At 38.5% G+C, this 44,081-nt stretch carries 38 protein-coding genes and 6 tRNA genes (1 of these 44 only partly in view); 5 read left to right on the top strand and 39 right to left on the bottom strand.

Going from position 1 to position 44,081, the window contains the following annotated elements:
* The 7 genes from H0Z36_RS08630 to H0Z36_RS08600 form a co-directional block, all read right to left on the bottom strand.
* On the bottom strand, window positions 1-316 hold a 316-nt coding region (locus tag H0Z36_RS08630), incomplete at its 3' end, for a polysaccharide biosynthesis protein (protein ID WP_296865499.1).
* A gap of 7 nt (window positions 317-323) precedes the next feature.
* Entirely contained in the window at window positions 324-1,403 is a 1,080-nt protein-coding gene (locus H0Z36_RS08625; RefSeq protein WP_296865497.1) for a 6-hydroxymethylpterin diphosphokinase MptE-like protein, read from the bottom strand.
* A 293-nt stretch (window positions 1,404-1,696) separates the two neighbouring features.
* The gene (locus tag H0Z36_RS08620) at window positions 1,697-2,068 is read right to left on the bottom strand and encodes a hypothetical protein (RefSeq protein ID WP_296865495.1); all 372 of its coding nucleotides are present in this window, start codon (window positions 2,066-2,068) and stop codon (window positions 1,697-1,699) included.
* Window positions 2,065-3,846, bottom strand: coding sequence for a 6-hydroxymethylpterin diphosphokinase MptE-like protein (locus H0Z36_RS08615; RefSeq protein ID WP_296865494.1), 1,782 nt, complete (start codon window positions 3,844-3,846; stop codon window positions 2,065-2,067). Before H0Z36_RS08615 ends, H0Z36_RS08620 begins: the two co-directional genes overlap by 4 nt.
* 78 nt (window positions 3,847-3,924) lie before the next feature.
* The gene (locus H0Z36_RS08610) at window positions 3,925-4,740 is read right to left on the bottom strand and encodes a flagellin (RefSeq protein WP_296865491.1); all 816 of its coding nucleotides are present in this window, start codon (window positions 4,738-4,740) and stop codon (window positions 3,925-3,927) included.
* A gap of 348 nt (window positions 4,741-5,088) precedes the next feature.
* Complete coding sequence (locus H0Z36_RS08605; protein WP_296865489.1) at window positions 5,089-5,523, bottom strand: metal-dependent hydrolase; 435 nt, start codon at window positions 5,521-5,523, stop codon at window positions 5,089-5,091.
* Window positions 5,524-5,648: 125 nt separating this feature from the next.
* Window positions 5,649-5,723, bottom strand: a tRNA-Val gene (locus H0Z36_RS08600).
* Window positions 5,724-5,850: 127 nt separating this feature from the next.
* Between H0Z36_RS08600 and H0Z36_RS08595 the strand changes: the two genes are divergently transcribed.
* Window positions 5,851-6,606, top strand: coding sequence for a polysaccharide deacetylase family protein (locus H0Z36_RS08595; protein ID WP_296865488.1), 756 nt, complete (start codon window positions 5,851-5,853; stop codon window positions 6,604-6,606).
* 40 nt (window positions 6,607-6,646) lie between these two features.
* Window positions 6,647-7,390: a polysaccharide deacetylase family sporulation protein PdaB gene (gene pdaB / locus H0Z36_RS08590; RefSeq protein WP_296865486.1), complete on the top strand. Its 744-nt coding sequence runs from the start codon at window positions 6,647-6,649 to the stop codon at window positions 7,388-7,390.
* Between the two features lie 244 nt (window positions 7,391-7,634).
* Here the strand turns inward: pdaB and rmuC are convergent, their stop codons facing one another.
* The 3 genes from rmuC to H0Z36_RS08575 are packed head-to-tail and all read right to left on the bottom strand — an operon-like array spanning window position 7,635 to window position 15,218.
* Complete coding sequence (rmuC, locus tag H0Z36_RS08585) at window positions 7,635-9,008, bottom strand: DNA recombination protein RmuC (protein WP_296865485.1); 1,374 nt, start codon at window positions 9,006-9,008, stop codon at window positions 7,635-7,637.
* Between the two features lie 5 nt (window positions 9,009-9,013).
* Window positions 9,014-12,364: a UvrD-helicase domain-containing protein gene (locus H0Z36_RS08580; protein ID WP_296865483.1), complete on the bottom strand. Its 3,351-nt coding sequence runs from the start codon at window positions 12,362-12,364 to the stop codon at window positions 9,014-9,016.
* 10 nt (window positions 12,365-12,374) lie between these two features.
* Entirely contained in the window at window positions 12,375-15,218 is a 2,844-nt protein-coding gene (locus H0Z36_RS08575; RefSeq protein WP_296865482.1) for a PD-(D/E)XK nuclease family protein, read from the bottom strand.
* Between the two features lie 109 nt (window positions 15,219-15,327).
* On the opposite strand from H0Z36_RS08575, the gene H0Z36_RS08570 reads away from it, so the two are divergent.
* Window positions 15,328-15,537, top strand: a complete 210-nt coding sequence (locus H0Z36_RS08570) for a YgaP-like transmembrane domain (RefSeq protein ID WP_296865480.1) — start codon at window positions 15,328-15,330, stop codon at window positions 15,535-15,537.
* A gap of 6 nt (window positions 15,538-15,543) precedes the next feature.
* Here the strand turns inward: H0Z36_RS08570 and H0Z36_RS08565 are convergent, their stop codons facing one another.
* From H0Z36_RS08565 to H0Z36_RS08535, 7 genes are all read right to left on the bottom strand, one after another.
* On the bottom strand, window positions 15,544-16,194 hold the full coding sequence (locus H0Z36_RS08565; protein WP_296865477.1) for a thermonuclease family protein: 651 nt from the start codon (window positions 16,192-16,194) through the stop codon (window positions 15,544-15,546).
* A 217-nt stretch (window positions 16,195-16,411) separates the two neighbouring features.
* Window positions 16,412-16,867 (bottom strand): hypothetical protein, encoded by a 456-nt coding sequence (locus tag H0Z36_RS08560; RefSeq protein WP_296865475.1) that lies wholly within the window; start codon window positions 16,865-16,867, stop codon window positions 16,412-16,414.
* A 239-nt stretch (window positions 16,868-17,106) separates the two neighbouring features.
* On the bottom strand, window positions 17,107-17,367 hold the full coding sequence (locus H0Z36_RS08555) for a hypothetical protein (RefSeq protein ID WP_296865474.1): 261 nt from the start codon (window positions 17,365-17,367) through the stop codon (window positions 17,107-17,109).
* 173 nt (window positions 17,368-17,540) lie between these two features.
* Window positions 17,541-18,503, bottom strand: a complete 963-nt coding sequence (locus H0Z36_RS08550; protein WP_296865473.1) for an MBL fold metallo-hydrolase — start codon at window positions 18,501-18,503, stop codon at window positions 17,541-17,543.
* Between the two features lie 94 nt (window positions 18,504-18,597).
* On the bottom strand, window positions 18,598-19,977 hold the full coding sequence (locus tag H0Z36_RS08545; RefSeq protein ID WP_296865472.1) for a sodium-dependent transporter: 1,380 nt from the start codon (window positions 19,975-19,977) through the stop codon (window positions 18,598-18,600).
* Window positions 19,978-20,737: 760 nt separating this feature from the next.
* A complete protein-coding gene (locus H0Z36_RS08540) occupies window positions 20,738-21,904 on the bottom strand; it encodes a molybdopterin molybdotransferase MoeA (RefSeq protein ID WP_296865470.1) in 1,167 nt (388 codons plus the stop codon).
* Window positions 21,897-24,158, bottom strand: a complete 2,262-nt coding sequence (locus H0Z36_RS08535) for a molybdopterin-dependent oxidoreductase (RefSeq protein WP_296865469.1) — start codon at window positions 24,156-24,158, stop codon at window positions 21,897-21,899. Before H0Z36_RS08535 ends, H0Z36_RS08540 begins: the two co-directional genes overlap by 8 nt.
* 324 nt (window positions 24,159-24,482) lie before the next feature.
* Between H0Z36_RS08535 and H0Z36_RS08530 the strand changes: the two genes are divergently transcribed.
* Window positions 24,483-25,022 carry a hypothetical protein gene (locus tag H0Z36_RS08530; protein WP_296865467.1) on the top strand — a complete coding sequence of 180 codons (540 nt, stop codon included), beginning with the start codon at window positions 24,483-24,485 and terminating at the stop codon, window positions 25,020-25,022.
* Between the two features lie 40 nt (window positions 25,023-25,062).
* On the opposite strand, the gene H0Z36_RS08525 is transcribed toward H0Z36_RS08530, so the two are convergent.
* From H0Z36_RS08525 to H0Z36_RS08515, 3 genes are all read right to left on the bottom strand, one after another.
* Entirely contained in the window at window positions 25,063-26,445 is a 1,383-nt protein-coding gene (locus tag H0Z36_RS08525; RefSeq protein ID WP_296865466.1) for an MATE family efflux transporter, read from the bottom strand.
* 166 nt (window positions 26,446-26,611) lie between these two features.
* Window positions 26,612-26,842, bottom strand: a complete 231-nt coding sequence (locus tag H0Z36_RS08520) for a hypothetical protein (protein ID WP_296865464.1) — start codon at window positions 26,840-26,842, stop codon at window positions 26,612-26,614.
* Window positions 26,843-26,869: 27 nt separating this feature from the next.
* Window positions 26,870-27,655: an inositol monophosphatase family protein gene (locus H0Z36_RS08515; RefSeq protein ID WP_296865462.1), complete on the bottom strand. Its 786-nt coding sequence runs from the start codon at window positions 27,653-27,655 to the stop codon at window positions 26,870-26,872.
* 145 nt (window positions 27,656-27,800) lie between these two features.
* Here H0Z36_RS08515 and H0Z36_RS08510 point away from each other — a divergent pair, with 145 nt between their 5' ends.
* On the top strand, window positions 27,801-28,397 hold the full coding sequence (locus tag H0Z36_RS08510; RefSeq protein ID WP_296865460.1) for a DNRLRE domain-containing protein: 597 nt from the start codon (window positions 27,801-27,803) through the stop codon (window positions 28,395-28,397).
* A 91-nt stretch (window positions 28,398-28,488) separates the two neighbouring features.
* Here H0Z36_RS08510 and H0Z36_RS08505 read toward each other — a convergent pair whose 3' ends face one another.
* From H0Z36_RS08505 to H0Z36_RS08415, 19 genes are all read right to left on the bottom strand, one after another.
* On the bottom strand, window positions 28,489-29,061 hold the full coding sequence (locus H0Z36_RS08505) for a class I SAM-dependent methyltransferase (RefSeq protein ID WP_296865458.1): 573 nt from the start codon (window positions 29,059-29,061) through the stop codon (window positions 28,489-28,491).
* A 14-nt stretch (window positions 29,062-29,075) separates the two neighbouring features.
* Window positions 29,076-29,516 carry an MOSC domain-containing protein gene (locus tag H0Z36_RS08500; protein ID WP_296865456.1) on the bottom strand — a complete coding sequence of 147 codons (441 nt, stop codon included), beginning with the start codon at window positions 29,514-29,516 and terminating at the stop codon, window positions 29,076-29,078.
* Between the two features lie 38 nt (window positions 29,517-29,554).
* Window positions 29,555-31,747, bottom strand: a complete 2,193-nt coding sequence (locus H0Z36_RS08495; RefSeq protein ID WP_296865454.1) for a heavy metal translocating P-type ATPase — start codon at window positions 31,745-31,747, stop codon at window positions 29,555-29,557.
* A gap of 13 nt (window positions 31,748-31,760) precedes the next feature.
* Window positions 31,761-32,690 carry a cysteine synthase A gene (cysK, locus tag H0Z36_RS08490; protein ID WP_296865502.1) on the bottom strand — a complete coding sequence of 310 codons (930 nt, stop codon included), beginning with the start codon at window positions 32,688-32,690 and terminating at the stop codon, window positions 31,761-31,763.
* Window positions 32,687-33,067: a Fe-S cluster assembly scaffold protein NifU gene (gene nifU, locus H0Z36_RS08485; RefSeq protein WP_296865452.1), complete on the bottom strand. Its 381-nt coding sequence runs from the start codon at window positions 33,065-33,067 to the stop codon at window positions 32,687-32,689. Before nifU ends, cysK begins: the two co-directional genes overlap by 4 nt.
* Window position 33,068: 1 nt before the next feature.
* Window positions 33,069-34,235, bottom strand: coding sequence for a cysteine desulfurase NifS (nifS, locus tag H0Z36_RS08480; RefSeq protein WP_296865450.1), 1,167 nt, complete (start codon window positions 34,233-34,235; stop codon window positions 33,069-33,071).
* Window positions 34,210-34,671: an Rrf2 family transcriptional regulator gene (locus tag H0Z36_RS08475; RefSeq protein WP_296865448.1), complete on the bottom strand. Its 462-nt coding sequence runs from the start codon at window positions 34,669-34,671 to the stop codon at window positions 34,210-34,212. The genes nifS and H0Z36_RS08475 overlap by 26 nt, the downstream gene beginning before the upstream one ends.
* Window positions 34,672-34,697: 26 nt before the next feature.
* Window positions 34,698-35,615, bottom strand: coding sequence for a quinolinate synthase NadA (gene nadA / locus H0Z36_RS08470; protein WP_296865446.1), 918 nt, complete (start codon window positions 35,613-35,615; stop codon window positions 34,698-34,700).
* Between the two features lie 143 nt (window positions 35,616-35,758).
* The gene (locus H0Z36_RS08465) at window positions 35,759-37,780 is read right to left on the bottom strand and encodes a cellulose biosynthesis cyclic di-GMP-binding regulatory protein BcsB (protein ID WP_296865444.1); all 2,022 of its coding nucleotides are present in this window, start codon (window positions 37,778-37,780) and stop codon (window positions 35,759-35,761) included.
* On the bottom strand, window positions 37,780-39,045 hold the full coding sequence (locus H0Z36_RS08460; RefSeq protein WP_296865443.1) for a glycosyltransferase: 1,266 nt from the start codon (window positions 39,043-39,045) through the stop codon (window positions 37,780-37,782). The genes H0Z36_RS08465 and H0Z36_RS08460 overlap by 1 nt, the downstream gene beginning before the upstream one ends.
* Before the next feature lie 3 nt (window positions 39,046-39,048).
* Entirely contained in the window at window positions 39,049-40,647 is a 1,599-nt protein-coding gene (locus H0Z36_RS08455) for a DUF2334 domain-containing protein (protein WP_296865442.1), read from the bottom strand.
* Window positions 40,648-40,692: 45 nt separating this feature from the next.
* Entirely contained in the window at window positions 40,693-41,556 is an 864-nt protein-coding gene (locus H0Z36_RS08450; protein ID WP_296865441.1) for a GGDEF domain-containing protein, read from the bottom strand.
* Window positions 41,553-42,494, bottom strand: a complete 942-nt coding sequence (locus H0Z36_RS08445) for a hypothetical protein (RefSeq protein ID WP_296865440.1) — start codon at window positions 42,492-42,494, stop codon at window positions 41,553-41,555. The genes H0Z36_RS08450 and H0Z36_RS08445 overlap by 4 nt, the downstream gene beginning before the upstream one ends.
* 460 nt (window positions 42,495-42,954) lie before the next feature.
* A tRNA-Leu gene (locus tag H0Z36_RS08440) sits at window positions 42,955-43,043 on the bottom strand.
* An 18-nt stretch (window positions 43,044-43,061) separates the two neighbouring features.
* Window positions 43,062-43,137 (bottom strand) — tRNA-Cys (locus H0Z36_RS08435).
* 153 nt (window positions 43,138-43,290) lie between these two features.
* Window positions 43,291-43,365 (bottom strand) — tRNA-Gly (locus H0Z36_RS08430).
* A gap of 6 nt (window positions 43,366-43,371) precedes the next feature.
* A tRNA-Phe gene (locus H0Z36_RS08425) sits at window positions 43,372-43,447 on the bottom strand.
* A gap of 65 nt (window positions 43,448-43,512) precedes the next feature.
* Window positions 43,513-43,588, bottom strand: a tRNA-Asp gene (locus tag H0Z36_RS08420).
* 67 nt (window positions 43,589-43,655) lie between these two features.
* Window positions 43,656-44,081 carry the 3' portion of a methyl-accepting chemotaxis protein gene (locus H0Z36_RS08415; RefSeq protein WP_296865439.1) on the bottom strand. It continues 402 nt past the right edge of the window, so only the last 426 of its 828 coding nucleotides appear in the window; the start codon falls outside the window, past its right edge; the stop codon is at window positions 43,656-43,658.

Raw genomic sequence — 44,081 nt, 5'->3', positions numbered from 1 at the left:
CGCCTATGTTAGTCTTTATGGCTTCAATTGGGTTGTATTCTGCTGCCGGTACCTGTTTTAAGGCTGCAGCATGGACTACATAGTCTACTCCGTCCATCGCTCTATAAAGTCTGTCTTTATCTCTGACATCTCCTATGAAAAATCTCAGTTTGGGATGATAATTAAATTCTTTTGCCATTTCAAACTGCTTCAGCTCATCCCGGCTGAATACTATGAGTTTTTTTATGTCAGGATATTTATTTAAAACTATTTCGCAGAATTTTCTGCCGAATGAACCGGTTCCCCCAGTTATTAATACTGTTTTACCATCAAACATATATATTTCACCTCAAAAAATTATCCTTTTTATATATTAATTTAACCGTTTCCTTAAAGCATCTTTTTTTATTATCAATATCTAAAACTTCAGGCAACTCATCTATAAGTTCTTTCAAGCTAATATGCCTGCAACCTTTTATAAAAGCCCCCCCTTGAGTAGCATTTATAAAAGTAACTTGACCATGTTTAGTTACATAATTTTCTATCCATTTTTTATATATAAATAAGTTCCTTGAAGTTTTTATTTTTCCTTTAAGAAAATAATCATCCACTTCAAGCAAATCGTAAGAAAATTCATTATTAAATTGTACAAAATTATGAGTTTCAGGATGATGAGTCATATTATTGCTATAAGCTAAATCTTGCCCAATAAAACAAATAGGATTGCCTCCAAGCTTAACCATCCAATCAAGTAATGCGGTTGCAACCGAACCACCTGTTTCAATAAGCTTCATTCTCATCTCAGCCGCTAATTCTTCCGCACTATCAAATCCCCTTTGCAGCAACATTATCTTTGGTCCAGGATATGCATCTATTACCATAGGGGCAACAGTGCCAAAATAAAAAAGAGGAATATCCGACAAAATCTTATTTTCAACATCTATAAACTGTTCATACAATTTCTCAGAAGGGTCAGTTATCATCACCATATCAGGAATAATACCTTCTATAAGCAAAGGTTTTAAGGCAGTTCCTACACATCCTATAAAAAACTTATTTTGAAGAAGTTTTAATATCTCAAGATTTTTGGATAAAGAAGGCCCTGCTGATGCCAAAATCATAGGCACATTATACAATATGTTATTTAAACGTTGTGTATAATCTAGCCGGGCTTTTATTTTATTTATGGAAAAATTATTATTTAACTGTTTTTCAGATGATATAAAGGAATTGATGTTTATGCGATATATCTGCAACAAAACTTTCATTTCTTCCAGATGCTCTGGAATAAGACTTAAAGACGGATTATAAACAAGTAAATAGCTATTTTCTTTGTCAAGGTCTTTCCAATGATCAATAATATATTTTTTATCTTCATTTACAAAAACAGCTACTCTTTTATTTTTTAAAATATCTTCTATCAAATTATTGGATTTAATAAAATCAAAAAACTGCTGGTTCCATTCCCACACTATAATATCCTGCTTCGTATTTTCGGTATGCTTCAATAATTCTCTTATATGGTATCCGCAACCTAATCCATATACTATAATCCTTCTGCAATCCTTTAGTTTATTAATATGATTTTTTATAAATCGTTCTGCTTCTCTTACCGGATTATAAAGACTATGAAGCCAGTATACTTTATTACCATCCTTAACCGCGCATGTAATGTCTCCGGATTTCGCCTTTTCTAATGTAAAAAACATATTTTTCTTCACACATCCTGTATCCTCATTTTGAAGTCAGTAATAGTGTTCAAGTAGTCGCTTAGCACTTCTTTTATTTCATATTCTAAAATATCAGCTAGCAATACATAATCCTGGTTTAGCATGGCTTCTTCAAAACATTTCAATTTATCATTCAATAATTCCAGCTCTATTTCGGTCAGATATTGAGAACCTAAAGATTTTATAGTATCTATAGCCTCTACAGTCCACATTATTCCTTCAATATAATCTTTTAAAATTAGAAATGCCTTTCCTTCATTTCCAGATTGGATATTTTCTGCCATATCAGAAGAAGCATTAATAAGTTTTGGCACATAATTTTCAAGGGATTCCAAAAGTTCCAATAATTCTTTCTTCATTTTACCACTCCATTAATTTGATCTGACAATATTCGTAGCACATTCTCCGTCATATTGTACAAAGTTTCATAGAAAAAATAATTTTCTTTAGCTATAAATTTATCATCTTCTATTTTTTCTGGGATATAAGAATAATTAAACTTGATTAATAAAGGCTGGCGTATAAAAAACAAAAAAATATCTTTATCCTCTATTTCTTTCAGTTCTTCATCAATTTTCTCCATCTTCTTAAGAAGTTTTTCTATCTTTTTTATTTCTCTACTTTCAACAGCTTCAAGCAACTTGGCTGCTGTTTTTTTCCCATTTAATGTTAACATTTTCAGGTGTTCCAATCTGTAAACTATTTCCAAAACATTTTCTTTAAGTTCTGCATCCCTGCAAAAATGATGCTCAGATAATATTTCTTTTATCTGTCCGGCAATATCACTTTCAGCTTTGCAGTAATTTTCTATAAAATCAGCAAATTTTATAGGTATCATACCTTTTATTTTAGCACCTTTTAAGGTGGCATTATATACCTGCCGATCTTTGTTACAAATCAAATAATTTTCAAACCAGTTTTTCATATCTAAATATACATAATCAGTCCACAGCTTACTGCCATCATTGGCTTCAATTTCAATCAATTCTCTCCCTTTTTCCTTAAACTCCTCCAATGACTTTCGATTTATATTTCCTTCCGCATGAGAATATCCATCTGTATATCCTAGATCCTGCCCGATAAAACAAACCGGTCCGTTTGAAACCTGCAGCGCAATATCCAAAGCTACATTAGCCACGGACAAACCTGCAACAACTGTTCCTGTTTCAAAACCTAATAACTCATTATACCAATTGGACAAATCCTTATGATAAAATTGAAATACTACCTTAGGCCCCTTATATTCTTCCAAAATTTTATAATGAATTTCAGGTGAATAAAAAAGCGGCACATCGTCATAATCAAGCTGCTTAAAATGCCGGTAATTTTGCATTCCTCCATCAATTGATACAATTATATGGGGTTTAATTCCATTCTTTTTTAATGTAGTGACTGCTGAGCCAGCCGCAATTATTACAGCCTTATTATACAAAGATTTTAAGAAAGGCAGTTCAGAAGTAAGCGAAGGCCCTGCCGAAACAATCACTACCGGACAGCTGAATCTTTGTTTAAAAAGAAGATACGGGCACGATTTAGCAGCTATAAACATATTGCGCAAATAATTGTTCTGCCACTGGGCAGCAAAAAATTTTACCGTATTTATATTAATCTGCTCAAATCGTATAATATCCTCAAATATTTTAACGGCTTCATTTGTTTGATGAGTAAAAATTCTCAAATATACCGGTGATATATAAAGCTTATAATCTGTTATCAAACCACCCCGTAAGACATCTAAAAAAACCTGTCTAGAAGCCATATTATTATCAGTACAACAAAATATCACTCTTTCATCTTTTAAAATTTGATTTATATTCCCATCCTGCACAGCCATATCAAATATCTCTTTTACCGGTTCAACCAGAAGCAGCCTCTCATTTTCTTTCATTTTAGAAAGCAAAGCCTTAGCTTGATAGCCTAAACCTATTCCTATCAGAATAAAAAGTTTTTTCCCTTCTTCATAAAATGAAACAGCCCATTTTTCCGCTTCAGCCTCAGGATTGTAACGGCTGTGGATATAAAACTGCTGAGAACCTTCTATAAATTTCAAGGTAGGTATACCTGCCCTGGATGGTTCCACTCGCAGCTTTAATTCATACCCTTCATTTGCTGTCTCTTGATTCTTCATATCGCTCATAAACTACCCCTCACATATAAATCAGAAGTCAGGATCAAATGAACCTGACTTCTGAAGCAAAACTTATTTTCTATTATTTTAGCGTAAGAGCTGCAGAACTGTCTGCGGAACCTGGTTAGCCTGTGCCAGCATAGCTGTTGCTGCCTGCTGCAGGATATTGTTCTTGGTAAATGCCATCATCTCTTTCGCCATATCTACATCTCTGATGCGTGATTCTGCTGCTTGCAAGTTTTCTGCTCCGGTATCTAAATTCCTGATAGTGTGTTCAAGGCGGTTTTGTACAGCTCCCAATTTAGACCGCATCGCAGAAACTGTTTCTATTGCAGCATCTATATTAGTAATTGCAGTAGCTGCTGCTCCATTAGATGAAACAGTATAAGCACCAGCACTTAAACCCAGTGCAGTAGCAGTCATGGTTGCTAAAGTAAGTGCTATTACTTGCCCTGAATTAGCTCCTACCTGGAAATTATATGTTCCATTCGTAGCTATCAATTTTTGCGTATTGAACTCAGTTTCATTAGCTATGCGAGTTATTTCTGAAGCTAATTGAGTTAACTCATCGCTAATTGCAGTGCGGTCAGCAGTAACATTAGTATCATTAGCTGCCTGAACTGCAAGCTCTCTCATTCTCTGCAGAATAGCATGGGTTTCATTTAATGCACCTTCTGCAGTTTGAATTAAGGATATAGCATCCTGAGCATTTCTGGATGCCTGCTGCAGTCCTCTGATTTGTCCCCGCATTTTTTCAGAAATGGAAAGACCTGCCGCATCGTCTCCAGCTCTGTTAATACGATAGCCAGAGGAAAGTTTTTCAATAGATTTTTGAGTCATCATGTTATTGATAGCCAACTGCCTGTGAGTGTTCATGGCCATTAAGTTGTGGTTAATTATCATTAAAACCAACCTCCTTGTTTTTTTTACGGCAGGAGTCCCTTCCCGCCAATTTTTTTGGAACATAACTCCCGGGATGTTATGTCCTTCTGTTTTATTTTATCGCATAAAAGAAGATAAACTTTAGAGTTTTTTTAGATTTTTTTAATCAAAATTCGTCAAGTTCGACCTATTAAGCTGCAAATATTATAAAATTAAAAACAGTTATTTAAAACTTCTATAATATTTGTTTTTTCAAAATGCAACCGCTGTCCACTGGATATAATCAAAGTATTCACTTTACAATCTCAGACTGCCGAATTATTTCAAATACTCCTTCAGTAAATTAACAGAAAAAACTCAACCGCCCGGCTAAATCCCCAAATTTCCTATCAAAATTAAAATTCCTGTCGGCAAAATGACTAAGTATTCTATTAAGCTGCCTGTGCGAACCAATGGTAGTGCCAGATTAATCGGGATCGGCCAGAACACTCTTACCCCTGCAGGATTTAAGATATCAAGGAGTATATGGCTGAGGTATCCTATCAACACCCCCAAAAGTATGTCATGTGGCAAAAAAGTGCAGAAAAAGTGTATGACAATGAGTATCCAGACGGAATGAAAAAGGTTTCTATGTCCGACGGTCTTTTGAATTACGTAAGATACCGGCCTTACAAGCCGGCCTATGGTTGATTGGCAACTATCTATATCCGGCAGCAGGGCAGCTATTCCTGCTGCGAATGCTGCCGGCCAGGATATAAAACTTCCCAGTGCCAGACCTGTTACAAAATGAGTTCTTCCCATCATACTGTTTTCCTCCTGTAGTGATTTCTGGACTGAATTTTCTGCTTTAATTGCTGTAAACAGGAAATGATTAAAATTCTCTGCAAATAAAAAAATCCCGACTCATCGGGATTTTATATTTTTATTCATGGTGGGTCGTACAGGATTCGAACCTGTGACTTCTTCCGCGTCAAGGAAGCACTCTCCCACTGAGTTAACGACCCGCTTCTCTTTGCTCATATATTATACCTGGGATAGAAAACAAAATCAAGACCTCTGTCTTTGCATTTTTCAATAAATAAATCCCCTTCTTTTTGAATATATATCTAAAAACAAAACAAGGAGAAAGTTATGATTATATATATAAGGAAAAAAACAGCCCTTTTTATGTTTTCTTCCCTTTTAATCCTGGGGTTTTCCTTAGGAGCCTTTCGCCTTGCAGTTCATCCCAACATGGAAAACTGGAAAAAGCAGCGGATAGTCATAACCGGTATAGAAACTAACGAAAAAGTTATTGCCCTTACTTTTGACGATGGGCCCGATACAGAAAACACTTCCCTTATCCTGGATATTTTAAAAAAACACGATGCAAAAGCTACTTTTTTTGTCTTAGGGCAAAGGGCGAAAAAATATCCAAATCTCATAAAGAGAATGGCGGAGGATGGACATGAAGTAGGCAACCACAGTTTTTCCCATCCTGACTTCAACCATAAAGACAGGAAATCTATCAGAGAAGAAATAGTCAAAACTAATCAGATTATACTCCGTTTAACCGGGAAGAAACCGCTTTTTTTCCGTCCCCCGGGAGGTTATCTTTCCTATGAGATGGTTGACCTGGTGATGAAGGAAAATATGATTATAGGCTACTGGAGCTATATCCAGGATCCTAAAGACTGGCAGGGAAGAAAGGGAGAAGATATAGCTGCTTACATCATAAACCACATCAAGCCGGGGCAGATAATCATACTGCATGATGGGGTACCAAACGGAGTGGAAACTGCACGGGCACTCGATATTTTTATCCCCAAGCTTAAAAAGGAAGGCTATCGTTTTGTGACCATGACCGAGCTTATAAAAGCAGAAAAAAGTAATAATGCTCTCCCTTAAGCATAAATTTTTAAAAAGATCTAAAAGGGGGAAGGAAAAGTTGCCCAGGATTTTTGGGTTTTATTATCTGCAGGCGAAGGGAAAAATCGCCCTTGTACTTGTGTTATCCGCGGTTGTTCTAATAAGCAGTGTTTTAGGGGTGCAGGCATACAACCGGCAAAAACCTATTTATGAGATAAGGACAGATAAAAAGATCGTGGCTCTGACATTTGACATAAGCTGGGGCAATACTACTCCGGAACCGGTTTTAGACATTTTAAAGAAACACAAAATAAAATGCACTTTCTTTTTATCCGGTCCTTGGGTTAAGCAGTATCCCGACATAGCAATGCGCATAAAAACAGACGGACATGAAATCGCAAGTCACGGACACCGGCATATTAATTTGAGCAACTTAAGCAAAGCGGAAATAAAAGAAGAGGTAATGAATGCACATAATGCCATTAAAGAAGCAACCGGGGTTGACGCCAGGCTTATCCGCACTCCTAACGGGGATTACAGCAATCATGTAATAGATGCTATTCATGAATGCAATTATGAGGCTATACAGTGGGGAACCGATTCTTTAGACTGGATGAATCCAGGGGTAGACACCATAATTGAGCGGGTAACCAAAAAGGCGCATCCGGGGGACATTATTCTCATGCACGCCAGCGACAGCTGCAAGCAGACTACCGATGCCCTTCCTATTATTATAAAGGAACTGAAAAAACAGGGCTATAAGTTTGTCACAGTATCAGAGCTTTTAAAAGAAGCGAAATCTGAGCAGGATAAAATAAATTAACGAAAACTAAAACAGCCATTCAAGGAATCCTTAAAATGGCTGTTTTTTTATTCATCTTCTTCAGTTTCATCGAACTCTTCCTCGATATGTTCGAGTCCGATGTCCCGCAAGATCTCATCAATCAGCCTGTAGTCCATTCCTTTCCCCCCTTTCCCACGGTGTATTTTATTCATACTACCACCATTATATGACTGAAATGTAAACTGTGTTTTAAAAGAGGGTAAGAAATGAACAAAATTTTATTTTACTCCGTGTAATCCCTATTATATACAACCCGGGGAATTTTATCAAGGGGCTCTAAAGGCGGAATATCTTTTTCTTCTCCTACCGCTCCCAGCTGTTTAAATTTGCGGGCAGATACAAGAACCCGGCTTTCAAAAGAGCCGACGGTTTTGTTAAAGGCATCTACCGTTTTATCCAAACCTTTTCTCAGATCAAGCAAGTATTCGGTCATAGTGTTAAGCCGCTGGTAAAGCTCTTTTCCGAGATTGCTCATCTCCTTGGCATTGTTTGCAATCTTTTCCTGCCTCCATCCGTAGGCAACCGCCCGCAAAAGTGCAATAAGGGTAGTCGGGGTTGCCAGAACTACATTTTGCTCTGCCCCGTATTCAATAAGGGAAGGATCAGCTTCCAGAGCAGCGCTTAAAAAAACTTCTCCGGGGATAAAGAGAACTACAAATTCCGGGGTTTCGGCAAGGTTTGCATAGTATTCCTTCCGGCTGAGTTGATTGATGTGGTTTTTTATATGTTCAGCATGGAGCTTTATTTTTTCTTCCCTTTCCTCTTCCGTCTTGGCTTCTATAGCTTGTAAATAAGCTTCCAGAGGAGTTTTGCTGTCTACTACTATCTTGCGTCCGCTCGGAAGCATTATGAGCATGTCAGGCCTCAGCCTTCCCTTTTCTGAGGTTAAGGTTTCCTGCTCCATAAAATCGCAGTATTCCAGCATACCTGCCAGTTCTACTACCCGTTTTAGCTGGATTTCTCCCCATCTTCCGCGAACCTGGGGTCTGCGCAGTGCACTTACCAGATTAGAAGTTTCTTCTTCCAGCTTCAGCTGGGTTTCTGCCATTTTCTTTACCTGTTCCATAAGACCGGCATAAGCACCTGCCCTCTCTTTTTCTAAAAGGTTTATCTTTTCATCGACTTTGTTCAAAGCTTCTTTAAGCGGGGATACCAGCTCTTTTATACTGTTCTGCCTCATTTCCAGGTCGGTTTTAGCTCCTTCCTGGTATTTTTCCAGAATACTTTTTGCCAGTTCCAGAAAAGACTGGTTGTTGCTCTTTAAAGCTTCGGCAGACAAGGCCTTAAAGGCATCCGAAAGTTTTTCCTGTGCTTCTTCCAAAAGCTTCACTTTTTCGATAAAATTTTTGTTTTCTTCTTCCAGTCTGACTTTTAAGGCAGTATTTTCGGTTTTAAGGATGGTGTTTTCATCCCCCAGGCTTTTAAGCTGATTTTCCGCCTTTTCCAGCAGAGATTTGAGGTTTAAAATCTGTTCTTCCCTGCTTTTAAGCTTTTCCCTTTCCTTTTCCAAATTCCCCTTAAGGGACAGATATCCTGCTATAAAACCGGCTATTATGCCTGTCAGAAGAAAATTTATATTCACCAGTTCAAAATGCATTTTATCTACCTTCCTTTTTCCGGAAAACATAATATTTTAAACCAGCAGTTCGTGCATTTTTCGCTTTTCTCTGGATAAAGGCTTACCGTTTTAACACTTTCTATTTCACTTCCATCTCTTACTTCGACTAGTTCCCCCGTTTTAAGATAAAAGATAAATTTGGTTATCTCTTTGCCCGGCATGATTTTTTCTACCGCCTTGCCATAGGCAGCAAGCTGGACATCATAAACTTCTCTTTTCTGCCCGGTTTTAAGATCAATTATGCAAGCCTTACGGTCATCTATCCCCAGTCCATCAATAAAGCCCCGTAAAATACAGTTTTCATCCAGCTTCATCAAAAACGGCACTTCCCGCAAATAAGCATAGTTTTCCCTTATCGCTCTTACCTCTTCATTAGCCAGGTAATTCTCAAAGAGTTTTAAGGCTTCTTTTTTATCTTCTTCGGTCAAGTCCTCATAGGCAGCTGTTATTTTTTCTGCTGTTTCAAGGCTGTCAGTCTTTTCCGCCAAATAATGAACGATATTGCCTAAGCTGGTTGAGGAAAGTCCTTTTTCTTCTTTTAACACTGCCAGGTTTATCTTTTCCTGATAAACCAAATAGGCGCTCTGCGGACAGTAATCGTATTCTGCCATGCGAGTGGGGGAAAGATAGTCAAAGTGTAAAGTTATAAAATCTTTATTTGAAACTGCTTTTATCGGCAAAGCCGGCTTTATCAAAGGTTGCTGGCCGGAAGCAGTCTTTGTAAGCTGTGGAATATCAAAGATATCTTCCACATATATTTCAAAATAATCGTTTGCCAGTATTCCTGTTTCACTATCCCCGTAAGTCATAGAGAGAAAATCAAGCCAGCTGGCAGGGTCTTTATCTTCCCCCGGAATGGACAGGGTTCCATCATCCCTGAATTTGCCAATTCCTGTAAGTATCAAAAGGTCGCGGGAGCGAGTCAAGGCTACATAAAGAAGCCTTTTGTACTCTGACAGGCTGTCCCTCTTTTCCTCCAGTTCCGCCCTCTTGCGGGTGCTTTGTTTCCTTTCTTCCCGGCTGGTTTCATCAGAGCTGAGCTTCAGAAAAACGCCATCTTCATCCCGCACCAGTATATTCTGCCTCAGGTCATCTTCGTTAAATCCCCTTTCCAGCTCTGGAACTATGACCACCGGGAATTCCAAACCCTTGGACTGGTGGACGGTCATCAGCTTTACCCGGTTTTCCCCTTCAAGCTCTGCCGATGCCTGTTTTTCCTTAATCTCCCTGTTCTTAGCTTCCTCAACATAATCCAAAAAATCCTTTAAACTGATAATCCCTTTTTCCTCCAGGTTAAAGGCTATATCTACCAGCTTGTTTATGTTGGCTGTTTTTTGTGCGGTTCCCGAATATCTCAAAGGGACAAAAGCCCCTTTAGTCTTTTCCCACAAGAGCCTTATAAGTTCTGCCGGAGCAAGACGGTTTTTAAGCTTTTCTGCCCAGGATAACACCTCTTCTGCCCAGATGAGCTTTTGCTTTTCTTCTTCATTAAGAGGCAGTCCTTCTATTTTTTGGAGGCTTTCCCTCAGAGTCAAACCTTGCCCTCGGTTTTTCAAAAGCCACAAGGTTTCGTTTTCCACCCGGAAGAAAAAAGAGCGCAGAGCTCCCACCAGGGCTATTTCATCTTCCCTGTCGCAAACTGCCTGTAAGAGCTTAAGCATAGCTTCCACTTCTTCTGCAATGAAAAAATCGCGGCTTCCTACTACATGGCAGGGTATCCCGTAATCCTTAAATATGCGTGCAAATATGTGCATATTGGCAGTGGTGCGGAAAAGCAGAGTAATGTCGCCATAACTGATATTCCGCATCACCCCGCTTTTTTCATCCCAAATAAGCAGGCTTTTATCATTTGTTATATTATGGATAATCCTGGTGATAAGGTAAGGCTGAATCTCTTCCTTTTTCATTTTTTTATCATCACAAATTCTAGTCAGATATACCATAGTCCGCCTGCCATCTGTAAACTCCCGCTCAGGTAAAAGCGGTTCAAAAGGTATCTTTTCATCTGCCATCACTATCCCGAAAAAATGGTTTATAAATTCTATTATCGGGGATAAGGTGCGGTAGTTTCGGTTTAACCCGGCATTTATACCACTTTCCCCCATTTTTTCTCCTACCCTGCCGAAAAGCTCGACCCTGGCTCCCCGGAAGCGGTATATAGACTGCTTGGGATCGCCTACAGTAAATATGTTCCGCTTGAAGTCATCGCTTAAAAGCCTGAATATTTCAGTCTGCCGGTAGTTGGTATCCTGGAATTCATCAACCATTATAAATTCAAACTGCTTGCGGTATTTTTCAAGTATATCAGGATTATTTAAAAGCATAGACAAGGTCTTTTCTTCTAAATCATCAAATTCCAGAAGGTTTCGCTTTTCCTTCTCCTCCACAATCTGATTTCTTATTTCCAAAGCTAGAGGCAAAAAGACTTTCTCTATAAGAGGAAAGTATTTTAGCTCCCACAAGGTTGCCTTCAGCTCACTAAGACTCTCTCTAAAACTGTTTACACTTTCTTTAACATTTCCTCTGGCATCCAGTCTATATTCCCCTAATTTTTCACAGGCTGCATAAACCTCTGCATCATAGCCAGGATTCGTCTTAATCCTGTCTAATACTGGAAGATACTGAGGGAAAACAGCAGCCAAGTTTTCTATCTTATTCCGGGTAGCTGCCCCTTGCTTAAGCTGTTCGGCTGCTCTTTTCATATCTTCTAGTGATTTTTCCATCTTTTCCACCAAATCAGGCAGGCGGTTTTTTGTCTCAGTATAAGCCATCTCCGTCTTTAGCTGCAGTTCTTCTATTTTAACCCCACGGCTGGATGTTGCAGCCAGAAAATTATAGAGATCGTCTAAAAGCCCTTTTATGCCAAAAAACTTCACATATTTCCTCAGGTAAGGATTATTTTTTTCCAGCATTTCATAGACTGATCTGCGTATTATATCCATCTTAAGCTTATAGGCTTCCACCTCATCTATAAGCCGGAAATGAGGGTCTACTCCGGCTTCTAAGGGATTTTCCCGCAAAAGCCTAGCGCAAATGCTGTGGATAGTGCCGATAAAGGCAAATGCCAATTCTTCCTGCAGCTTGTCTTTTACTTCCGGACGCAGTTTTTCATCTTCTATTATCCTTTTTCTTATCCGGTCCACCATCTCTCCCGCTGCCTTGCGGGTAAAGGTCACCGCCAGGATATTATTAACCCTTACCCCCTGCCAGAGAAGCCTGTAATATCTTTCCACCAGAACCCTGGTCTTGCCGGAACCGGCTCCGGCCGATACCTGCATGGGGTCATCCAGATGGTCAAGAATAAATTGCTGTTCTTCATTGAAAATAAAACTCATCTTATCCCCCCTAGCGGTAAAAACAGATAGATACAAATGCACAGTATTCGCAAGCACGGCTCCATGCCGGATGGGGAAGAGATGGGAAACTTCCCCTGATTATCTCCTCTTTTACCTCAAAGGTCTTTTTTTGTGCACTATTCAGCCAGTTCTGCCATAATTCTTCAGGTATAACTTCTGTTTTGCTTTTTTCCCCTAACAGTTCTTTTCTCCAACCTGCCCGGGGAAAAGCTGTTATTCCAGCACCTTTTAGGTTTATATAGCCGGCTCCGGCTACTTCCCCAAACTTTTTTTCAACTGCCATAATATACAGGGGAAGCTGCAGGCTAGCCAGATCTAGAGCCGCCTTTTTGCCCGGGATACTCCCTCCTGAATTCTTATAATCGTAAATGGCATATGCTGCTTTATCATCCCTGTAAATATCTATGCGGTCGATTATTCCGCTCAATTTTACGGGTTCCTGCTCTTTTTCCTCAAGTTCAAACCGGAATTTCCATTCCATATGGTGAGGCCTGAATTTTCCCCGCTCTATCTCACTCATGATGAGAGAAGTCAACCGTTCTGCCAATTTTTCTTTCTCAATTTCCCATATTGTAGGGTGGATTTTTTCTTCCGGCTTGCTTTTGTCTAACTCTTCCCTAACCTTCTCCCGCACCTCCTTCTCATCCAGCACAGGATAATTTTTCTCTTTCCACCAGGTGAAAACAGAGCACATTATTTCATGCTGCAATCTCCCTAAATACAGAGCTGGAACTTCATCTACGGTCTCTTCTTTCTTCTCCAGTTTAAGTTCATAAGCAAAGAAATACTGCAAGGGACACTTTATATAGCTGTCCAGCTGGCTTACCGTCCAGTCTGCATCACGGTATTTGGCTGCAAGATGCTTTAAAGCTTCCTCTGATACAAATTCCTCCTGCGGCTTGAAAGATTCCCCCTGTCTTATGAAGGATATGAATTCATCAGACATTCCCTCTTTTGCAAGATAGTCAGCTGTTTCTTCCAGATAGTATCCAGATAAAAACGCCAGGCTTTCCTCATAATCAAGCCAGGGTTCGCTTTTTTCCGCTGTCAGCTCATGATGTAAAACATTCTGCAGTGCTGTTATAAAAAAGGAAGGCAGGAGTTCTTCCCCTTCTTCATCACAGAATGGATAAAAAAGGATTATTTTTTCTTCCGCTGCTTTTAATGCCAGATAAAACAGGATTTTCTCCCGCTGGTATATATTACGGGAAGTAGGAAGATAAATCTTTTTCTTTTTCCATAATAATTTGCGCTCCTTATCCCTTATAACCCAGCTTCCTTCCGGTTTTAGGGGAAAAGTCCCCTCATCCATGCCTAATATGATAACAACAGGAAAGCTCAAACCCCTCATGTCCCCGGGAGGCAAAACCTTAATACCGTCTGGTTCCCCGGGGGAATAAACATAAAAGGTATTATTTATGTAAAGTTCCAAACGAGAGAGAAACTCAGATAATGTACATTTTTTATCTTCGGAAAAATCAGCATTCTTTACCTGCTTCAATATTTCGTTAAACTTTTCCAAAGCGCGCAAATCTCGTCCAGCTACCGCAAAACGCTCCTTAAGATTCAGGTTTTCAGAAAGGCAAAGTATATTCTCGATTAGGCGAATTTCCTGCAGAAGCTCCTCTACCTTTTCTGCTATTTCCTGATAAGTCCCGTTTTGCGGAATAAGGCTCAGCCTTTCTAAAACATTTAAGAAATATTCTATATCCTCATCTAATCTATCTTTGAAATTCTCTTTTAATTCTTCCAAAGGCAGTTTTATCTCTGTGTTTTTTCCTATTTTTTCTGCTAATCCTGATGGGAAAATAAAGCTTAGATTATCAAGTTCTGAGAAAAGAAAACTTTCCTCCATCTGGCTGCGGAGTTTTAAAAGGCTGGTTATATTTTTTACCAGCAGGCTGGTAGACAAAGGTCGTTTTACATCTAAAGCCAGGGGAATATCTGCCTTATCGCAAATTCGCCTTAAAATTGGTGCATATTTTTCAGGATAACGGCAGACTATAGCTATATCTTCTATCTTGCCTCCTTTTTTAAAGTGTTCTTTTACAAGCCTTACAGCTCCCCGAACTTCTCCTTCTTTTCCCTGGGCAGTAAAAAGCTCAGTGGAAGGTGAAACCTGCAAAGGATGCTCACTGGTAAAGATATAGCGCGAAATATGGTTTTCCTCTCTAGACATCCAGTTTTCATTTTCCCTGAATTTTGCGATATCAGTCTCCCCTGCCGGCAAAATGTAAAGCTCGCACTCTTTTGCCTTTTCGGCAACTGCCTTTAATATATCTTCCTGCACCCCCGCAAGGTCGAAAAACCAGTCGGCATAAAAATATTTCAGGTTTTTCAGCATATTAATTTTATCTTTCTTGAGCAGTTCAAATACCTTTGCATATTTGTCTTCTGCATCTTCTAATCCGGATTTTAAAAGTTCATCATCATATTTCTTATATATTTCCGCCATCCTTGCAAGATAAGAAAAATCCTCATCTCCACTTATTTCACGCAACTCTTCTGCAGTAATGCCGGCTTTTTTAAGTTCAGATACCGTAGCCAAAATATTTTCGGCAATGCCGTAGCTGTATTGGGGAAGTATTTTTCGCATCAACTCATGCCTGCCTATGTTGCTTATTATGCGCATGGAAATATCTTCTCTCCGCAGGACTTCGTCTATGAATTCGTCAAAGGTGTAGATATTGGGATAAAGCATGCCTTCTACTCCACCTGCTAAAAGCTGCCTTATAAAATAATCTTTAATTTCAAAAGTAGGAAGTATAACCAGATAATCATTCCACCGCTGTTTTTTTATGTAGTCCTTCACCCTTTTTAATGCTTCCTGCATAATAGCTCCCCTTTTAATTTATATCTTTTTTATTTTAACCTCCTGTTATGACATATTAATGTCACTTCAGGGAAAAACTAAAAAATAAAATTCAAAACGAGGTATTAAAATGCTTACACGCGATGGAGTAATTGCCCGCTATATATTTGCCTTCTGCTTTTTCTTTGCCTCCGGAAGCGGAATGGTAACCGGCTGGATCGCTGCTTTTTGCGGAATAATGGGAACAGTAGAGCTTGCTACTGCTCTTATGCAGTATTCCCCTGTTTATGAGGCATATAGTTTATATAAAGCCAAAAAAAGAAAAAAAGTTGCAGAATAAACAACATCACGGATTACACAGACTGCAAGGAGCATAGCCTGCATCTACCGCTTCATCCCTGCTTTCAAACTGTACTTTATTTTCCTCTTTCATTTTAGCCACTCCTTCACAGGAGGGAAGATGAAACTTCTTGCTGTTCTTATTTCCTATGTAAACCTGTTCTTTATCAGGAACCTCTTTTTCATGTCCCCAAAGGCCGCACCCTTCTTCCCTGGCTTTTCTCTCCTCTTCCAAAAAACGGTCGGCATATTTAACGTTAGGGGGAATCGTCAAGACCCGGGCATATCCTTCTTTTATCAAGAGTTCATTTACCATTACATCATCTTTATATACATAAGCTAAAAGCCTTCCATACTTGTCCCTTTCCTGAACATCAAAAACAAGTTTTACTTTCTCCCCTTCTAAAAGATTGCGGGTAAACTCAGATGCCTCCTTGCCGTAAAACTCCACACCCTTTCGCGGGTGCTTGGTCTCCGGAGTATCCACCCCGATCATGCGCACCTTTTCTTCCTTTCCATTATAATCTATAACAATCGTATCTCCATCAATTACCCGCAAAACCTCATATAACTCCTGTCCCTTTTCTCCGCCACAGCCGGCCAAAAACAAAATCAAAGCTAAAACTATTCCCAATCTCAAAAACTTAAACTTCCTCATTCTCCTTCCTCCTTCTATTTCGATTCAAAACAGTTTTTAATTTGGGGACGGTTCTCGATTTAAAAACTATTTCGAATATTAAATACTTTTTAATTTTAGAACCGTCCCCAAGTTTAAAAGTATTTTATGTTCGAAATAATTTTAAAGTCAGCAAAAGCCGTTTTAAATTCAAAAACCCGGCATAACCGGGTTTTTAGAAAAATATTCACTTTTAAAATTACTCCAATTTATCCAGCATCTCTATTACCATATCGAAGAAGTAGCTTATATCTTCTTTGTCATTCACTCCCGCCTTAAAGGCTATTTCTGGAAAACGCCCTTCCCCGCTTACCTTTACATTCACCATATAAGCTGCTTTGCTTAGACTATTTCTCAGGGAATCTTCAAATTCAACCTCTTCTAAATCGTTTTCTTCGTCATCCTCCCAGTCGTCATCGATTATTTCAATATCATCAAAATCATCTGCGAATATATCTTCATCTAGATTTATTCCCTCTTCCAGTTTATCAGTCCCATCCTCAGCATTATCTATTATCTGATTCACTATCCACATAATGTCGCTCGGATTCATCTCCAGCTCCTTGCTGAGTTGCATTATTTCATTGGCAACCGGGGTAATCTTAAGCAAATCAGAAAGGTTAACCGGATCTCCTTTTCCCCACTTCTTTTTCATAAAAAATCACCTCCGCATCGATTAGCTACAGGATCAAACTGCGTCCTTACTGAATTAAAGGTCTCATAATTGCTGTATGTAATACTGTAGCTGCTGCTCTTTTAAATTGTACTCCTTATACTTTGATTATATGAAACCCAAAGTGTAAATAGCAATGAAAATAATGCAAATTAAATTTATCCCATTATGAGATTAAACTATACCACTTATTCCTATTTATTGCAACTATTAAAAATTATTTATCTTTCCTTTTTTACCCTTTCTACCTCAGGACGCACTATTTCCCTAAGTCCACGGCCATATTTTTCTATATATTCTTCTAAATCACGCGTATTTAAAGAGGGATCGTGGCGTCCTACCCTTATACTCAAGCATTTATTTGCTTGAAGATAAAAAATAAACTCAGCTTTAAATTCTTCCCCTCCAACTTTGAAATAAACATCCCCTGCCGCCTTGTTAAAGTCAATAAGCCGGAAATTCTCGATCCTACTTAACTCCACTTCCCATCCCCCCGGTAAAATAAATTTGGCTAGGCTGGTTTTTCAAAGGTTAATATTTTTTCAAGATTTCGCCACAGAATTTATAAATTCCTTTTTGAAAATCATATTCTTTTCGTATATTCCGCTAAAAATCAGTAAAATTCGACTATGCATTTTGTTTATGGAAATACATGTTAGCATGAATAAAATACTTTTTCCCCTTCAAATTCTTCAACTAATCCTCTGCTAGCCAGAAATTTAAGGTGAGAAACTGCTTCTCCCAGAGCAAACCACTTCTGCGGAACCGGGAAATCATTCCACTCAAGAGTTATATCCCACTTCATCTTAGAAGCAACAGTATAAGCATCCATAGTTTTTCCTTTCAATATTCTCAGAACTTCCCAACATCTTTTGTCATGATGCTGTTTAAGCTCATCAATACGCTTTCGGCAATCAGTTATTACATCCCGATGCCCCGGAAGTACCAGATCAACTTCTAAAGCAGCAATTTTATCCAAGCTCTGCAGATAATCTTCTAAAGGATTAAAGGTATTAAACCATTTTGAAATATTAGGAGTTATTTTATCTAGTATATGATCTCCTGAAATAAGTATTTTTTCGCGGGACTCATAAAGGCATATATGACCGGGGGTATGCCCTGGAGTCTCTATACACACAAAAAAATATTCTCCTATGTTTAGAGTATCTCCCTCTCTGACAGGGATAAAATCAATAGTGTGCGATGTTTTATATTTTTTTCCAGGCAGGTATTCAGTTATGTCTTCTTCAGCAGGAAAACCGTATTTAACTGTTTCCTGCAAAATTTCATACCACCGTTCCTTGTTTAAAGAAGCATTAATTATTCCCGCATCGTAACTGCTGCAATAGACTTTAGAAAAAGCACTCGCCAAGCTTGACACAAGCCCGGAATGATCAGCATGCATATGGGTTACAAATATGTCAGTTTTATTAAGATCAATTTTCAGCTCATCAAGCCCCTTCTTCATGGCATCTAAACATTCAGGACGGTTAAAACCAGTATCAACAATCATATTGCGTTCTTTTCCTTTTATCACATAAGAATTCAACGCTTTTAAGGGAGTAAAAGGAAGAGGTATTTCCAGTTTATATAAATTATCTTTTATCTTTTCCACCACAAATAATCTCTCCTCAAAATATAATTTTATAAAAATATATCATAATTTCAGGAAATTAGCACACAAAAAAACGGGGAGTTACCCGTTTTTAAGTTTAAAACTTTATGATCCCCAGTCCGTTAAGCATGATAATCAAGATAGCAATCGGAGTTATATAGCGAACAATCAGTGAAAACAGCCTGATCATGTTTTCCTGCTCTATAGCTCCTCTATTTGACAATTCTTCTTGTATATCTTTATATCTTATTTTCCAGCCCGTATAAACAGCAATAATAAGCCCTCCTAAAGGCATTAATATATTGGACGCAGTAAAGTCGAATAAGTCAAAGAAATTTTTACCCAGTATAAGAACATGGCTTAAAATACTTCCAGAAAGGGTTGCAAGACTGCCCACAGATGCAATAACCAGCACAGTAACTATTACTGCCGTATTCCGTTTCAATCCCCATTCTTCATGCATAAAAGCAACCGGCACCTCAAGCATTGAAATCATCGCCCCAATAGTTGCAATAAAAGCCAGGACGAAAAACAGAACTAAAAAAACCTGTCCCAAAGGCATGGAATTGAAAACCATAGGGATGGTAAAGAATAAAAGCGGTGGCCCGCTTGCCGGTTCAAACCCAAAAGCAAACACTGCAGGAAAAACAGCCATCCCTGCCATAAGTGAAACTACGGTATCAGCAATAACTACCCGTCCTGCCGTTGCAAGCATATTATCTTCATCCTGCATGTAACTTCCATAGGTAAGCATAGTTCCCATGCCTATAGAAAGCTTAAAAAAAGAAAGCCCCATGGCAATCAGAACAACCATACCGGTGACCTTTGAAAAGTCAGGATTAAAGAGAAAGCTAAGCCCTTCTTTAGCTCCCGGCAAAGTCAACGCCCTTATATCACATATAAGAAGAAGAACAAAGAGAAGAGGCAAAAGGGTCTTGGTAATGCGTTCTATCCCTTTTTGCACCCCTGCCATTATTATAAGGCTTATAAGGGCAAAAACTGCAAGTTGCCATAAAACCGCGCTTACTGGGTTCGCCGTAACTTTTTCAAACACTGCAACAGCTCCATTAGCATCAATTCCCGACAAACTTCCGGATAAGGCCTTAAAAATATAAGCCAATATCCATCCGACTACGGTAGTATAAAAAGCTAAAATTAAAATACTGGACAAAACTCCCATCCACCCAACTAAAAACCAAGGTTTTTTAGGTTCCAGCTTTTTAAAAGCACCTATTGCATTGCTTCTTGTTTTGCGACCAATAATAAACTCGGCCAGCATTACCGGTAAACCGATAAAAACTACACAAAAAAGATAAATAAATAAAAAAGCGGCTCCACCGTTCTCCCCGGTTAAAGCCGGAAACTTCCATATATTCCCTAATCCTATTGCTGATCCCAGTGTAGCTGCTATCGTCCCTAAGCTGGAAGTAAACGTTTCCCGGGGCTTATAATTCATTTTGTTCCCGTTTGCAGTCATTTTTTACCTCCATATTGTCAAAATAAAAATTGAAGCTTGTCATAAATACAAGAAAATTGTAAGTTTTTTCTACCCGTTTGGCAATACATAGGAGGGAAAAAATTCTGGAAATTTTGATAAATAAAAACTAGGAGCCTAATTCCTATGCGCTTTTGACATCCAAACCAAACAATGCAATTATAAAAATACCCCTTTGTAGTTTAAATGGTTTATATTTTATCTAAAATTTTCCAAAGTGGTTTTTTATGGTAAAATTTACTAAAATAATTAACAAATTATGGGGGTGATTAAATAGATTCATGGTATAGCATAATTGATAGCGGAAGAACATTAGCCTGCTCTGCCGTAGGAAATCTTAAATATTATTTACTTATAAATGGTACTCTGAAATTATTTGAATCAACCGATACTTACTATCATGAGTTCTATCTTCAATAAAAATATTTAAAAATATATATCCAATCCTCGCATCCGAAAAACCTTTAACAAATAATTGGAGTTATTAAATAATAAAAATAAGTCTAAGGAGCGAAAATACAAAATGAATATCGATTTAACAAGTTTTTCAGTAGTATCTTTTAATTTTATGGTTTTGATTTTAATAGTAGTCCTAATCATTGGTCTTATTCGTTTTTTCAGTAATTTAAACAAAATAATTAACAATAACAACCTTCTTTTAAAAGAAATTTTAGAAGAATTGAAGAAAAAACAAAAATAATGTTCATACCAATATCAAAAATTCCCTCCTGCTTTTACAATATTAAATACAAATCAAATTGAACACCATCCCTGGCTGAATTTCTTTTACATCTGAAGGAATCTCAACCAGGCAGTTGTAATGTAAAAGAGATTTAATCATGCCGGGCTTTTGTCCCGGCAAAATTTTTACCCTCGGCTCATCGGCAAAGTAGAAGTAGCCCCTCAAAAACCTCCGGCTTCCTTTTTTAGATAGAGAAAAAGAGTTTTCAGCCTTAGCCTTAATTTTGGAAAGTGAAAAAGGTTTTCCCTGGCAAACGCGCAAAAAAGGAGCTGCCAAAAGGTGAAATCCTACCGCACAGGCAGCAGGATTGCCGGAAAGAGAAAGAAATAACAAATCACCAAATAAAACTGCTCCATTATGTCCTCCCGGCTGTATCCTCACCCCGCTAAAGAGGATTTTTCCGCCTGCTTTTTCCATAAATAAAGCCAGTTCCCTATTTTTGCCACCAAAGGTAGCTCCTGTTGCTATGACTATATCTGCTTCTTTCCTAAACCGTTCCAGCATCTTTTCCAGCTCAGGCCAGGTTTTATTTCCGGCATGTTCAATAAAAATCACTTCTCCTCCTTCATTTTCTACCAGGGCAGCCAAAAGGTAGCTGTTGCTGTCGATTATAGTATTTTGCGGGGAAGATATATAAGGATTAAGGGTGATTATAGCTGCTTTAGGCCTGGCATAAACCTTCACCTCTTTATATCCATAAGCAGCCAAAAGGCTTATACGGCCAGGGCTTAACACTTCGCCCCGGCTGATAAGCTTTTCTCCTTTTTTAAAATCTTCTCCCGGCATTTTTATAAAGCTGTAAGGTTTCACCTTTTTTTTAAGCCTTATAAAATTCCCTTTTATCTCTACATCTTCCAGGGGAACTACTGCTTCACTATTATCCGGCAGTTTCTGCCCGGTTTCTACCGGCAAAGCCCAATCTTTTGGTAAATAATCTGGACATTCAGCAGCACCTGCTATTTTATACAAGCCTCCTTCACCCTTAATCTCTGCTATAGCAAAGCCATCCTGAGCTGCCTGTTTGGAGGTAGGCAGGCCATCTGGTGCATATATATCTTCATAGGCCGTTCGCCCTAAAGCTTTATAGAGCGATATTTTCTCACTCTTTCCAGCTATGGCATTCTTATATATCAAATCTTGGGCTTCTTCCAGGCTTATGTTAAACATGGCTTTCGCCTTCCTGAAGCGGTTCTACCCGGCAGGGAACATAACGGTGAAGAGGAGTTCCTGCCCAGGAATCACGGTGCGTATTCTTGGTAAGCCGGTTTACATTAACTCCATAGACCTTGCCTTCATATTCCAGGCCAAAACCATGCGGGATTATTACCTGCCCTTTCCTTACTTCATCACTTATTTCCAGTTCAATAATTTCTTCCCCGGCTTCAGTTATTACCTTTACCATCTGTCCATCACTCAGCCCCAAAGCTTTGGCATCTTCCGGGTGCATTGCCAAAGCGCAAGCCCTTTTTTCTTTAAGCCATTCCGGATTGCGCATAAGGGTATTGGCATTAACGGAAGTATGCCGTCCGGCATTTAATATAAAAGGATACCTGGGATCTGGCTTTAAAGCTTCTTCTTCTGATTCCGGAGTAATGCTTTTAATCCACTCTTCCAGCTCCGGTATAAATACATTTATTTTTTTATCCTCCGTCTTGAGCTGGGAAAAATTGTCTTCCGGGTCTAGTTTTCCAATAAATAAGCCTTCCCGGTGTTTTAATATAGCTTCAAAAATCTCATCACCCTGCCAGGGCCCTTCACTAAATCCCATCCTGGCTGCTGCTTTCTTAAACTCCGAAGTAGTTCCCTGCAAAATCCCCCATAAAGCAGCCAGATTAGCCGAACCTAAAACTTCGCCCAGGGTTTTAGCCAGGATAAAGGGCATCATAGAAGCTGCCCGGGGATTTTCTTTTACATATTTCAGCAAAGCGACAGCAAATTCTTTTCTATCCTTATGCGCTGCCTCATAAAGATAATCTGGAATATCTGGTATAAAACCCATTTCCTCCACCAGTTTAACAAAAATCTGGCTTATTTCCAGAGGCTCCCCTTCCGGCTCTATTATCGGTGAGCGCATGTTAAAATATATCTCCGGATAAGTCCAGGGGAAAAAGGTGCTGTCCCATGATTCATATCCCGAACGGGAAGGCAGAACATAATGAGAAAGTTTGGCAGTTTCCGTCATGTTGAGTTCCATGGTTACCAAAAGATCAAGCCGTTTAAAGGCTTCTTCATATGCAGTCGTATCAGCATAGGAGCGCAACGGGTTAGACTGGGTAACTATGACAGCTCTAAGCCTTTCTTCCTTATTGCTTAAAATTTCTTCCGGCATGACATTGGGAGGAAAAGTTCCCATGATGAGAGGCATATTAGTCTCGACAGTCCGCCAATTTTTAGGATCCCTTTCATCAGTATGGGAGCCTAAAGGCATAAGATAACCTGGTATTACATTCCCCCCCGGAACACAAAGCCTGCCACAGATAGCAGGCAATATCACTTCCAGAAGATAAGAAGCAGCCGTGCTGTGCCTATTCATTAAAACCCCTAAATCCCTATGCAGGCAAGACTTGCGGGTAGCAAAAAGATAAGCTACTTCCTTTACCTGTTTATAATCAAGCTGGCATACTTTTACTGCTTTTTCAACATCAAAGTTTTCAAACCAGCCGACAATTTTTTCAAAACCGCTCACATGCTTTTCAATATAATCCTGGTTATGCCAGTTTTCAGCCAGGATAATCGCAATCATAGCTTTTATGAGCAGAGCATCTGTCCCCGGCCTTATCGGCAGATGAATGTCGGCAATAGCAGCCGTTTCCGAACGGCGGGGGTCGACGACTACCAGTATCTTATCCGGATCTTTTGCCATCTCCTTTAATACAATAGGAGCCCTTACCATCTGGTGGCTTTTCATGCCATTCCAGCCTACCGCCAGAAGCATATCAGCATTATGATGATCAGATATAGTAGCCAAATACTGTTTTCCCAGCGCCCTTCCCTGCACCCAGAAAGAACCTGTAAGCTCTTGCCCTAAGGCACTGTAATAATTTTGCGAACCTAAACTCCTTAGAAACCTCATGCCAAAAGCAGCTTCAAAATGACACCCCTGGCCTCCTCCGCCCATGTAGGCAATCGCTCTTGGCCCATACTGGCCTACGATCTCTCTTATCTTATCCGCAATTTCTTTTATAGCCTGCTCCCAGGAAACAGGGACAAAATCATCTCCCACCTTCTTTAACGGATATTGGAGACGCTGACTGGTATGCTGATAATAGGCAATATTTAACCCCTTATTGCATATATATCCCTTACTTCTAGGATTGTCCCTATCTCCCCTCACTTTTACAATCCGGTTGTTTTCCACCTTAACCTCCAGCCCACAATTCTGAGCACACAAAACACAGGTCGTCTTATACCATTTACACATAATAAGTTCCCCCCTCTCTTTTTCCTTGGAGTCTATACAACACAGAACAATTTTATTTTATTATAGGAAATTTAAATTATAAGGTAAAATTTTTTTGTCTAAAAATCATTTCGAAACTAAAATACTTTTAAAATTCAGAACCGTCCCCAAGTTAAAATCTGTTTCGATTCGTAATAGTTTTTAATTTCGGGACGGTTCTCGAGTTAAAAGGTATTTCGATTCGGAATAATTAGGTGGTTTGCAAAAAAATAGAGTAAAGTTTATACTGGTTAAGGATTTTTTCGGAATTTTTTTAAAAAAATAAAGTAAAAGGAGTTGACTACATTGCCCAATATCAAGCTTAATCTTGAAGAAATTGAAGCTATGCTTTACTTCTGGACAGCTACGGTTGAGCGAGAAAAAGTGCATGAATCTTATCTTGATGAAATTGCAAAGATGCCTGGCTTAAGCGCCTGTTATGACGAGGAGTTTAATGCTGAGTCGGTGCGCAAAGTGTTAAGCGCCATAACCAACCGTGAGCTGCTTTCTCAGAAAACGAAAAAAGAAGGGCGTTTCTGGAATAACAACATGTGGATGACTGAAGATTTGGAATATACCAATATGATGATTAACCCCCTCAAAAAGCTTAATTTGGATGATATAGCCGAAGAGATTAAAAACAACGCAAACAGCAACAAATACGAACAGATAGAAGTCCTCTTTTCTCCCCTGCATTTTGATGAATATATTATTAAAGATAACAAGCTTATAATAAACTTTTTCCGGGTAAGACCGGATGATATGGACGAAAATAAAGCTACAATAGAAGGCAAAGAAATAAAAGAATATATAAAAGAAAAACTCTTGGAACTTCTAGCCAACTAAAAATTTTAACCGGTGAAAATTTAATCTTCACCGGCTGTTTTTATCTACCTAATACACCTTGCTTTGTCTTTTTAGCTTCCAGATGATATAAAATATCGATTTCTCTTTTTATAACCGGAGCAATTATTAATATAGAAATAAGGTCACTTAAGGGGAAAGAAAGCCATATGCCCAGCAGTTTATCATTCATAAATACCGGAATCAATAAAATTAGAGGAACAAAAATCAATCCCTGTCTTAAAAGGGCTATAGTTACAGCAGTTTTAGCCCGTCCTAAAGCCTGAAATATGGTAGTTCCTATCATCTGAATCCCAATAAAAGGAATCATAAGCAATGTCAACCGCAGAGCAGCAGTTCCATTTTTAATAAGCTCTGCATCTTTTGAAAACAAAGACATGATAAAAGCCGGAAATAATTCAACCAGCAAAGTTCCTATACCAGCAAGTAAAGATGAATAAAACAATCCTAATTTTATAGTCTTTATAACTCTTCTATACTGTTTGGCTCCATAGTTATAACCGATAAGCGGCCTCATTCCCTGAGTTATTCCTGATACCGGCATACCCAGAAACATAATGACTTTGTAAATCACCCCATAAACTGCAACCGCTAAATCTCCGCCATAAAATCCCAAAACATGATTGCTGACTATACAGGATAAAGACCGGGTTCCTCCGATAACAAAAGAAGCAAATCCGACCGTAATAGTTTCCCAGAAAATTTCCCGGTCAAACCTTAAATATTCAGGGCTTATTTTTATAATTGTTTTTTTGCTGTTTAAATAATAAATTAAATATAAAAGCGAGCAAAATTTAGCAATAACGGTAGCTAATGCTGCCCCTTTTACTCCCATCGAAAGAGGAAAAATAAAGACATAATCTAAAATAATATTTACTGCAAAACCTATTATCATGCAAATCATAGCATCAAGGGCATTCCCTTCACCCCGCATAAGGCTGTTGGAGGAAGTACAGAGGGGATAATAAAGGGTGCCTATAAACATGATACGGGCATAATCCACCGCAAAAGGCATAATAGTAGAACTTGCCCCAAAAAAACGCAAGACAGGCTCGGTAAAAGTAATTCCTACTGTCACAAAAATTATGCCTAAAATCCCAGAATATAAAAAAGAATTACCAGCAATATAGTTCATTTTTTCCAGATTTTTAGCCCCCATGGAACGGGACATATAGGAAGCTGCTCCTATTCCAATCATTTGAGCAAAAGCAAAAACTAAAAGCTGGATAGGTAAATAGATAGCTACTGCCGCAATGCCTAAAGTTCCAACTCCCTGCCCGATAAATACGGTGTCAACTATGTTATACATGGCATTAACCAGCATAGCAATTGTACCGGGAATGGACAGGCTTATTAATGTCCTGCCAATACTGCTTTTTTCAAGCATCTGCATATTATCGTGCATGAACTTTTCCATCCTCTTGTTTGGTATATTGCTTCGACAATTTTTATGTTTATTCTACATTCATTATAACAGCTCATAGTGCATCAGTTCAGTTTACTTTTGCTAAATTTATATGCAGAAGAATTTTGGTTACTTCTAATTGTTTTCAAAACAGCAAGATACCTCCTTATTTTTTCCAAAATTTAATCAAGGCATATATGCTGACCAAAGTCCAGGTTCCCTCCAAAAGCAAAAATCCCCACTGAGCTTCTATTGCAGCTATCAATGCCAGTATACCTGCTCCAAAAAAATTCATAAAATTATATAAATGGCTTTCATTAGATATTTTCCCCAACTGCAACAAAGCAAAGGCAGCCAAAACCAATACGGCCCCAAATACGGATATTATCTGTATCATACTCCTCTTCCTTCCTACATTAATTGCTTATTCCAGTTCTAAGTCTGCTTGTTTAAGCTCCTGTAAAATAAGATCGCAAATTACCTTATTACCTGCTGCCAGCGAAACCCCGCGTTTATCAAGATAGACCGCCTTTCCCCCAGCTTCTTCCACCAACAAGGCTCCTGCCGCCACATCCCACAAATTAAGGTTAATTTCCCAGTAGCCGTCGAATATTCCTGCTGCCACACATGCTAAATCATAAGCTGCCGAACCTAATCTTCTTATCCCGCGAACTTTGGGCATAATCCGGTTAAAATATTTAAGATTATTGTCGGGATTTATCGCCCTGTCATAAGGAAAACCAGTCGCCAGAACTGATTCTCTAAGCGCGTTTTTACCACTTACCCTTATTCTTCGTTCATTGAGATAAGCTCCTTCTCCCTTGAGCGCAGTAAACATCTGCCCCATTCCTGCAGAATAAATTAACCCCAGTACGGTTTCTTTTCTATACTGCAGGGCAATAGAGATTGCAAAAATGGGAAGGCCTTGGGCATAATTAGTTGTCCCATCTAGGGGATCAATTATCCAGAGATAATCGGAATTTTTAGAATCAATTCCTGCTTCCTCGGATAAAACCGCATGTTCAGGATAAAGGTGCCTTATGTTTTCTAATATCAGCTTTTCGGAGAGATAATCAACTTCGGTTATAAGGTCAATAGAAGTAGATTTAGTCTCTATATTAAGCTGTTTGTGAAAATTTTCAATCTGGATTTTGCCAGCCGCATAAGCCCATTCTTTTGCCTGCTTTAAAGCCTTTTTTAAATCAATCATATTTCAATTTCCTCCCATCACCATGCTGCCATTTTTTATTATAAAATTCGCCTTTTATTTTTCAAATTTTATTGAAAAGTATGTAACATATTCCTTTATGTTCCAGTATTATATAGTGAATTATAGAGAAAGGAGTGATATACATTTGGCTAACTCTTCTACTTCCTTAATATGCTTTACCCCCTGTCAGGATGCTTATATCGCCCAGTATTATCCAAACACTAATTTTGGTTGCATTCCTTACCTTTATACTAATCTATATAAAAGCTCATCTGATGAATACCAAAGTTTAATTCAGTTTAATTTATGCAGCTTAGACTGCAATCAAATTCCTCCTAACAGTCATATAACCTGTGCTAAGCTGTGTTTAAAAATCTATCGCAACGAAGTTCCTAATAAAACCCGGCTTTATGCTTACAGGATAAAACAAGCCTGGGATGAATTTAGTGTTACCTGGGATCATAAACCAGCAGTCGACTATTCTAACCCGGTAGGATATGTAGATGTTTGTTCAGGGTATTTCGGATGGGTAGAAATGGAGATAGATTACAGCCTTGTTCAAAGCTGGTATAACGGATGCTGCCCAAATTACGGTCTCTTATTAAAATGCGATGAACCTTGTAACAGCCTTATCGGTTTTTACAGCCGGGAATTCAGCGATCCTGACTACTGGCCCCGTCTAATGATATACTATTATGTAAACTGCTGCCATAATACTAACAATAACTTTACAGTCTCTTAATTTAAATCTGACTGAATAAATGTTCTCCACAAAATTAAATTTAAACATGCAAAAGGGAAGAAGCATCTAAAATCTTCTTCCCCTTTTTTATTTACTTTTTTCCTTTTGCCAGATAAAAATATTCTCCTATCTCTTTGATGGTTATATCCATGAAACCTGCATTTTCTAATACCTTGCGGATTTCATTCCTGGAAATTCTTTCATCCAAAGGAGGCCCAGAATCAGTCGGTTTTTTCTCCCATTCAATAATACTGATAAAGCCACCTGGTTTTACAACCCTTTTAACTTCATCTATAAAAACCCCTTTATCTTCCACTTCATGAACTACATGGCATAAAAAGGCCATATCTACCTTATTATTATCTATCGGCAGTTTATTTTCATCATTTTTAATTATAACTACATTATCTATACCTTGTTCAGTTATCTTTTCTTGTAAGGTATCAAGCATATCCCGCGATAAATCTAAAGCTAAAATCTGTCCGTTTTCTCCTACTAAACTGGCAGCAGGGATGGTAAAATATCCAATACCACACCCTACATCAGCCATAACCATATCTTTTTTTAAACCTGCCTGCATAAGGATTTTTTCAGGCGGAAGCAAGATTCGTCTTTTAGGATTATCTAACTTATGCTTGTTTTTGCTGTCAAACTTATGTCCCATCTATTCCTCTCCTTTTAAATTTTAACTGTATCTCCCACTCTTACCCATCCTGATTCAATTACTCTGGCAAAAGCCCCTTCCAGAGGCATAACACACTTTCCAACCTGTCTTCTTATAGCACAACCATGGTTGTGGCATTCCTTTCCAATTTGGGTTATTTCAATGACTGCTTCTCCTATCTTAATACGGGTTCCAACTGGTATAGAAAATACATCTATACCTTCTATGGTAATATTTTCGGCAAAATCGCCAAATTCAAGCTGTAAGCCTTGCTTTTTCATTTTTTCGATGCTCGAAAGAGAAAGAAGGCTTATCTGCCGGTGATGATTACCACTGTGGGCATCATTTTCAATCCCATATCCACAAATAAGATAGGCTTCTCCTATATTATGTTTTTTTTCTCCCTTCTTTTCCGAAATATTTACGGCTAAAACCTGGCCTTTTCCCTCTACCACCTTTTTAACCTCCCTCTTCCCTGTAATATATTTAATGGCTATTTCAGCCTTACTTTTTTAAGCCTTAAAGCATTAAGAACCACTGATACAGAGCTTAAAGACATAGCCCCACCGGCTATAATCGGGTTTAAAAATCCGGCCATAGCAAGAGGTATTCCTATAATATTGTATATAAACGCCCAGAACAAGTTTTGTTTAATATTTTTTACCGTAGCCCGGCTCAATTCTATTACCAAAGGCAGCTTGGCTAAGTCTCCTCCAACTAAGATTATCCCTGCGGTTTCCGCTGCTATATCCGTTCCATTGCCCATGGCTATGCCTATATCAGCTGCAACTAAAGCTGGAGCATCATTTATCCCGTCACCCACCATAGCCACAGTCCTTCCCTCAGCAATAAGACTTTTTATCTTGTAAGCCTTTTCTTCTGGCAAGACCTCAGCCATAACCTTATCGATACCTGCTTTTTCTGCTACGGATAAGCAGGTAGCAAGATTGTCCCCACTTATCATCCATACATCTATGCCCATTTTTTTAAGCCTTTTTACAACTTCTGCCGCATTTTCCTTTATTTTATCGGCAACTGCCGCAACGGCTGCCACTTCATTTTCTACTGCCATAATAACCGCAGTTTTGCCTTCTTTTTCATAACCTTCAATAAGCTCTTCTAGACTGCCGGCAGATATGCCTTCTTTCTTCATAAATCTGTAATTGCCAATTACAATATCTTCACCGTCCACTCTAGCCTTTATTCCATGTCCGGGAATTACAGCAAATTCCTGAAAAGATATGTCTGATTCTATATCCGGAGGCAAGTTTATTCCTTTTGCCACTGCCAAACCAACTGGATGGTCGCTTAAAGCTTCCGCCTGTTTAAAAATATTTAAATAGCGGGGCTGGTTCTTAAATTTATCTAAAAAAATGTCTGTAAGATGAGGGGTGCCTTCCGTTATAGTCCCGGTCTTATCCAGAACTACTGTATCAATTTTATGGGCTTTTTCCAGATATTCTCCTCCCCGGATTAAAAAACCCAGATTAGCTGCCCGCCCGCTTCCTACCATGACAGAAACGGGAGTTGCAAGCCCCATAGCACAAGGGCAGGCAATAACCAAAACTGCTGTCATATTCATAAGAGCATGAACCAGATCGCCTTTGTCAAGGAGGAAATACCACATGATAAAGGTAATTAACGCTAATCCCAATACAACAGGAACAAAATAGCCTGCCCCCACATCTGCCAACCTTTGTATAGGGGCTTTAGAGGCCTGGGCTTCTCCTACCATTCTTATAATTCGTGAAAGCATCGAGTCTTTTCCCACATCAAGGGCTCTAACCTTTATAATTCCAAATTTATTTATGCTTCCTCCAATAACTTTATCGCCTACCTTTTTATCTACAGGCAGGCTTTCGCCTGTAAACACAGACTCATCTAAACTAGAATACCCTTCAATGATTTCTCCATCAACCGGTACCCTCTCTCCCGGACGAATTAAAAGAATATCCCCTTTTCTAACCTGTTCATAGGGAACTTCCTCTACCATGCCATTTCTTATAATATTAGCCGTTTTAGGCGTTAATTCCATCAATTTTTTAACTGCTTCCGAAGCCCTAGCCTTCGCAGAAGCTTCCAGATATTTGCCTAAAAGAATCAAGGTTATAAGCATTACACTGACCTCAAAGTATAAAGGCTCTCCCGGCATAAAAAATACGGCTATTAAGCTGTATAAATAAGCAGTAGTAGTCCCTAAAACCACCAGGACATCCATGTTAGCCCCGCCGGATCTCAATGTGTAAAAGGCACCCCGGTAAAAGGAAAAACCTGCAACAAACTGCACCAGAGTAGCTAAAATAATCTGCCATTCTGCCCGCGATAAAAAGTCAGGAAGAGGAAAATCAAATATATGCCCCAGCATTATAGCTAAAAAAGGCATAGAACAAGTTAGAGCAAAAATAAACTGCTTTTTTAATCTGTCTTTTTCTTTATCCTGTTCCTTAAACCATAGATCCTCCATGTTTTCATCAAGATGAGCGTAAGCGCTGTAGCCTAAATTTTCAATAGTTTGAATTAATTCTGATACATCTATTGCTTCTTCATCATATTCAACCATTGCTTGATGAGTAGCTATATTTACTACTGCGTTTTTTACCCCATTTTTTTCTTTTAATTTATTTTCAACCTTGGCAGCACAACCTGCGCAGCTCATTCCTTCGATATTTATATCAAGCCTTTTCAAAATAACGCCTCCATCAATATATTTTATCAAAAAGTTCAGTGCTCAAATATCTTTCCCCCGTATCAGGTATTATAACGGCAATCCTCTTATATGAAGATACACTTTCGGCAATTTTTAAAGCTGCCCATACAGCTGCACCTGCTGAAATACCACATAAAATACCTTCCATTTTTGCCAGATTTCTTGCCGTTTCAAAAGCATGTTCATTTCTTACCTTTATTATTTCATCTATTGTTTCTCTATCTAAAACTTCAGGAATAAAGCCTGCACCTATCCCCTGAATCTTATGATGCCCGGGTTTTTCGCCCGACAGGACAGCCGAATCAGCCGGTTCAACTGCTACAATCTTAAGATGAGGTATCCTTTCTTTGAGATATTTGCCGGCTCCCGTTAAAGTCCCCCCTGTTCCTACCCCAGCTACCAGGTAGTCTAATTTACCTTCAGCATCTTCCAAAATTTCAGCTCCGGTAGTAAGATAATGCATTTTGGGATTAGCCGGGTTACTAAATTGTTCAGGCATAAAATAATCAGGATTTTGACGGCATAATTCTTCAGCCTTTCTTACGGCTCCTGCCATCCCTTCACTTCCTCTGGTCAAAACCACCTCAGCCCCATATGCCTTAAGAAGATTCTGCCTTTCCTTGCTCATCGTTTCAGGCATAACCAGAATCAGCTTATAGCCTCTTACTGCCGCAACCATGGCCAGACCTATGCCGGTATTTCCACTGCTGGCTTCAACTATAACGGATCCCGGCTTAATCTTACCTTTCTTTTCAGCATCATTAATCATGTTTAAAGCAATCCGGTCTTTTATGCTGCCACCCGGATTAAAAAACTCCAATTTAGCTAAAACTTCTGTATTTTTATTCTGATTAAGACGGTTAATTTTAACCAGTGGAGTTCTACCGATTAAATCCGTTATATCTTTTGCTATCATCTCTATGCTCCTTCCTTTGCGAACTTGCGGCGGTAATCTTCAATAGCCTTTCTTAAAGCATCTGCCGCCAGATTGGAACAGTGCATTTTAACTGGTGGAAGTCCTCCTAAAGCTTCCGCAACTGATTTATTCGTTATTTTTTCCGCTTCAGCTAAACTTTTTCCTTTAACCAGCTCAGTCAGCATACTACTGGAGGCTATAGCGGCAGCACAACCAAAAGTCTGAAATTTTATATCTTCAATCACATCATTATTTACTTTAATTTCAATATGCATAATATCTCCACAGGAAGCATTGCCTACTTCTCCTACCCCATCAGCATTCGTAATTGTTCCTGTATTACGCGGATTCAAAAAATGTTCCATTACTTTTTCAGAATACATCTTATCTCCCTCCCTGATATAATGGTGAAATTAATCGGAGTTTTTCAACTATAGGAGGTAAAACTTCCAAAAGATACTCAACATCTTCCATCCGATTATCCTTTCCCAAGCTTAAACGCAGGGAACCATGTGCTATTTCATGGGATATACCCATAGCTAAAAGAACATGGGAAGCCTTGAGCGACTTAGAAGAACAGGCTGAGCCGCTAGAAGCCATAATCCCCCGCTGGTCTAGTAAAAGAAGCATGGATTCCCCTTCTATATATTTAAAACACACGCTTACACATCCGGGAATTCGCTCCTCAGGATGACCGGTAAATATTATATCAGGTATCCTTTCTTTAATTCCCTCACGCAAAATTTTTTCTAAATCTTTTATGTGATTTTCCAATTCTGTTCCTCTTTCAATGGTCAGTTCTGCAGCCCTGCCAAATCCTATTATTGCCGGTACATTTTCTGTTCCTGCCCGCATTTTATTTTCCTGGCCTCCACCGGTTAAAAGGCTTTCTATTTTAGTTCCCTTTTTGACATACAGACAGCCTATCCCTTTAGGACCATATAGTTTATGGGCAGAAACTGAAAGCATATCTACTCCCAAGTCTTTCACATCAACTTTTATTTTGCCCGCTGCCTGCACGGCATCAGTATGAAAAAGGCTTCCGTTCTTATGGGCAATTTCTGCTAAAGTTTTAATATCATTAATAGTGCCTACTTCATTGTTGGCATACATGATAGAAACCAGAACTGTCTCCGTTCTTATCGCCTTCTCCAAAGTTTCCGGAAGAACCCTGCCATATTCATCTACCGGTAAAACAGTAACTTCAAATCCTTCTTTTTCCATACGTAAACAGGTATCTAAAACCGCATGATGTTCTGCAGCCGAAGTAATAATGTGGCGTCCTTTCCCGGCATTAGCCTTTGCTCCTCCGATGATAGCCTGATTATTAGCCTCAGTGCCTCCGCTGGTAAAAATAATTTCCTCCGGTGATGCATTTAAAAGCGATGCGACCTTAGCCCTCGCCTCTTCTACTTTTTCCCGAACCTTTCGGGATCTGCTGTAAACAGAAGATGGGTTGTAAAAATTTTCAACTATAAAAGGCTCCATAACCTTATATACTTCAGGATCTAACGGAGTAGTAGCATTATGATCCAGATAAACCGTCCGCATAGTTCTCCTCCTTTTGTAAATTCTTTTCCTCTTTTAGCAGATCTGCCAGCGAATATTTGTCTAAAACTTGATTTATAACATCTCTAACCTCTCTCCAGATTATGCGGGTAACACAAAAGTCAGCCCTAATGCATTCTTCACTTTTCTGGAGGCTTACACATTCCACTGGGGATATTTCTCCTTCTAATGCCCTTATAATTTCCCCCACCGTAATATCTTCCGGCTTTTTTCCCAAGGTATAGCCTCCTTTAGCTCCTTTGCTGCTGTAGACCAGGCCTGCTTTTTTAAGGCTCATCATAATTTGTTCTAAATATCTCTCGGATAAGTCCTGATGTTGTGCAATAGCTGCAATAGAAACTGGTTCATTTTTTTCTGTATGCCTTGCTATATCAAGCATGGCCCTTAAACCATATCTTCCCCGGGTAGAAAGTTTCATTAATATCCTCCTTTACATTCCACACACTACTGGCTTAATCTTATCATCTTATCAAGCGCATTAAATGCCTTTTCTCTTATATCTTCCGGAACCTTTATCACAGTTTCTTCATTTTCCAGCGAGTATAAAATCTTTTCTAAAGTAATGCTTTTCATATTAGGACAAATAAGCTCGTCAACCGCCAGGATAAATTCAGCATCAGGCCTTTTTTGCCTTAAAGCATAAAATATCCCTTCTTCAGTTCCGATTATAAAACTTTTCTTCGGAGAATGGGTGGCATAATTTAAAATCCCGCCCGTACTGCCCGTATAATCCGCCATTTTAACTACCTCAGGGGCACATTCAGGATGAACCAAAACTTCTGCCTGCGGATATTTTTCTTTACAAAACCTTATACTTTCAGTTTTCACTCTGGCATGAACCGGACAAAAAGAAGGATATTTTTCCATATTCCTGCCTATCTTTTTCTCAATAAAATCAGCCAGATTTTTGTCGGGTATAAACAAAATCGGCCTGTTAGGCGGAAGTTTTGAAGCAATTTTTTCTGCATTAGATGAAGTAACGCAAACATCACTTACCGCCTTTACTGAAGCAGGAGTATTAACATAGCTTACAATCAAAGTTTCTGGATTTTCTTCTCTATATTTCTTTATTTCATCTATGTCTACACTATCGGCCATAGGACAGGTAGCCATAGGTTCAGGCGACAAAACAGTTTTTTCAGGGCATAAAATAGCGGCTGTTTCCGCCATAAAATCCACCCCGGCTACTAAAATCTTTTCTTCTTTAGCCTTCTTGGCTGCCAAAGCCATAGCATATGAATCACCGATAAAATCTGCTATTTCCTGGACTTCCGTCCGCTGATAGTAATGAGCAATAATAAAAATCGATTTTTCTTTTTTTATTTTAATAATCTGCTGTTTTATCATGTCATCTCTCTGCATAATTTTCACCTCGGTTTTATTTTTACTTTTTTAATATAACATAATTCCTATTAATTTGGTAGGTATTATCTATTTCATTGATCTAAAAATAAAGGAGGATAAACCAAAGTTTTCCTCCCTTGATTTTAAATTTTTTCGCGCTTTTACCTGTTCTTTCTCCACAAAACTGCAGCTAAAACCGCTGTACCTATAAAAGCTAAACCTAACAGTATTAAATAAACAAGTTTTACTTTATCCTCAGGAATTTGCAAAGACTTGAGATGAAAAGGATTTTTTCCCTCAGAAACATCCGAACTGGCAGTAATATTCATAATTCTTCCTTTTACATTTATCAATACTAATTCATCTTGCATTTTAACCATTTTTTCTGGCTCAGCAAAAATAGAAACAAGATTTTTAAGAGCAGACTCCTCCGGATAAGAAATTAGATAAATTATTCCGGTAGGCTTTCTATCGATTACCTGGCATATAACCCCGTTTTTGATATATTCTCCGGGTATATTGTAGGAATCATTTGATACAAAACGATTTTTACCTCCCTGCCTGAAAGCTATCCCCTTAACCTTCTCTGCCAGACGGGTTACGTCCTTATGGCACGTAATTACAATAAGGTTTTTATCATTCCTATCCAATTCTTCAATTCCTAGACCAACCTTCCATTTTATATTGCTCCCATATACCTGCCCCATGCGCAAAGCTAAAAGGGCAGCCAAAGTAAGTTCTTCATCTCCCGGATTTTCCGGCAGGATTATTGAACAAACCTTGTCTCCGGCCAAATTAAAATTAGGAAAATCCGCCCACCTGGAAACTGCACTGTTTTTCCCAGAAGTTAACACTACCCGGGTATTTTCCTCAATTACTGACCAGGCTACCTCTTCATATCTTTTTGAGCAATCTGCCATTCCTATATCATGATAAAAAGCAAATTCTATGTTCCATAATGATTTGTTAAGTTCATCCCGGGGAATTTCTACCTTTAAAACACCTTTATCCGCATTGCTTCCGTTAAGCTGAACACTCTTTAAGGGCCTTCCGTTAATATAAACCGTAACCGACGAACGCTCAGGATTAAGCAAAGCAGAATGCCTAAAATAAAGTTCTATATAAGACCCGGGGCCTACATTCCATCCGGGAGGCCGCTTTACCGTAATCATTGTACGCTGGTGAAATGCCCCTCCCAAAGTTATTTCCCCATATCCTAAATCCTTCAGGTTTATGCTCCTCTTTTCCCGATCACTGCTCTTATCTTGTTTTTTCCTTATATATTCAGAAACCGTAATTTCATTTTCTTCTGCCTGTCTGATAAAATCTGAACTTACAAAGCTTATTGCCTTATGTAAACCTTCTTCATCATTTCCCCCTATAATAAGGCGATAAAGATTATTTCCCTCAGAGACTAAACTTATATAGCCATAACCCTTTTTTATCCTGTCACTGTTCAAAGCAGAAGAAATAAAAATCTGATTTTGCAACCCTGCTGCTTTATCTGTAATTATTTTTAAGTTTTCAAGATTGCCTCCTCTTAAATCAGCCCCCCAGTCTGCCGCCATTTCAAACATTGCTTCAATATCCCCTTTGCCCGGATTCGAAGGCAAATACCATACGGCATTTACGGGAGACAAGGATAAATTATTCAGGAATGGATAAGGATAGTCATTTAAGCTGGCCGGCTCGTTTAATACATCCAAGTGAATTACTGAGTTATTATGCAAAACAACCCAATTTGCCTTATTATCTACATCCTGGCAGGTTTTTTCTATACTTCTCTGAGTGGTAGTAATCTTTATCTCATTAATACCTTTAACCAGCATATTTGCCGGCACTTTAACCTTTAAAGAAGATGGATATTTCCCTATTTTTTCTATATGCGTGCTAGCTATAGGCTTGCCATTTATACTTACGGTAAGAGAAGAAAGTTCTTTTATAATAGTTTCTGAACAGGAATACGAAAGAATAATCGAAGCTTCTTTAACTGAAAATCCAGGTTTTAGTTCTAACCAGTAATAATATTCGTTTATAGGAGCATTTAAAACAATATCTTCTGCAAACATTTTTATATTGTATACTGTACTGTTATCTGCCAATTCTTCTGCCCTAACCCCATATGGCAAAAACAGTAAACCTAAAAATAATACTATAATAATAAAAGCCATCAATCTGCGCATTATCTCGCCGACCTTTCCGTTTTATACCAGTAAAACCCTTTACCGGTTATTTTATCTTTCAAAGCTATCCATGCTGCCCGAAAAACCAGATAAAGCCAAAGCTGGCAATAAGTAAAATACATCAAGGCAGTAAGCAAAAAGTTTTCAAAGTTTCCTTCCCCTCTTTCCAGGCTCAAAGAAATAAAGGTTTCAATTATGAATAAAATATAAGCCATTATCCATATAATAACAAAAGGCCCTGTTATCGACAACTTAGCTAGTCCAGTAATTCCTAATATAAATATTGCATCAGAAATTATCACAGAAGTGAAAAAAATCGCATAGGTAAAGAAAAAATAAATCACATCCCAGCTTATTTTCCTTTTTAAACTGAAAATCCTGCGTATATAATAAGATATTACCCACATATTGCCGCGCGCCCATCTGGTGCGCTGTTTTAGCCAAACCTTAAGGTTTTCAGGTTCCTGTTCCCAGGTAACTGCTTCCGGAATCCATTTTATATAATAGCCTTCATTATATACTCTTATGGTAAGCTCAGTATCTTCAGTAAGGGCATCAAGCCTCCAGCCCCCAACTTTTTCAAGTATATCCCTTCTTATAATAAAATTGGTTCCCGTTATTGTGGTAAGCCTGAACCAGTAATACCTTCCAGCCTGAACCAGCCATTGAAAACTTATGGTTTCAAGATTTATAAAGCGGGTTAACAGGTTTACATCCCGGTTGCGGGTGCGAAATTTTCCCACTACCGCCCCTAATCTAGGATCAGAAATAATAGTTGATACCAGATAGCGTATAGCCTTTCTTTCCGGAGTATTGTCGGCATCATATACTATTATGTATTCTCCACTAGCTGCCTTAAATCCGTTATTTAAAGCATTTGATTTTCCCTTGGCTCCTAATGGAGGTTTTAAAGTTACAACTTTTAAAAATGAATATTCTTTTTGTTTTTTTTCTAAAATTTCTCCGGTTTTATCAGTCGAACTGTCATTTATTACTATTACTTCCAGCTTATCTTTAGGATAATCACTGCGGCAGATGGCATCTACCGTCCTTCCTATAACCATCTCCTCATTGTGGGCCGGCACTAATACAGTTACAAAAGGCAAATTCCCCACAATATCTTGGTAACTCTTTTCATCTGCTTCTAAAGTTCTTAGAAAACAGCGATAACCGCCATAAGTTAAAAAAACATGATATAAAAGCAAAATCCAGGTAGCACTGAGTGCTATAAGAAAAAGTAGGTCAATTCTTGTTAATTCCTGCATTTTTCAACCCTCTTCATAAAGCCTGTTCCTTTTGCGGCGCAGATTCAAAACTATAATACCGAAAAATAAAACTAAACCTGTTATAAGCAAAGCCAGGGCTGTAATTCCTTTAGCTACAACTTTCGGCCCTTTGTAAAGCGGTTCCTTGTCATCCGGATTTATTGGCGTAATATCCGATTCCCATCTCATTATACCTTTCCCCCCCCATACCCTGAGAGCTTTACCTTTAACCCAAAAATCCTCCTCACCCAAGGAAATAAATTTATAGCCTTCTCTATTAAGAGCTTTAATAAGCTTATCTAAACCTTCAGGGGGAAGAAAGCCATGGTAAAAAACGCATGTTTCCGTATGAGGCAAAATCTTTTGAAATCGTGCCTTTTGTATTATTTTTTCAACTGACATAATATCCTGAGGATCAACATAACCCAATGTTTCAGGATAAACCTTCATGCCATTAAGTCGATAAGAATTAATAACATAAGGAAATTCCAGGCTAGCTTTATAAGTTTCATCACTAAGCTGAATCTGTCCTATATAAGTTGAAAAATAGCGGGATAACTCTCTATAGCTTACGCTGCTCATCGCATAATGGGGAGCCTCAAAAGCTACCGGATATATGCCTGATTTAGCCATTTCATCAAGTCCCTTTTCCAATCGCTGCCTTGTAAAATCCGGTTCTCCCTCCATCGGCTTTTCATCTTTAAGATTCCAAAATTCAAAGCCTTCCCCTGTTTCAGGAGAATAACAGTTTTCATGATAACATCCGTGCATGATTACAAAACCGCCGGTTTCTCTTACCTTTCGCAAAACTTTAACCAGCTTTTTAGCCTGGCTCAAGCCGGTCTCTTTTCCCTTATGTCTGTCAAAAGGAGTAACTGCAACTGCATACGGGATATCATAAGATGCAATAATATCAATCAGATTCGCAAGATTTTCCGGATCAGTCAAAGGAGTTACATCTTCTATACGCAAAAGCACATTGTAACTGGAGGAAACCGAACAAGGCAAAACCCTGTGCAAAATATCGGCTAAGAGTATGTAAAAAGGAAAACCGAAATCAAATTTTCCCAGATAGAAAACATTTTCTCTCTGCCAGGCTAAAGGCAAAGTATCTTTAAGGTTGCTTACACTTGCCAAAACCTTCGCCTCAGTGCCAGGCTGAGACAGATATAAAGGAATGTAAGGGTCAATAGCAACTTCTTCTTTCCCTGCATACAAGCGGACATAATAGTAGCTCTTACCGTAATAAACAAAATCATTCCAACCTTTAAATTTTGCTAGGCCATCTATGTTATCTTCCAGCCATATTACGGCTGGCCTCTCCGCTAGTTCTTTCAACATAGATTCTGGAAGGCTTCTCTGTCGGCTTCCTACATATATCACAACCTGGTAATCCTTTAAAATTCCAGATTTCCAATCTTCAACTGCCAAATCTGAAAATTGAACCTTAAAATGTCCTAAATATTCATAAAGGGCATCCACCAGAGAAAAAACCTGATTATCCTTACGATAAGGCTCCTCATACAGAATAATTACTTCAGTTTCATCCTCTGCTTCTGCTAAAACAGGCGGACAAACAGAGTTCCATATTAACAGAAACAAAATCAAGCTCCCCAAAACCTTACATTTCAGTTTTAGCTTTGCCAATCAGCCCACATCCCTATCCGCATCTTCAAAAGCTTTTGCGTAAAAGGTATAAGCATCAGGAATAGTATCTGAATATTCTGCAATTCCGACAGAAATCCTTAGCTTTATTGTCTTTCTACCTTTTTTTAAATCCACTGTAATCAGTTCCACCAAATTATGCAGCTTTTCTGCTACCACTCTCGCCCCACTTATATTGGTCTCAGGCAGGATAATTCCTATAACATCTGTTTCTAGCATTCCTTTTATATCGATGGATCTTATTACATTATCAATCTGTTCGGATAAGGACTTTATAATGGCATTAGAAATCACTTCCCCATATACCGTCCGCATTTCATTTAAATTGGCAATTTTTATAATTAAAATTGATAAAGGATCTTTAAATCTCCTAGTTCGGTCAATCTCTCTTTCCAGAGCTTCAAAGAAACCGCGCTTATTGAGAAAACCGGTCAAATCATCCTTGGTTAACCTTTCTCTAAGCATTTGCCATTCTCCGCTCTGAAAATATAAAGAAGCTATATACTGGCTCATCTGTCCCGAAAGATAAGCACCTAAAGGCATAATAAAAAGCCACATTATAAGCTCAATCCTAAGCTCGGAAATCTCGCCGGTAACAGCTACCCCGTAAAGAATATAAGAACCGTAGGCAAAAACTAAAATTAATACAAAAACTAAACCACGCAATACTCCATAGTTATAGGCAAAAATCATAGCAATTATTGCCATACCTGCCATTATAAACTGCATAAAATTAATATTATAGCTGGAAGCAAAAACCAAAGTTAAAACTCCCAGCCATATAACCATGATTAAATTAAACCACAGATAATCTTGTCTTTTATTTTCCTTATCTCTTGCTTTCATATATTTACCTCTCTTATCCGCATAGTTTTCAGGGCTTCCAGCTGGTCATAAGCATAAACTGTATTGGCTAGCGAATCTCCAAAGCCACCAGTTAATTTACCTTTTTTTATTCGAAAAGACATCATTTTTTTATAACACAAATCAGCATAATTATAGTCTCCTACCTCCAAAAAAAGCTGGCACGATAAGGCATATACAGCAGTTGACTCTTCTTTTTTTACAGGATTGCCGTCATAATCATAAATATTGTATATATGCCCCTTATCTATTTCCCTCTTTAGAAAAGACAAAAATTTATCAATATCTCCTCCATTATGCAGATAGTGCATATTCGTCAAAATATTTTCCACCATATTTGCAGAGGAAGAATATATATAAGCCTGTTCTTCATAGTTATAAACCTGAGGAAAAAAGCCATAGTCATTTACAGGAGCATTGGAAAGTATCTCTTCCGCTTTTTTTGAGGCATTGTAAAATCTTTTATCATTTTTGGCCAATTCTTTTAAAGTTTCAATATCTATGTAAAAAAGGGAAATTATATCTGCTTTATCAGCACATCTTGCATCATAAAAATCCACCCATTTCCCATCTCTTAAACTAAAGTTATAAAGCGAATCCTTGAGGGTTTTAATATAAAATTCATTTTTCTTGCTCTTCTCGTCCTCTAAAAGAACTTTCAATATCCGAAGCTCATCAAACAAAGCAGTGGCCTTTTGAGGCTTTCCTTTATAAATCTGCCAGGAAAGATACCCCTCTCCTGTTTCAAAATATTTAAAAATAAGTTCTAAGGTTTCTTCTTTTAGCTTTTCATTTCCTGTATAGTCGGCATATTCAAGAAGCTGTCCCATGCTTTCCAAAAGATTAACCTCAACCTGTTTCCCTTTTTCAATCTTTTGGAAAATAAGCCCCCGGTTATCAAGCATATTATCTTTAAGCATGATAACTGCCTGTCTCTCTTCAGGAATTAAACATCTTACCTGGCTAATGAAAATATCTATCCTTCTCTCGTTTTTATAATTCCGGAAAAAGAAAAACAAAAACAGCAGTAAAAATAAAAAAAATGCTAAATAAAACAAATTTTTACGGCGAAATTTTTCGATAATTGCCCCCTCCCGTCTTCAAATTTTATCATAAACCATTATTTCATATCGCAATTAAAATTAAAATAATTCAAAAAAGTCTTTTATTATATTTTTTATTATACATAATATAATGTTTAATCCTATAATGTGATTTTACAACTTTAGGTCTGAATCCATTTTTATATTTCTGAATTATGTTTATAACTGGATAATAAACAAGAGGGTGGTAACTATTTAGACTAATACCTGCCACCTTAACCATTGATAAAAAACCAATAAAAAAAGACGCTTTTTAAGCGTCCGTCTTTTTGAAATATGGTGCCCGAGGCCGGGGTCGAACCGGCACGGTTGTTACCAACCGCGGGATTTTAAGTCCCGTGCGTCTGCCTATTCCGCCACCCGGGCATGTTATTCTTTTCTCTATGGAGGGCGGGACCGGATTCGAACCGGTGAATGGAGATTTTGCAGACCTCAGCGTTAGCCACTTCGCCACCCGCCCCTGCTGAAAAGAAACGAATCTCTGACGCAGGAATTATTATAACAGCTTTTTTCCATTATTGCAAGCAAAACTTGAGGTTTTACTATATATAAAGCACTGAACAGGTATATATCGCAAAATAAAAGCGTTACACAGGTAACGCTTGGCTTTCAATGGAGCGGAAGACGAGATTCGAACTCGCGACCCTCGCCTTGGCAAGGCGATGCTCTACCACTGAGCCACTTCCGCTTATCATGGTGCCTCGGGGCGGAATCGAACCACCGACACGTGGATTTTCAGTCCACTGCTCTACCGACTGAGCTACCGAGGCATATTATATTACAAAAATTATTATAGCTGCCTCACCACAAGTTGTCAACTTTATTTGTAATTATATGGCGGAGCTGACGGGAATTGAACCCGCGATCTCCGGCGTGACAGGCCGGCATGTTAACCGCTACACCACAGCTCCGCAACGATGTTTATTTTATCATCTGTTTTTATAATCGTCAAGCCTTTTCATTATTTTTTATCTTGTTTTAAATCTCATATGCTATACGCGTAAGTTCATCTAACATACTGGTAAGTTCCTGTATACCAGCATTCATTTCCTCTGCCGCTGCAGCCTGTTCCTGAGTCGCCCTGGCAGTAACTTCAGAATTTTTTAAGGCAGAATTTATCTTTTCTTCAATCTGTCTGGTAAGTTCCCTTATTTTCCCGGCGGTTTCTTTAGAGTTCTCTGAAAGTTTGCGAATTTCTGCTGCCACTACTCCAAAGCCTTTTCCGGCATCTCCTGCCCTGGCTGCTTCAATAGCAGCATTAAGCCCCAACATTTTTGTTTCATCAGCAACACTCCTTATGTACTCTAAGATTTTTATAATCTCAGCCGCGATATCTGAAATAGCACTGATTTCCCGGTTGAGCCTTTGCTCACTCTCACTTATTTCCGAAGCTGCAACTGCAGT

This window comes from Thermosyntropha sp., assembly GCF_017656155.1.
GTDB lineage: Bacteria > Bacillota > Syntrophomonadia > Syntrophomonadales > Syntrophomonadaceae > Thermosyntropha.
This window is presented reverse-complemented; position numbering and strand designations above follow the sequence as displayed.

Coding starts and splice junctions, on each gene's coding strand:
- H0Z36_RS08535 (WP_296865469.1), bottom strand. CDS start 24,158: ATGTGTAAATGGTATAAGACGACCTGTGTTTTGTGTGCTCAGAATTGT.
- H0Z36_RS08465 (WP_296865444.1), bottom strand. CDS start 37,780: ATGCGCAGATTGATGGCTTTTATTATTATAGTATTATTTTTAGGTTTA.
- H0Z36_RS08450 (WP_296865441.1), bottom strand. CDS start 41,556: ATGAAAGCAAGAGATAAGGAAAATAAAAGACAAGATTATCTGTGGTTT.
- H0Z36_RS08575 (WP_296865482.1), bottom strand. CDS start 15,218: ATGCAGGAAGCATTAAAAAGGGTGAAGGACTACATAAAAAAACAGCGG.
- H0Z36_RS08475 (WP_296865448.1), bottom strand. CDS start 34,671: ATGAAACTTTCTACCCGGGGAAGATATGGTTTAAGGGCCATGCTTGAT.
- nifS (WP_296865450.1), bottom strand. CDS start 34,235: ATGCGGACGGTTTATCTGGATCATAATGCTACTACTCCGTTAGATCCT.
- H0Z36_RS08520 (WP_296865464.1), bottom strand. CDS start 26,842: ATGATACAGATAATATCCGTATTTGGGGCCGTATTGGTTTTGGCTGCC.
- H0Z36_RS08505 (WP_296865458.1), bottom strand. CDS start 29,061: ATGGGACATAAGTTTGACAGCAAAAACAAGCATAAGTTAGATAATCCT.
- H0Z36_RS08605 (WP_296865489.1), bottom strand. CDS start 5,523: ATGATGGGAAGAACTCATTTTGTAACAGGTCTGGCACTGGGAAGTTTT.
- nadA (WP_296865446.1), bottom strand. CDS start 35,615: ATGCAGAGAGATGACATGATAAAACAGCAGATTATTAAAATAAAAAAA.
- H0Z36_RS08525 (WP_296865466.1), bottom strand. CDS start 26,445: ATGCACGATAATATGCAGATGCTTGAAAAAAGCAGTATTGGCAGGACA.
- H0Z36_RS08595 (WP_296865488.1), top strand. CDS start 5,851: ATGATTATATATATAAGGAAAAAAACAGCCCTTTTTATGTTTTCTTCC.
- H0Z36_RS08620 (WP_296865495.1), bottom strand. CDS start 2,068: ATGAAGAAAGAATTATTGGAACTTTTGGAATCCCTTGAAAATTATGTG.
- H0Z36_RS08565 (WP_296865477.1), bottom strand. CDS start 16,194: ATGAGGAAGTTTAAGTTTTTGAGATTGGGAATAGTTTTAGCTTTGATT.
- H0Z36_RS08570 (WP_296865480.1), top strand. CDS start 15,328: ATGCTTACACGCGATGGAGTAATTGCCCGCTATATATTTGCCTTCTGC.
- H0Z36_RS08460 (WP_296865443.1), bottom strand. CDS start 39,045: ATGCAGGAATTAACAAGAATTGACCTACTTTTTCTTATAGCACTCAGT.
- H0Z36_RS08545 (WP_296865472.1), bottom strand. CDS start 19,977: ATGACTGCAAACGGGAACAAAATGAATTATAAGCCCCGGGAAACGTTT.
- nifU (WP_296865452.1), bottom strand. CDS start 33,067: ATGTATTCTGAAAAAGTAATGGAACATTTTTTGAATCCGCGTAATACA.
- H0Z36_RS08515 (WP_296865462.1), bottom strand. CDS start 27,655: ATGATTGATTTAAAAAAGGCTTTAAAGCAGGCAAAAGAATGGGCTTAT.
- H0Z36_RS08540 (WP_296865470.1), bottom strand. CDS start 21,904: ATGTTTAACATAAGCCTGGAAGAAGCCCAAGATTTGATATATAAGAAT.
- H0Z36_RS08560 (WP_296865475.1), bottom strand. CDS start 16,867: ATGAAAAAGAAGTGGGGAAAAGGAGATCCGGTTAACCTTTCTGATTTG.
- rmuC (WP_296865485.1), bottom strand. CDS start 9,008: ATGCATTTTGAACTGGTGAATATAAATTTTCTTCTGACAGGCATAATA.
- H0Z36_RS08615 (WP_296865494.1), bottom strand. CDS start 3,846: ATGAGCGATATGAAGAATCAAGAGACAGCAAATGAAGGGTATGAATTA.
- H0Z36_RS08445 (WP_296865440.1), bottom strand. CDS start 42,494: ATGCTTAAAGATAATATGCTTGATAACCGGGGGCTTATTTTCCAAAAG.
- H0Z36_RS08610 (WP_296865491.1), bottom strand. CDS start 4,740: ATGATAATTAACCACAACTTAATGGCCATGAACACTCACAGGCAGTTG.
- H0Z36_RS08580 (WP_296865483.1), bottom strand. CDS start 12,364: ATGAGTTTTATTTTCAATGAAGAACAGCAATTTATTCTTGACCATCTG.